Here is a 54399-nt window from a genome sequence, read left to right on the forward strand (position 1 = left end):
GCCTGTCCGAAAGGACGACCAGGATTCATTCGGTCTCCTTCCCACTTCAACCATACACCAGAACCAACACACAGGATCCTCGGGTCTGCGCTCCGCTTCGCGTCGCTCCGCCCGTGGATGACGAGGCTGGGAGGCTCCAGCCAACCCTCAGCGTTTGCGCTGATTTCACCGGAATGGACGCTTGGTCAGCGCGCCCTGCCGCGCGCGGCGCGGCGTGTGCTCTGCAGGAGAATTGCCAGGCAGCCGACGAGAAGCAGGAAGCCGCCGATGAGCGGCGGCAGCCCCAAGACCTTCACCGCGGCGGTGATCAGCGCGATCAGGATCAGCGCGAGCAGGGCGAGATTGCCGTCGTCGACGAACATGCCGACGAGTTCCTTGAAGACGAGACGGATCATCGGGCAACTCCTTCGGCGGGTGCCGGGTAGGCGCCGCGCAGCCAACGCACGATGGCGAAGGAGGCGACTGCGATGACGGCGAAGATGGCGAGCAGAGCGAGGTCGGCGCCCGGCCACTCGGCGCCGAGGCCTTCACCGGTCCAGAACACGCCGAAGCTGGTCAGCATCAGGCCGACGATGAATTTCAGCGCATTCTCGGGCACGCGGGCTAAAGGACGATGCACGGCAAGACCGATCAGCATCACCAGCACGAAGGCCGCCAGCGCGCCGAGGCCGGCATAGAGCGTCTGCCCGTGCGCGGCGCCGACGGCGATGACGATGAACACCACCTCGACGCCTTCGAGCAGCACTGCCTTGAACGATGCGACGGCCGCCAGATAGTCGGCGCGGCGGTCGGCGGCCTGCCGCTGCAAGGCGGCCGTCTCCTTGGAAAAGGCCTGCTCCTCGTCATGCAGCGCGATGACGCCGACGCTGCGCAGGATCGCCTTTCTCAGCCAGCGCATGCCGAACAGGATCAAAAGCACGCCGACCACGAATTGCAGGACGGTGATGGGGACGAGCGCCAGCAGCGGTCCGAAAACAAGCACCAGCGCCGCCAGCAGGGCGAGCGCCAGCGCCGCACCCGTCAGCGCCGGTCGCCAGCTGCGCGTCACGCCGACGGCGAGCACGATGGTGAAGGCTTCAACCACTTCGACGAAGGAGGCCAGGAACGAGGCGGTCACGGTGGAAAATATGGGTGTCAGGCCATGCATCAAGGCTTCGTCCAATGCTCGGGAATCATCGGGTGGCGAGAACGATACAGCGCTCCGGCGCCGGCGAGAATGCCAGGATGAGGCGATCGGCGCCGCCTCCGGCCCCATCACGTCCCGACGCGAGGGCGGACATTTCGCAGGACGCATTGACGGTCTGTATCCGTTCGGTGTCCGTTGTATCGCGGCGCTGCCCTGGCTATCTGCTGGAGCAACAAGAAGTTCAAGCGGTCGTTGGGCCGCTCCAGCAGGAACGGAGCACATGAAGAAGATCGGATTTCTGTCGTTCGGGCATTGGTCGCCCTCGCCGCAATCGGGCACGCGCTCGGGCGCCGACGCGCTGCTGCAGTCGATCGACCTCGCGGTCGCGGCCGAGGAACTTGGCGCGGACGGTGCCTATTACCGCGTCCACCATTTCGCCCGCCAGCTCGCCTCGCCGTTTCCGCTGCTTGCCGCGGCCGGCGCCAGGACCAAGCGTATCGAGCTCGGCACCGCCGTCATCGATATGCGCTACGAGAACCCGCTCTACATGGCCGAGGACGCGGGCGCCGCGGACCTGATTGCCGGCGGGCGTCTGCAGTTGGGCATCAGCCGCGGCTCGCCCGAGCAGGTGATCGATGGCTGGCGCTATTTCGGCTACGTGCCGGAAGAGGGCAAGAGCGATGCCGACATGGCGCGCCGGCACTCCGAGATCTTCCTCGACCTGCTGCGCGGCGAAGGCTTCGCCCAGCCCAATCCGCGGCCGATGTTCCCCAACCCGCCCGGCCTGCTCAGGCTCGAGCCGTTCTCGGCCGGCCTGCGCGAACGCATCTGGTGGGGCGCGGCCACCGACGCCACGGCCGTGTGGGCGGCCAAGCTCGGCATGAATCTGCAAAGCTCGACGCTGAAATTCGATGAGACCGGCGAGCCGCTGCATGTCCAGCAAGCCAAGCAGATAAGGGCCTACCGCGCCGCCTGGAAGGAAGCAGGCCATGCCAGGGAGCCGCGCGTCTCGGTCAGCCGCAGCATCTTCGCTCTCGTCAACGACATGGACCGCGCCTATTTCGGCGGCAGCGAGGGCGAGGACCATTTTGGCTATATCGAGCCGGAAAAGCGGGCCGTGTTCGGCCGCACCTATGCCGCCGAGCCGGAGGTGCTTATCGAGCAGTTGAAGGAGGACGAGGCGATCGCCGAGGCCGACACGCTGCTGCTCACCGTGCCCAACCAACTCGGCGTCGACTACAACGCCCATGTCATCGAGTCGATCCTGAAGCATGTCGCGCCGGCGCTGGGCTGGCGGTGATGTGGCGAAAACCGCAAAACGCGTAATCTCCCCCGCAAGGGGGGAGATCAGACTTCACGCCGGCTTTCGCCAATCACCAACGTCAGCCTTGGACCGCCTTCTCTCTCGTCCTTCCTTCGACGTTGACATCTGATAAAATAGCAATCTACTTTGGCGCGTAATCGGTTACGTAACCGATTACGGCTCAATCAAGTGGAGGAGACTAATGAGCAAGTTCTCAAACACGCATGGGCTTGGCCCGTTCTCGCGCCGCCAGTTCCTGAAGACCAGCGCCTTGGCTGCCGGCGCGCTGGCGCTGCCGCTCGGACCGGTTCTCGCCGCCGACAAGCCGAAGGTCGGCCTGGTCATGAAGTCCCTGGCCAACGAGTTCTTCAAGCAGATGCAGGCTGGCGCGGAGGAGTATGCGGCCAAGAACAAGGACAAGTTCGATTTCGCCGCCGTCGGCATGAAGGACGAGCGCGACTTCGCCGCCCAGGTCGACGCCATCGAGAACTTCATCACCCAGAACTACAACATCATCGTCGTCGCCCCGGCCGATTCGAAAGCCATGGTCACGCCGATCGCCAAGGCGCTGAAGGCCGGCATCAAGGTCATCAACATCGACGTTGCGCTCGACACCGAGGCCAAGAAGAAGGCCGGCATCGACCTCGCCTTCTTCGGCCCGGACAACCGCGCCGGCGCCAAGCTGGCCGGCGACGCGCTCGGCAAGGCGCTGGGCAAGGGCGGCAAGGTCGTCATCCTCGAGGGCAATCCCGAGGCCGACAACGCCAAGCAGCGCAAGCTCGGCTTCGACGATTCGGTAAAGGAATACGGCCTCGACCTGCTCGACTCCAAGACCGCGCATTGGGAGACCGAGGAAGCCAACACGCTGATGACCAACTTCCTCACCCAGCATCCCGACATTCAGGGCGTGATGGCGGCCAACGACTCCATGGCGCTCGGCGTCGTCAAGGCGATCGACGCTGCCGGTAAGTCCGGCCAGATCAAGGTCGTCGGCTTCGACAACATCCCGGCTGTCGGTCCGCTGCTGAAGGAAGGCAAGATGCTCGCCACCGTCGAGCAGTATGGCGCGAAGATGGCGGCGATGGGCATCGACTACGGCCTGCGCGAGCTGGCCGGCGAGAAATTCTCCGGCTGGGTCAAGACCGACGTCAAGCTGGTCACCGCATGAGGCGAGCCGGGGCGCCGGCGCTCCCTTCCGGCGCCAGGCTTCGTCTCTCTCGTCACCGCCGCCGCCAGTTCCGGCGGCGGTGACGGAGCATCCGCTGCTGTCGTCGCCGACGGGCACGGTTTAGGATTCTGCCGCCCATGGATGCGATTCTCTCTCTTGAAAGAGTCGGAAAGATCTTTCCCGGCGCCGTCGCGCTGAGCGAGGTGTCGCTGTCGATCGCGCGCGGCGAGACCCATATCATCCTGGGCGAGAACGGCGCCGGCAAGTCGACGCTGATCAAGCTGCTGGCCGGCATCTACCAGCCGGACTCCGGCACGATCGCCTTCAACGGCCAGCCTTGCCGGCCGAAGACGCCGCATGATGCGCAGCAGAGCGGCATCCGCGTCGTGCACCAGGAGCTGAACCTGTTGCCCTATCTCAGCATCGCCGAGAATCTGATGCTGGAAAGCCTGCCGCGCCGCGCCTTCGGCATCGTCGACCGCAAGGCGCTCAATAGCCGCGCGGTGGCGCTGCTCAAGCAAGTCGGGCTCGACATCGATCCGCGCATACGCGTCGAGGCGCTCGGCGTCGCGCAGATGCAGCTGGTCGAGATCGCCAAGGCGCTGAGCTACGACTCGAAGCTTCTGGTGCTCGACGAGCCGACGGCGACGCTGACGCCGCCGGAGATCGAGCGGCTGTTTTCCATCATCAAGCGGCTGAAGGCGAAGGGTGTCACCATCATCTACATCTCGCACCGGCTGCACGAGGTGTTCGAGATCGGTGACCGGGTGACGGTGCTGCGCAACGGCAGGCTGGTCGCGACGCGCGACCTGCACGGCCTCACCGTGCCCGACCTGGTGCGCATGATGATCGGCCGCGACATCGCCGACGAATACGGTTTCGATGCCAGGGTCGTGCCGGGCAAGGTGGCGCTCAGCGTCGCCAACCTGAAGCGCGACGCCTCCACCCCGGAGATATCGTTCGCCGTACGCCATGGCGAGATCCTCGGCGTCGCCGGCCTGGTCGGCAGCGGCCGAACGGAAGCAATGCGGGCGCTGTTCGGCGCCGATCCGAAGCTCGACGGTGTCGTCGAGATCGACGGCAAGCCGGTGGCGATCGCCGCGCCGAAGGACGCGGTGCGGCATGGCCTGAGCCTGCTTACCGAAGACCGCAAGGGCCAGGGCCTGCTGCTCGACATGGCCGTCGACAAGAACATCACCATCACCGATCTCAGCAAGATCTCGCGCAACGGGCTGCTCAACCGAAGGACGGAGGCTGCGGCCGCCAACGATCTCGTCGGCCAGCTGCGCGTCAAGGCGAGCTCGATCGAGCAGGCGGTGCGCAACCTCTCGGGCGGCAACCAGCAGAAGGTGGTGCTGGCCAAATGGCTGTTCCGCGGCACCTCGACGCTGATCCTCGACGAGCCGACGCGCGGCGTCGACATCGGCGCGCGGCGCGAGATCTACCAGCTGCTGTGGATGCTGGCGGCGCGGCAGAAGGGCATCATCATGGTGTCGTCCGACCTGCCTGAATTGATGGGCATGTGCCACCGCATCATCGTCTTTTCGAAAAACAGGATCGTCGGCGAAGTGCCGCGATCCGAATTCGACCAGGAGCGCATCCTGTCGCTCGCCTATCAGGAGTATGTGCGACCATGAGCGAGATGTCCGAGATAGCCGTGGCGGCGCCTGTTTCTCCGGGCCGGGCGAAGTTCCTGCGTTTCCTGGTGCGCGATGCCGGCGTGCTCCTGGCGCTGGTGCTGATCACGCTGTTCTTCTCGGCGACCGCGCCCTATTTCGCCACCTCCGGCAACGCGCTGAAGATCTTCGTGCAGATCGCCATCAACACGGTGCTGGCGGCCGGCATGACCTTCGTCATCCTCACCGGCGGCATCGACCTTTCGGTCGGCTCGGTGCTGGCGCTGTGCACCGTGGTCGGCGCCACCGTCATGATAAACGAGAGCCTGTCGCCGGCCGTCGCGATCACGCTGGCGCTGCTTGCCTGCATGGCGACGGGTGCAGTGTGCGGCTTCCTCAATGGCTGGATCTCGACGCGCTGGAAGATCCCGTCCTTCATCGTAACGCTGGGTATGCTCAACATGGCGGCAGGCGCCGCGCGCGTGGTCAGCGACAATTCGACCATCACCGGCCTGCCGCAGAGTTTTGTCGATTTCGGCAATCTCATCATCGGCGGCTTCCTGCCGTCGATCTTCCTGGTCGCGGTGCTGGTGATCGCCGCCGGGTGGTTCGTGCTGCGCTTCACCGTCTTCGGCCGCATGATCTTCGCCGTCGGCACCAATGACGAGGCGGTGCGGCTGTCGGGTCACAATCCGGATTTCTACAAGGTCGCCGCCTTCACCATCAGCGGGCTCACCGCCGGCATCGCGGCGATGGTCTATCTATTGCGCCTCAACATCGGCAGCCCGATCGCCGGCGTCGGCTACGAGCTCAACGCCATTGCCGCCGTGATCATCGGCGGCACCAGCCTCAGCGGCGGCAAGGGCTCGATCATCGGCACGCTGGTCGGCGCCTGCATCCTGCAGGTGCTTTCCACCGGATTGCAGCTGCTGGGCGTCGGCGACAATTTCAAACCGATCGTGATTGGCCTTGTCATCGTGCTCGCGGTCATCCTAGACGCGTACCGGGAGAGGCTGTTGCGGAAAATCCGCTGAGGGGAACGGGCCATGACGACGATTGCCGATGTCGCGCGCCGTGCGGGGGTGTCCGTCGCCACCGTCTCGCATGTGATGAACCATACGCGTCATGTCGAGCCGGAAACGGCCGAGCGCGTGCGCGCCGCGATCACGGCGCTGCGCTACAGCCCGAACTCGGTGGCGAGGAGTCTCAGGCGCGGCGAAACCAAGACCATCGGCCTGCTTCTTCCCGACAATTCCAACCCGTTCTTCGCCAGCGTGGCGCGGCAGATCGAGGATGCCGGCTTCGTTTCCGGCTACACGGTGATCCTGTGCAACTCCGACGGCAATGCCGAGAAGGAGGAGCGCTATCTCTCGGTGCTGATGGCCAAGCAGATCGACGGGCTGATCTTCGCCGGCTCGTCCGACCATGCGCGGGTGTTCGCCCGCCTCTTGCCCAGCGTGCCGGCGGTGCTGCTCGACCGCGAGATCCAGTCGGTCAATGTCGATTCGGTGCTGGTCGACCACGACCATGGCGGCTATCTCGCCGGGAAATACCTGGCCGGGCTCGGCCACAGGAAGATCGGCGTCATCGGCGGTCCGCGCGATTCGAGCTCCAGCCCGGCCCGCCTGCGCGGTTTTGTCCGCGCGCTTGGCGAAGCAGGCGTTGAGCTGCCGGCGTCCTCAATCGTCGATTCCGACTATCATTTCGCCGGCGGCCGCCTAGCGATGGAGCAGCTTATGGTACAGGCGGCCGGCATCACCGCGGTGTTCGCCTGCAACGACCTGATGGCCATGGGCGCGGTCACCGCGCTGCGCTCGCGGGGCATGCACGTTCCCGACGACATGTCGATGATCGGCTTCGACGACATTCCCTACGCCGTCACCACCTGGCCGCCGCTGACGACGATCGCGCAGCCGGTGGAAAAGATCGGCACGCTGGCGGTGAGCCTGCTGCTCGAGAGGCTGGGCGAGCCGGAAGCGCCGTCAAGGCGCGAGGTGCTGGCGCCGGTTCTGGTGGAGAGGGAAAGCTGCGCGGCGCGGGGGTAGTCTGGCAATCGACGACGTAGGCACTGCCCCCGCTCCGTCTCGGCGCTGCGCGCCGATCCACCTCTCCGCCATTTCATCTATGGCATGCACACCTTTCAAAGCGGCCGGCCTTTGGCGATAGCGTGCATGGCAGCGCGCTGGTCGACCCCCACTCCGTCTCGGCTTCGCCGAGCCACCTCTCCCCCGATCGACGGGGTAGAGGAAAGGCGCCAAGCCTTTTGCCGTCAGCGCCCGTCCAGCTCCCTTCCTTTCCCTCCGGAGGGGGGAAAGGTAGCGCTGCGAAGCAGCGACGGATTGGGGGAACCACGTGGCAGTCAAGCGTCGGCCTGATCAGTCGCGCCAGTCACAGAAGATGTGCTTAACGTAGACGAAGTGGTGAGAGGTGGCTCGGCGAAGCCGAGACGGGAGAGGGGAGCGCCCTGTGCGATTATCCCGCCGTATGAAATCGCCCTAGCGACAGGCCTCAAGCCGCCGGCTGCACGGCGGCCCTCTCCAGCATGCCGAACAGGTCGCGCGGCTCGTCGGGGTCGGCGAGCAGGTCGAGCTCCTCATAGAGGCCGGTGGCCTGGAGCTGGTCGCGGACGTAGCGCAGCGCGGAAAAATCTTCCGTGGCGAAGCCGACGGAATCGAACAGCGTGATCTGCTCGGACGTCTTGCGGCCCTCGGCCTTCCCGGTCATCACCTGCCACAGCTCGGTCACCGGATGATCGGCGTCGAGCTGCTGGATCTCGCCCTCGATGCGGGTCTGCGGCGGGAACTCGACGAAGATGTCGGAGCGCAAGAGGATGTCGCGGTGCAGCTCGGTCTTGCCGGGGCAGTCGCCGCCGACCGCGTTGATGTGGACGCCGGCGCCGACCATGTTGTCGGTGAGGATCGTGGCATACTGCTTGTCGGCGGTCACCGTGGTGATGATGTCGACGCCTTCCACGGCATCCTGCCCGGTCGAGCAGATGGTGATATCGAACCCCTTGCCGGCGAGGTTGCGGGCGCATTTTTCCGAGGCCGAGCGGTCGATGTCGTAGAGCCGCAGCCGGTCGATGCCGACGAGCGCCTTGAAGGCGATGGCCTGGAATTCGGACTGGGCGCCGTTGCCGATGATGGCCATGGCGCGGGAGTTCTTCGGCGCCAGGTATTTTGCCGCTACCGCCGAGGTGGCCGCCGTGCGCAGCGCCGTCAGGATGGTCATCTCGGTCAACAGCATCGGATAGCCGGAGCCGACATCGGCGAGCACGCCGAAAGCGGTTACGGTCTGGCGGCCTTCGCGCATGTTCTTCGGATGGCCGTTGACATATTTGAAGCCGTACATCTTGCCGTCGCTGGTCGGCATCAGCTCGATGACGCCGTCATGGCTGTGCGACGCGATGCGCGGCGTCTTGTCGAACAGCTCCCAGCGGCGGAAATCCTCCTCGATATAGGCGGCGAGCTCGGTGAGGAAGCGCTCGACCCCGATGGCGAGCACCAGCTTCATCATGCGATCGACGCTGACAAAGGGAACGATGGCAAGGCGCGAAGGCTGGGTCATGATCAGAGGTTTCCGGAATGGCTGCGGGTCGGGCGATCCATGATGCGGCGGCCCATCAGGCTGGCGGTGAGGTCGACCATCAGGGTGGCGGTACGGCCGCGCTCGTCGAGGAAGGGGTTCAGTTCGACCAGGTCGAGGCTTGAGACGAGGCCCGAGTCGGACAGCATCTCCATCACCAGATGCGCCTCGCGGAAGGTGGCGCCGCCGGGCACGGTGGTGCCGACGGCCGGCGCGATCGAAGGGTCGAGAAAATCGACGTCGAGGCTGACATGCAAGAGCCCGTTCTCCTCCTCGACGCGGGCCAGGAAGGCGCGCAGCAGCGGGGCGATGCCGTGCTCGTCGATGGCGCGCATGTCGTGCACGGTGACGCCGGCTTCAGTAAGCGCGCGGCGCTCGGCCGGATCGACGCTGCGCAGGCCGATGGCGCAGATGCGGACCGGGTCGACGGCTTGCGGCAGATCCGGGAAATAGCCCTTGAAGCCGGCCTGGCCGCTGGCATAGGCGAGCGGCACGCCGTGCAGATTGCCGCTGGTGGTGGTGTCGAGCGTGTGGAAATCGGGATGCGCGTCGAGCCACAGCACGAAGAGCGGCCGTCCGCGCTCGGCCGCGCGGCGCGCCACGCCCGACATAGTGCCGGCGGAGATCGAATGGTCGCCGCCGAGGAAGATCGGCATGGCGTCCCGCGAAGCCGCGTAAGCGGTCTCGGCGATTGCCGCCGTCCAGGCGGAGATCTCCGGCAGCGCCTTCAGCGCGAGATTGCCGTGCGCCACGGGCCGCGCCGCGGCTTTCTCGACCGCGCCCCAGTCCTCGACCTGGTGGCCGAGCTCGGCCAGCACCGAGACCAGCCCTGCTGTGCGCAGCGCGCTCGGCCCCATCTCGCATCCCATCCTGCCCGCGCCGTCCTGCACCGGCGCGCCGACGATCCTGCAGCGCATCTTTTCTCACCTTGCGATTGATCGAAGGAGTGAACCATCAGCTGCTGGCGGCTTGAACAGTGAAAATTGGCATTTCGAGAAGACTAATCTATCATAATGGTCAGATGATTTGATCGAAATGGAAGCCATGGACGCGCTGGACGAGAAACTGGTGACGCTGCTGAGGCACGATGCGCGGCGCAGTGTATCCGACCTCGCCATCGATCTCGGCGTGTCACGCGCCACGGTCAGGTCGCGCATGGAACGGCTGGAAAAGTCCGGCGAGATCATCGGCTACACTGTGGTGCTGCGCGCCGACGCGGTCGATCAGAAGATACGCGGCGTGATGACGATCGAGATCGAAGGCCATGCCGCCGACCGCGTCGTCAAGGCACTCGGCGGCCTCGCCGAGGTCTCGACCATCCACACCACCAACGGCCGCTGGGACCTGGTGGTCGAGCTCGGCACCGCCACGCTGACGGACTTTGACGCGGTGCTGCGGCGCATCCGGCTGATCCCCGGCATTACGGGGAGCGAGACAAGCCTGCTGCTGGCGACGCCGAGGACGACGCGGGCGCGGCTGGCGTAGCGGCAGGATCGGTGACGGCAGCGCCAAGGCGTGGAGCGGTTCGGCGATCTTGCGAAACGCCGGGCCGCTTCAGGTCCTTATTTCGTGCGCCGCGGGCCGAAGGCGACGGGCCGGGCCGCGATCCGGCTTTCCCGGAATTGCTCCAGGACTGCCGCATCGCACCGCTCATGCAGGCGGTCAGCCGTTCGGATAATAGCCGCCGTCCGAGCCGTCGCCCATATAGATTCCCTGGCCGGTAGCGTTTCGGAGCCGCTGGTCCAGCTCATTGATCCGCCCGATCGCAGAGCGGCCGCCGGGGGGCTGGATGCTATCGGCCTGCCGCATCAGGTCGCGGGCCTTTTCCTGGCTGATCTTGCCGGCCTGCCTGGCCGCACGGATGCCTTGCTTCACGCCAAGCAGCTGCTGCGTCGCGGCTCTCGCTTCGGGCTCCGCCGGCACTGACGCCGTGGTCATTGTGTCGACCTGCGCCCTATGGTGGCGGTGCACGGCATAGGCGCTCGAAAGCGGTATGGCCGCGAAGATCGAGGCGGCCGCGATGAGTTTTGGGGTGAAAGAACGCATGATGACATCTCCTCGTGATGGAGGAAGCGGCAAGACCGCTTTTTCCGAAAACGGGCCGTCCGGTCGCGTCGTGTCGCGGTGCTGGCCATTCGCCGCCGGCGGATCTCGGCCCAGAAACGACATATAGAAAGCCGCCCCGGCGTTGAAACGGAGGTGGAACGCAAATGTTATCCGATGTGATCTGGGATTGAATCGCCGATGCGCCGTCGGCGAGGCGGGTTCCCAAGCCCGGCCGCCTTCAAGCGACGCTGGCGAGCGGGATCGGCCAATCGATGGCCTGCCCGATTGGCCCGGCATTGGCCTGGTCGGCAAGTTGCTCGGCTTCGCGTTGCGTCAACCCGATCAGCAGCCTGCCTGCTATCTCCGCCGGGAGATCGGAAACCAGATCGCAGACAAGCCAGTCGTCGCAGGGATCCTGTATTGCCGCGAACCTCATAGGCGCTCCTTGTTTTAGCGCAAGCTAAAGTTCCGATGATGCCCAATCGTTCCATTGCGGGGCGATCAAATATCGAGAAAGAGGCACGGCCGAGCGCGGCACCGAGAGGAATTCATTTGCCTGGCCCGCGAGCAGCTCCGCCTCCTCGCGAGTCGGGCCAAGCAGCAACATGTCCGGCATTCGCGCCGGGAAACCGGACCGCAAATCGAACACCATCCGTTGGCCGCACGGATCCTGTAAGGCTGTGAACCTCATGGCCGACGTTCTATCTTTGCTTTGACGCAACTCCGAACGGAAGACTGCGGCGAAGTCGCCGAGCATAACCGCTCATACTTTCCTGGAATTGCTCCAGCTATGCCCCAACGTAACGACTTGCGGGAATACCTCCCGCGAGACTGCCCGGCCGGATTAATTCCAGCACTTCACACAACATATAGTTGTCGGGCGCCCGGCAAAAGAGGCTCTACAGTCCCTTCGGCATGCGACTCAAGTCTGATGGGGAGCGGATACTTTCCGGATGCGGACGTGGCTGTTTGAAGGAAAATATCGCGTGAACCATCTGCCAGATATTTCACGGAAGATCCGTGGGGATGCGGCAATGCGCGGTGCCGACGGTCCAGACGTAACTCCGGCGCGGTGCCGAGGCGGGTTTCCCGCAGGCCACAAACTCGAAAAAGCCGCGGAGACCGCGGCTTTTCGTTTGCTTGATTCCTTGAAGGAAACTGGAGCGGGTGAGGCGATTCGAACGCCCGACCCCAACCTTGGCAAGGTTGTGCTCTACCCCTGAGCTACACCCGCTCGCGCGGCCTTGGGCCGCAAGCCGCGCCTATATGGCCGAAGAGCGCGGCGATTGCAACAGGGAAATGACGGTCTTTTTTGGCGCGAATTCTTCCCGCGGTGACGTTCGCGTCGAAAGCATCGAAGCGGCGGCGAAACCGGACTGCTCGCAAATCCGCAGGCAAGCCGCCGCCCGCTTTGCCCGCAATGGCTCCGGCGGCCTTGCCCCGATGGCACCGTTGGCCGTAAACGGCATGAGCCCTTTTTTGACCGCGCGAGGACCGATGCCGAAGACCGAAGCCGAGCTCAACGAATTTCTTGCCGATCTCGGCATTTCCGTCTCGACGGTCAGGCACCCGCCGCTGTTCACGGTCGCCGATTCGCAAGGCCTGCGCGGCGAGATTCCCGGCGGCCACACCAAGAACCTGTTCCTCAAGGACAAGAAGGACAATTATTTCCTCGTCACCGTCGGCGAGGACGCCGTGGTCGACCTGAAGCAGATCCACCACCTGATCGGCGCCGCCAGCCGGGTGTCGTTCGGCAAGCCGGAAATGCTGATGGAGCTGCTCGGCGTCATCCCCGGAGCGGTCACCGTTTTCGGCCTGATCAACGACACGGAAGGCAAGGTCAAGGTCGTGCTCGACGAGGCGTTGATGAGCCACGACGTCATCAACGGCCATCCGCTGACCAATGAGGCGACGACCTCGATCGCCGCCGCCGACCTGATCAGATTCGTCGAGGCAACCGGCCATGATCCTGTTATCCTGAAAGTCTCATGACCTTGAAAGTGCCCTTGCCTTGAAGGCCTTATTGCCTTGAAACTCGGGGGCTGATCGCCACATGGAAGGCGGTTGCGAAATCCGACAATGACGCGCCGGGCGCCGACGCCTGAGAGCGTGACCGAAAGGGCGACAAGATGAGTGACAACAATCCGTATAGCGGCGCGTTTGGCGGCAATGGCGGCCAGTATGCCCAGACGGTGCAATATGGTGGCGGCGACCGCGCCAAGGTTTCGCTCGGCGACGGACCGGCGGCGGCCGACCTTATCAAGGACACCACAACAGCGACTTTCGCCGCCGACGTCATCCAGGAATCGCGCCGCCAGCCGGTGCTGGTCGACTTCTGGGCGCCATGGTGCGGGCCTTGCAAGCAGCTGACGCCGCAGCTCGAAAAGGCGGTGAAGAACGCCGGCGGCAAGGTCAAGCTGGTCAAGATGAACATCGACGATCATCCCTCGATCGCCGGCCAGCTCGGCATCCAGTCGATTCCCGCGGTCATCGCCTTCAAGGACGGCCAGCCCGTCGACGGTTTCATGGGCGCGGTTCCGGAAAGCCAGGTCGCCCAATTCATCGAGAAGGTCGGCGGCAAGAGCGGCGGCGCGCCGCAAATCGCCGACGCGCTTGCGGCGGCGGCCGAGGCGCGCACGGCCGGCGACGTCCAGACCGCGGCCGGCATTTACGACGCGGTCCTCGAGCAGGCGCCGGAGACGATCGAGGCGGTCGCAGGCCTGGGCGAGATCCTGTACGATGCCGGGGACGTGGAAGGTGCCGAGGCCGTGCTGGCGCGAGCGCCCGAGGACAAGAAGGACGCGCCCGCGCTGGCCGCGCTGCGCGCCAAGATGACGCTTGCCGCGGAAGCGGCCGCGCTCGGCAATCCGGCCGAGCTCGAGCGCCGGCTCGCCGCCAACCCGGCCGACCATCAGGCGCGCTTCGATCTGGCGATGATCCAGAACGCGCGCGGCGAGCGCGACGCGGCCGCCGACAATTTGCTGGCGATCGTCAAGGCCGACCGGACCTGGAACGACGACGGCGCCAGGGCGCAGCTGTTGAAGCTGTTCGAAGCCTGGGGAATGACCGACGAGGCGACGCTCGCGGCACGCCGCAAGCTCTCGTCGCTGCTGTTCTCGTAGGACGGTTTCGGCGATTCACAGAGCCGCCGAACCGCTTTAAGTTCGGTTTGCGCAATTCCGGACGGAAGGCTGCGGCGAAGTCGCCGACCCCAACTGATACTTTCCCGGAATTGCCGTGAATTTTTTGCCGGCTGTCGCGGCCGGCAGGCTTGCGCAGCGGGACATCAGCGCCAGATAAGGGCGGGGCCGGATGCCGATCGTGACGAATTCGCCGGTGCGAGAGGAGATTGCAGCTTGATACGCTTGCCGGCGTTGCTTTGGGAGGGTTGCGGTGCGCGTCGGTAACGCACTTTACAGGCTTGCCAAGGATCTGCCGGCGGCAATCCCGGTTTTCCCGCTCGCCGGCGCGCTGCTTCTGCCGGGCGGCCGCATGCCGCTCAACGTTTTCGAGCCGCGCTATCTGCAGATGATCGATCTGGCGATGGCCGGCTCGCGGCTGATCGGCATGATCCAGCCCAGCCTCGACGGCGCATTGCGCGACGACGGCGAGCCTGAACTGTGCAGCGTCGGCTGCGCCGGGCGCATCATCTCGCTCGCCGAGACGGGCGACGGGCGCTATTTGATCTCGCTGCAGGGCGTGTGCCGGTTTCGCATTGTGCAGGAGCTTACGGCAAAGGCGCCGTTCCGGCAGTGCAAGATCGCGCCGTTTCTCGCCGACCTCGAGGAAGACCCGGCCGGCGCCGACGTCGACCGGCCGGCGCTGCTCAAGGCGTTTCGTTCCTATCTGCAGGCCAACGACCTCGAGGCCGACTGGGAAAGCGTCAGCCGCGCCGAAAACGGCATGCTGGTCAACGCGCTGTCGATGATGGCGCCCTACGGGCCGGCCGAGAAGCAGGCGCTGCTGGAAGCGCCGGACCTGAAGACGCGCGCCGAAACGCTGATCGCCATCACCGAAATGACGCTGGCGCGCGAGGATGATGAGTTTGGCTCGAGTCTACAATAAGTGTATTGATATTCAGGTGAGCCCGGCCTGCGAACGGCAGCTTCCTGCGCTTCCGGTGCTCACGTACGTTAAGTACGCTCCGCTCCGGTTCTCGGAAGCCACCGTTCTCGACTCGGCCTGACCTGAATCTCAAGACACTTAGACCGTATAGTGGACAAGGGAAGAGTGCGATGGCGGCGGACGGACGGGACGGACGAAAAGCCACGGTCGACCCGAAGCTGCTGGAGCTGCTCGCCTGCCCGCTGACGAAGGGACCGCTAACCTGGGACCCCGAGCGCAACGAGCTGGTCTCGCGCGTGGCGAAGCTCGCCTATCCGGTGCGCGACGGCATCCCGATCATGCTGCCCTCGGAGGCGCGCACGATCTCGGCCGAGGACATGCTAACCCCACCGCCGCGGCTCGGCGGGCCTTCGTGAAGACCTTTTGCTGACAACCGGAACGCTGGCGGGACAGCACCCCCTTCTGCCCTGCCGGGCATCTCCCCCGCAAGGGGGAGATTGGCAGCTTGGACGTCGCGCCCTTCTTTCGACGTCGCCAATTGGCGAAAGCCGCGCAACATCTGATCTCCCCCCTTGCGGGGGAGATGGCCGGCAGGCCAGAGGGGTGTGAAGGAACGCGGCTTCACAATTCTTCCTCATCTTGGCGTCTTCGCTCCGATTGAGGTCGAAGGCCTCTGCCTCACTGAAAATTCCGCCCTTTCGGCATGACTTGTTGCGCGACACCCGACAGGGCCTCGGTCTCCCGGCGGACCGGCATGCCTCGGCTTGCGGCGGCTCCAACCGGCCGTTCGGCGGGATTATGCTCGATGACCGGCCGGTTGGCGGACTCCAGCAGCACGCCCAGCCAGGACGTCAAATCCTCGACCCGGTCGGCGACGATGTGGATGACGTCCGATTCATGCTGCAGCTTGCCGGTGACGCGGATGAAGCGCGCGCCCATGACCACCGGGCGGAAGCGGTCGAAGACGCGTGGCCAGATGATAACGTTGGCGATCGATTTTTCGTCTTCCAGCGTGAGGAAAATGGCATTGCCCTTGCCCGGACGCTGGCGCACCAGCACCAGCCCGGCGACGGAAACGCGGCGGCCGTCGCGCACAGACGGCAAACGGGCGTTGGGGGTGACGCCGGCGCGATCCAGCCGTTCGCGCAGGAAGGCGACGGGATGCTCCTTCAGCGACAGGCCGAGCGAGCGGTAGTCGTGCACGACATGCTCGCCGAGCGGCATTTTCGGCAGCTTCGTTTCCGGCTCCAGCTCGCGCAGGCCGAGCGACAGCTGATCGAACAGCGGCAGTTTCTCGGCGGCGCTCTTGCCGTCAAGGGCGCGGACTTCCCAGAGCGCGGCACGGCGGTCGAGGCCGATCGAGCGGAAGGCGTCCGCTTGCGCCAATTTTTCGATCTCGCCGACATCGAGGCCCGAACGCAGCCAGACGTCCCTGACTGAACGATAGCCGTCGCCGCGGCGGGCAACGACTATATCCATGCGCTCTTCGGACAGGCCCTTGATCTGGCGGAAGCCGAGGCGGACGGCGTGAGCCGTCTCGATGACGCCGCGCATCGAGGCGTGGCGCTCGAGAATGCGGGACGAATCGAAGGCGGTTTCCTCAAGTGTGCAGTCCCAGACGGAATGGTTGATGTCGACCTCGCGTATCTCGACGCCATGGTCGCGCGCATCGCGCACGAGCTGGGCCGGCTGGTAAAAACCCATCGGCTGGGAATTCAGGATCGCGGCGCAGAACACGTCCGGATAAAAGGTCTTGAACCAGCAGGAGGCATAGACAAGCAGCGCGAAGGACGCGGCATGGCTTTCGGGAAAGCCATATTCGCCAAAGCCTTCAATCTGCTTGAAGCAGCGCTCGGCGAACTCTCTGGGATAGCCCTTCTTGACCATTCCCTCGACCATTCGCGTTTCATAGTTTCCTATCGTGCCGGTGCGTTTGAAGGTCGCCATGGCGCGGCGCAACTCGTCTGCCTCACCCGGCTTGAAGCCGCCGGCGACAATGGCGATCTTCATCGCCTGCTCCTGGAACAAAGGCACTCCAAGGGTCTTGCCGAGAATCTCTTCCAACTCAGGCTTGGGGTATTCGGCCTTCTCCTTGCCTTGCCGCCGGCGCAGATAGGGATGCACCATGTCGCCCTGGATCGGGCCGGGGCGCACGATCGCCACCTCGATGACGAGGTCGTAGAAGTTCTTTGGCTTGAGGCGCGGCAGCATCGACATCTGCGCACGCGACTCGATCTGGAAAACGCCGAGCGTATCGGCTCTTTGGATCATGGCGTAAACGCGCCTGTCCTCTTCGGGAAGGGTCGCGAGCACATAAGGCTGTCCAAATGGATCCCGCGCCCGCGGATAATGATCGGTGAGCAAGGTGAAGGCGCGCTTCAGGCAGGTCAGCATGCCGAGCGCCAGCACATCAACCTTGAGGATCTTCACCGCGTCGAGATCGTCCTTGTCCCACTCGACCATCTTGCGCTCCTCCATCGCCGTCTTGACGATGGGCACGACCTCGTCGAGCCGGTCGCGGGTGATGACGAAGCCGCCGACATGCTGGGAAAGATGGCGGGGAAAGCCCATGATCTCGTTGGCGCGTTCCAGCACCTGCCGTGACAGCGGATCGGCGCGATCGAGGCCGCCGGCATTGGCTTCCCTTTCGCCGAGCTCGGAGGTCGACCAGCCCCAGATGGTGCTGGACAGCGCGCTGCGGACATCCTCCGACAGACCCATGGCCTTGGCCACCTCGCGCAGGGCGGAGCGGCCGCGATAGCTGATGACGGCGGCGGCCAAAGCGGTGCGCTTGGCGCTGTATTTCGTATAGATGTACTGAATGACCTCTTCGCGCCGCTCATGCTCGAAATCGACGTCGATGTCGGGTGGCTCGTTGCGCTCCTCCGAGATGAAGCGCTCGAACAAGGTGTCGATGCGCTCGGGGCCGACCTCGGTGATGCCGATGCAGAAGCAGATGATCGAATTGGCGGCCGAACCGCGGCCCTGGCAAAGAATGCCCTGGCTGCGGGCGAATTTGACGATGTCATGGACGGTGAGGAAATAGCGGGCATAGTTCAGGCGCTCGATCAAGACGAGCTCGCTGTCGATGCGTTTCAGCACATCCTCGGGAACGCCGGCCGGATAGCGAACGGCCGCGCCTTCCCGCGCCAACCGTTCGAGCTCGGCCTGCGGTCCAAGCCCGGATTCGGTCGGCTCGTCCGGATAATTGTATTCGAGGTCGCTGAGCGAGAAGGCGAGCTCGTCGGCGAAGCGTAGCGTCTCGGCCAACGCCTGCGGGTGACGGCGGAAAAGTCGCGCCATTTCCAGCGGCGGTTTCAGGTGGCGCTCGGCATTGGCCATCAGCTCCAGCCCGACCTCGGAAACCGGCGTGTTGAGGCGGATCGCGGTCAGCACGTCCTGCAGCGGCCGGCGATCGGCGGCATGGTAGAGCACGTCGTTGGTGGCCATCAGCGGGACGCGGAGATGCTCGGCCATCGCGGAAGCCTGCTCGATGCGGAAACGGTCGTTGCCGGCATAATCCGGCGCCACGGCCAGCCGGAGCGCCGCGCCGAAGCGATCCTTAAACCGGCTAATGAATGCCAGGTTGTCTTGTGCGCCTGCCGACAGATCGGGCAGGATCGCCAGCGACATCCGATCGCCCCATTCGAGCAGGTCGCTCAACTGGAGCAGCGTCGCGCCCTTCTCGTTTTCGTCGCGCAGATTGGCTTGCGTGAGCATGCGGCAGAGATGCCCCCAGCCCTGGCGGTCGCGGGGATAGGCGAGGATATCCGGCGTGCCGTCGCCAAACACCAGGCGGCAGCCGGGATGATAGGCGAGCTTTTCCACCCTGGCCTGTTGCCAGGCGCGCACGACGCCGGCGACCGTGTTGCGGTCGGCAAGGCCGATCGAGGCAAAACCGTAGAACTTCGCCGTCACCACCAGCTCCTCGGGTTTCGAAGCGCCGCGCAGGAAGGAGAAATTCGAGCTTATGCCGAACTCGGCATAGGGGATGACGGTCAGCGCATTCATGCGAACACCCCATGCATGAACCAGCGCGGCGGCGCGGCCTGCGCGGCGCTGCTGTAGAGGCCCTGGCGGTAGAGCCAGTAGCGGCGCCCCTCGCTGTCCTCGATGCGGTAATAGTCGCGGGTCGGCGCCTCTTCCTCGCCGGGCAGCTGGCGCCACCATTCGGCGGCGATGCGCTCCGGCCCCTCGGCGCGGGCGACACGATAGAGCGCGCGCCGCCAGCGGAAATTCATCGGCGGTCCCTCCGGGATCTCGGTCGCCGGCACCTCGATCGGCTCGGGCGAGCGGAACAGGCGCACCGGCCGCTCCGGCGGGTAAACGGTCATCGGTGGTGCTGTTCGGGGCGGCGGCGTCCGTCCGGCCGCCGGGGCGCGTCCTTGCGGCGCTTCGGCGAAAGGTACGGTTTTGACGGCGCGTTCCGGCAGATGGCTTTCGACGACCACCGGCTTCAGCACGGCGGCTTCGCCGAGACGGGCGCGGACGCGGTCGGCAAAGAGCGCGATGTCGGCGTCATCGTCGTCGGTCTCGCCGGTGAGGTCGCCCTGAGCCAAGTCGAAGGCCGCGACCGACAGCACGGACAGCCGCACGAGATCGAAGCCGAAGCCGGCGTCGATGCTCTGCTCCAGCGCGGTGAGCCGCTCATGGAACAGTCTTTGGATCAGCCGCGGCTCGCGCATCGGGCGGGAGGTGCCGACGGCGATGCGGTTGACGGCGCCATCGACGCGGAAGAGAAGCAGCGCCAGCGTCCTTGCGCCCTCGCCGCGGCGTTCGAGGTCGGTCTTTAAGGCGATCGCCAGCCGGCTCACCAGCCGCTCGATGTCATCGGTGTGCACGACCGGCTCGGCAAGATGGCGCTCGACCGAGAGCGGCGCGACGGGAAGGCGCGGCGACACGGCCTCGTCGAGGCGGCCGAGCGCCTGGTCGAGGCGCAGAAGCAAGGTGGCGCCGAAACGGCGGGCGAGCGGCGCGCGGGGTGCTGCCACCACCGCGCCGGCGGTGCGCAGGCCCACACTTTCCAGGCTGGCGCGGGTTTCCGGCGCGATGCGCAGCGCCGACAAGGGCAGCGGCGAAAGCAGCGCCTCCTCCTCGCCGCCGGCCACGATGCGATCGCCATGGAAGCGCGCCGCCGCCCAGGCGGCGCCCGGCGTCGAGGCCAGCCCGGCGCGGGCATCGAAGCCCTGCTGGAAGAAGCGGGCGAGGATCTCGTCCTGCATGGCGCGCTCGCCGCCGAACAGATGCGTGCAGCCGGTAACGTCGAGGAACAGCCCGTCCTCGCCGTCGATCGCCACCAGCGGCGTGTAGCGGTCGCACCAGTCGGCAAGGCCTTCGAGCAGGCGGCGGTCGGCTTCCGGATCTGCCTCGACCACATCGATCGAGGGATGCATGGCGCGCGCATCGGCGATGCCCATGCCGCGCTTCAATCTGAGCGCCTCAGCCCGCTCGTCGAGGGCTGCGATGCGCTGGGTGTTGTTGTCGCGATGGCTGATCACCAGCGGCGGCTGAAGCGACGGCAGGCGATGCGAGGGCCGGGAACGCCAGGACCGCCCCAGACGCTGGCGCAGGATCCGCTCCGCGGCCAGATGCGGGAACCACAGCGACAGAATTCTCTGTTCTTTCTGCAAAAGCGTGTTCATCGGGGTTCCACTCCAGTGTGAACTGTCCAGGCAGGGCCGTGCGGCTCTTGCCGATATCGACTTTGAAGGCGGGGCGGCCGATCGAGCCGGCGAGCGGCCCGGCGAGGGTCTCGCGGCTTGCCGCGGGCGCCGCCGAAACGATGAGACGCACCGGAGCGGCGGTGGGATCGGCCTCGCCGGCCTGGCGCAGCAACAGCAGCGGGCGGCCGGCGCTCCGGGCCCGCGCATGCAACCGGCGCGTGGCGGTGAGGTCGAGAAGCCGCGGACTGCCGCGGATCTCGAGGATGACCGCGGCAAAGGCCGTCATGCGGGCCGCCTCCTCGGCGATCCACAGCGCGTCGAGCAGCTTCGGCGCCTCGGAAAACAGCAATTGCCCCGGCTCGATGCCGAACAGGGCATGAAGGCCCCTGACATAGGGCATGCCGGCCTCGTGGAAGATTTCCGCCGTGCCGACCCAGAGGATCGGCAGACCCTGCTTCTCCCTGAGGACCAGGCTTACAAGCGAGAGCGCGAAGCCGGCAACGGCGCCGGCATCGCGGGTCTCCAGGCCATGGATTTCGCTGAGCGCCGCCTTGGGCAGGCCGCCGCCAAGCGCTGCATCGAGCCTATCGATGCCGGTGTGCAGGAAGGCATCCGCCGAAGCCACGGCAAGGCCGCGCCGGACAATCGTCATATCCGGCCCGGCGGCATCGCTGGGTGTTTGGTTTTGCGCCATTCCGGACGGAAAACTGCTTCGCACTTTTCCTGGAATTGCTTCGGGCGCGCACCCCGAGGGCGCCTGCAGGCGCTCGGGCAGCGTTCCCTCGATCTTCGCGATCTGGCGGCGCAGGGCAAAAACAGTGTCCCGCGCCACGGCGCTCATCGCCATGACGTTCACTTCCAGCAGCAGTTGTTCCTGTTATGTTCCTATAGATTCCAGAGGCGCCCGGAAGAGTCAAGCAGAGTCGCAAGGAATTTATTCCTTCGTCTTTTACCCTGAAAGCGAACACCCCAGCCGGTCCATTTGCCTCAATCGGCGTGAAAGCCTATATGCCGGGATTAAAGGACATTTCATGGCCCGCATCTACAAGACCCGCACCTGGCACGACCAGCTCTCGCCGTCGATGGACGAGATGGAGCTTCTGGCGCTAGAGGCCTATGCCCATCTGCCGGACGAGTTCCGCAAGCTCACCGGCGAGATCATCATCCAGATCGCCGAGTTCCCGACCGACGAGATCATGGACGATCTGTCGCTGGAGACGCCCTTCGACCTGCTCGGCCTGTTCGAGGGGCGCGGCATCGCCGAGCGCTGGAACCCGCAGACCGGCGAAGGTCCAAACCGCATCACGCTCTACCGCCGCGCCATCCTCGACTACTGGGCCGAGAATGAAGAGACGATGGGCGACATCGTCACCCATGTGCTGATCCATGAGATCGGCCACCATTTCGGCCTGTCGGACGACGATATGGAGCGGATCGAGGAAGCGGCGGAGCAGGCGGCGGCTGGGTGAGCACGCACCTCGTCATCCTAGGGCGAAGCAAGGAGCGAAGCGACGCGCGTAGACCCTAGGATCCATGCCATTCCATCAACACCAAGCCCGCGGTGCAGGACGGAACGCCTGCCGCCCGACACCCGCAAACGTCCCCTATATTCTGACTCGCTGCGCCTTTCGGCTCAGGTCCCGGCATGGATTCTAGGGTCTTCGCGACGGAGCTTCGCTCCTGCTCCGCCCTAGAATGACGAAGTAGGGGTTGCCTCCCTTCCTACCAGTCGCTGAGCTTGGTGTCCGGGCCGTAGTCCTGGCCTTCGACGTCCTTCACCACGGCTTGGCCGCAGCGCATCGACTTCGTCTGCTGGTCAAAGGCATAGGTCGGCGAGCCGAACAGGTGCCAGCCCTTGTTCAGGGCTGCCGTCACCTTGTGGCAGAAAGTTGAATCGTCCGGGCCGGACAGAAAGCGGTAGAGTTTCATTTATCGAGCCTATCTTGAAGACCGGCGCATCATGCGCCGATGATCGCGGCCTTCGCCAGAAGTTTCTCGGCTTCCGCCAGGTGCAGTCGCTCGACCATGCGGCCGTCCAGCGCAATCACGCCCTTGCCGGCATTCTCGGGCCGCGCGAACGCATCCTTGATCGCCCGGGCCGCAGCCAGCCTCTCGGGCGACGGCGAAAAGGCGCGGTTCGCCGGCTCGATCTGGGCGGGATGGATCAGCGACTTGCCGTCGAAACCCATGGCGGCCCCGTCGGCGCATTCGCGGGCAAAAGCGTCGAGATCGCGAAAATCATTGGCAACGCCGTCGATGACATCGAGCCCGCCGGCCCTCGCCGCAAGCACCAGCTGCATCAGCCACGGCATCAGATAGCGCCGGTCGGGCGTCGCCAGGATGCCGGTCGCCTTCACCAGGTCATTCGTTCCGGTCACGAAACAAGCCAGCCTCGAAGCCGGATCGCGGCCGAGTTCGGCGATGGCGCCGATGTTGAGCAGCGCCCTGGGCGTTTCGACCATCGCCCATAGTTTCACGCTGTCCGGCGCGAAATTGTCGTCGAGCAGGTCGCCGGCCTCGAGGATGTCGCGCGGCGTGGCGATCTTGGGCAGAAGAATGCCGTCGGGCTCGGCCTTGGCCACTGCCAAAAGGTCATGGGTGCCCCATTCGCTGGCCAAAGGATTGATGCGCACCACCATCTCGCAGCGCCGGTCGCGCCCGGCGAGAATGCCGGCGACCTTGTCGCGCGCGGCTTTCTTGTCGGCGGGCAGCACGGCGTCCTCGAGATCGATGATGACGGCGTCGCAGGCCAGGGAGCCGAGCTTGGCAAGCGCCTTGTCGTTGGAGGCGGGAATGTAAAGCACAGAGCGGCGCGGGCGGTAGGGTTCTTGAGGCATCGCCGATCTATGCCGGGTGATGGCGGATGAGGCAAGGCGGAGGGGACAGGACAATCGCATATGGCGGCGCCAGCCCCCGCTCCGTCTCGGCGCTGCGCGCCGAGCCACCTCTCCCCCACTTTGTGGGGGCGAGGAAACGCTAATCGCCGAGGGCGCGCGACCTTCGCAGGCCTGGGTTCCTCACCCCCGCCAGAGGCGAGGGAGAGGTGGCTCGGCGAAGCCGAGACGGAGAAGGGGAGCGCCCTACGCGATTATCCCGCCGAAAAGGCGACCTGCCTGCACTAAATCTGCAAATCCTTACTGAAAAGCTCCGGGATTCCGCCGCGCGCTTTCCGCATGGGCCGGCGAAACCGCGGCATGAGAACACCTCACATACACCGCTGGTCCCTGCCGCGCCGGCTCCGCAATGAAGGCTGGTGGCTCGTCGAGCCGCAAAGGCGGTGCCATGAGGCGGCCATCCTGCCTTTCGCCCCGAGGTCGCTCCACATGGTGGGAGCGGACACGCCGGGGACGGCTCGGCGATGACGCTCCTTGCCGACCCCGCCATGGGCTCTGCCCAGGCATGCGCCAATGCCCGAGGCCCTTGTCGGTTCATCTCCTTGCCCCGATGCAGCTCCGGATCGAAAACAATTTCGCACTTTTCCCTGGAATTGCTCTAATCCTGCCGTCATCCTACCTTACGCGCCGGGCCGCTGATTTCATGCCGCACAACATTCTCGTCGCTGACGACGACCCGCATATCCGCGAGATCATCTGCTTCGCGCTGGAAAAGGCCGGCATGAAGACGGCCGCCGTCGCCGACGGCGCAGCGGCGCTGCAAGCGGTCGAGCGCCGCGCGCCCGATCTCATCGTGCTCGATATCGGCATGCCGGAGATGGACGGGCTGGAGGTCTGCCGCAGGTTGCGGCAAAAGTACGACGTGCCGGTGCTGTTTTTGTCCGCGCGCGACGAGGAGATCGACCGGGTGCTCGGGCTGGAGATGGGCGGCGATGATTATGTGACGAAACCGTTCAGCCCGCGCGAGCTGGTCGCCCGTGTCAACGTCATCCTGCGGCGCGCGCGTCCGGCGCCGGTCGAAGAAGAAGCCGACGAGCGTCAATTCGCGCATGGCAAGCTCATGCTCGTCCCGGCAAGCCATGAAGCCAGCTTCGACGGCAAGCCGCTCATCTTGACGGCGATCGAGTTCGCGATCCTGAAGGGCTTCCTCGCCCGCCCGCAGCATGTGCTTGGCCGCGACGCGGTGATGGCCAATGCCTATGCCTCCAACATCCATGTCTCGGAGCGCACGGTCGACAGCCATATCCGCAATGTGCGGGCCAAGCTGGCGGCGGTCGGCTGTCTCGATGCGATCGCCACGGTGCATGGCGTTGGCTTCCGGCTCGGCCGGTGCGGTGGTTGAGCAAGGAGAAGTGGCGGCCCAGGCTTGCCACCGTCGTCGTCGTCATCCTCATCCTGGTGATGGCGCTGCCGCTGGTCGGACTGTTCTTCTTCCGGCTCTACGAGAACCAGCTCATCCGCCAGACCGAAGGCGAGCTCATCGCGCAAGGCGCGGTCGCCGCCGCCGTCTATGCCCAGGAGGTGCGCGCTGCCGGCATTCCCCAGGAAAAACTCGGGTCGCCGATCTCGGCCGATCCGGCAAGGGACAACAACTATCCCTATGATCCGATCGAGCCGCGCCTCGACCTTGCCTCGGACGATGTCATGCCGACGCGCCCGGCGGCGCTTCCCGCCACCGCCGATCCGGCCTTCGCGGCAATAGGCGCGCGGCTCGACGGCATCCTCGACGAGACGCAGAAAACGACGCTTGCCGGCTTCCGGCTGCTCGATCCGCGCGGCGTGGTGATCGCCGGCGGCGACGAGGTCGGCCGGTCGCTCGGCGAAATCGAAGAGGTGCGGACCGCGCTTTCAGGCGCCTATGCCAGCGCGCTCAGGCTGCGCATTCCCGACCAGCCGCCGCCGCCGCTCTACTCGGTGAGCCGCGGCACCAGGGTGCGCGTCTTCGTCGCCCTGCCGGTCGAGCTCGACGGCCGGGTCGCGGGCGTGGTCTATCTGTCGCGGACGCCGAACAACATCGTCAAGCACCTCTATGGCGAGCGCGGCAAGGTGACGTTGGCGGCGATCGCCATCCTGGGCGGCACGCTGCTGATCGCGCTGGTGTTCATCCGCACCGTCAGCCGGCCGATCTACGCGCTGATCGACCGGACGAAACGCATCGCCGCCGGCGACCGCGAAGCAATCAGGCCGCTCGCCCATCACGGCACGCGCGAGATGGCCGCGCTGTCGGCGGCGTTCCTCGACATGGCGCAAAAACTGCAGGCGCGCTCCGACAGCATCCAGACCTTCGCCACCCATGTCTCGCATGAGCTGAAATCGCCGCTGACGGCGATCCAGGGCGCGGCGGAGCTGCTTCGCGATTCCGGCGGCGCGATGGACGAGGCCGAGCGCAAGCGTTTCTCCAACAACATCGTCACCGATGCCGGGCGGCTCAATCTCCTGGTGCGCCGACTGCTTGACCTGGCGCGCGCTGAGAATCTGGAACCGAGCGGCGAAAGCACGACGCTTCATGCGGCGTTGGCATCCTTGCCGGTCGACACAAGGCTGGAAGCGCGGCTTGAAGGCGGCGGCGATATCAGGCTCGGCATCTCGGCCGAGAATCTCGGCATCGTGCTCGCCAATCTCATCGACAATTCGGCACGGCATGGCGCCCGAGAGGTGGCGATCCATGCTTCAGCCGATGGCGAGCGCGCGTCGGTCCGGATCGGCGACGACGGCGACGGCATCTCGGCCGCCAACCGCGCCAGGATCTTCGAGCCGTTCTTCACCACGCGGCGCGAGACCGGCGGCACCGGCATGGGGCTCGGCATCGTGCTGGCCCTCCTGAAAGCGCATGATGGCACGATCAGGCTGGTTGACTCCGAGCGCGGCACGCGCTTCGAGATCGATCTTCCTGCATTGATTTGAGCGTGCGAACCCGAGCGTCGGGATCATGCTCTGAAGTCGGAGAACCAAAAGCGTGCGCTACGACATCGTCATCATCGGCGGGGCCATCGTCGGGTCCTCGGTCGCCTATTATTTGCGCGAGGAGGGCTTTACTGGTTCCATCGCGCTGATCGAGCGCGATCCGCAATTCTCGCATGCGGCGACGACCTTGTCCTGCGCCTCGATCCGCCAGCAATTCTCGATCCCTGAAAACATCCGCCTGTCGCAGTTCACGCTGAAACTGTTCCGGCGGCTGAAGGAAACCTTCGGCGCCGATGCCGATATCGGCTTTCGCGAGGGCGGCTATCTCATCCTCGCCGGCGAGGCCGGGCTGCCGATCCTCAAGTCCAATCACGAGACGCAGGTCGCCGAGGGCGCCGACATCCTGCTGGAGGATGCCGGGCAACTGGCGCAGCGTTTCTCCTGGCTATCGGCCGAAGGCATTTCCGCCGGCGCCTTTGGCCGCAGCGGCGAGGGCTGGTTCGACGCGCATGCCATGCTGATGCTGTTCCGCAAGGCGCTGCGCGACAGGAAGATCGATCTCATCACCGCCTCCGTCACCGCCATTGCGCGCGACGGCAACCGCGTCACCAGCGTGAGCCTCGACAATGGCGAGACGCTGGAAGCCGGCATCGTCGTCAACGCGGCCGGGCCGAATGCCGGCAAGGTCGCCGCCTTGGCCGGGTTGGCGCTGCCGGTCGAGCCGCGCAAGCGCAATGTCTTCGTCTTCGAAGCGCGCGACAAATTCGCCGACATGCCGCTGCTGGTGGATCCGTCCGGCATCTATGTGCGGCCCGAGGGCTCGGTCTACATCACCGGCGGCGCCGAGCCGGAGGAAGGCGATCATGCGCCCGATCCAACGGATTTCGAGGTCGAGTGGCCGCTGTTCGAAGAGGTGATCTGGCCGGTCCTAGCCACCCGCATCCCGGCATTCGAGGCGATCAAGCCGACGCGCGCCTGGGTCGGGCATTACGACTACAACACGCTTGACCAGAATGCGGTGATCGGCCCGCATCCGGAGGTGGAAAACTTCCTGTTCGCCAACGGCTTCTCCGGCCATGGCCTGCAGCAGGCGCCGGCGGTGGGGAAGTCGATCGCCGAGCTCATCGTGCATGGCGGGTATCGGACGGTGGATTGCAGGGCGTTCGGGTATAGCCGTGTGGCTGAAGGAAGGGCGTTCAGGGAATTGAATGTGATCTGAGGGCTGCCCCCTTCCCCCCTTGTGGGGGAAGGTGTCGCCGAAGGCGACGGATGAGGGGTGTTCCAGGGAAAGCCAACGTCTCACTCCGCTGGAACACCCCTCATCCGTCTCGGCGCTGCGCGCCGATCCACCACCCGGCCCTTCGCAGGCTCAGGGCGTTCGAAGCTCGACAAGCCAAGCAATTGGCTTTTCGTCCACTGCGCGGACCGCTTCTCACCCCACAAGGGGAGAAGGTGCACTAAGCCGCCTGCCGTCCGTCACTAAAATATGTTTGCAGCCATCCAAGCACCCGCGCCCAGCCTTCGGCATGTTCCGCCGCGGCGTCCGGGAAACCTGCGAAGCCGCCGTGGCAGATGGTGAGCCGCGTGCCGCCGGCGATCGGCTCCAGCAGATAAGCCACGGTCGTTTCCTTACGACCGAGCGCCGGATGGTCCCAGCCGTAGCGCCGCGTCTGCACGATCCGACGCGGCATTTCGATTTCGAGAAACTCTCCGCCGGCGGGCAGGCGCCTGCCGTCGGCGGTTCGCACCGTGACACGCCAGCTTCCGCCGACGCGCAGATCGGCGTTCCAGCCGGTCATGCGGTAAGTTTCGGGCGAACCCCACCAGCGCTCGACCTCGCTGGTTATCAGCGCCGCGCCAACTTCGTCCGGCGAGGCGGGAAGCTCGGCCGAGGCCATGACCGTATCCGCATTCGCCATGGCTTGCGGCAAGGATAATTGAAGCATCGAATCCACCTTTGCCGACAATTGTCTCTATCCGAAACGAACCTTTACTCCTTCGACGGCGGGCGCTCGAAACCCTTGCCGGTCTCGAGCAGGCTCTTGAGGCTCGCCAGCACCAGCGGCCAGCCCTTGGCGACGTTCTGGATCAGCCTGTGCGGGCCGTCGGCCTCGTGGGTGACGGCGAGCTTCATCAATTCGCCGTCGGGCTCGATGGTGAAGGTGCAGCGGGTGTAGCCGTCCTCCTTCACCTCGGGCATCCATTCGTTGCGCCATTTGATCACCAGACGCCGCGGCGGGTCGATCTCGAGAATCTCGCCGGAATCGGCGATGCGCCCGTCGGGGAAGACCAATTTCCAGCTCGAGCCGACCTTCCAGTCGCTCTCCTGATGGGAGCTGAGGAAGAACCGCCGGTTGAATTCCGGGTCAGTCAGCGCCTGCCAGAGTTTTTCAGGCGTGGTGCGGATGTAGGTGACATAGACAAAACTGTTCTCGCTCACGGCTCTTCCCTTTCAAGGCGTTGCTTCAGGTCGCTGAGAGCGGCAAGCCGCCCCCGCTCGAACTTGCCGATCCAGCGCTCGGCGATCTCGTTGATCGGAACGGGGTTGAGGTAGTGCTCCTTCTCGCGGCCCCGGCGCATGGTGGTGACGAGGTTCGCCTCCTCGAGGATCGCCAGGTGCTTGGTCACCGCCTGGCGCGTCATCTCCATGTGCTCGCAGAGCGCGTTCAGCGTCTGCCCGTTCCGGGCATGGAGGCTGTCCAGCAATTGCCGGCGGGTCGGGTCGGCCAAAGCGCGAAAGACGGCATCCATGCTCATGGGTTTATTATGCAACCATTTGGTTGCATGTCAAGCAAAAGGTTGGCGGCCGCAGCCATGAGGTCGTCCGGAGGTCAGCGCTTGCGGGAGAACCAGAAGGCGTCGGTCATGCGCGTCATGCCGATGCGCTCGTAGAAACCGACGGCGTCGGGCATCGAGATCAGGCTGATGGCGACCGAAGGCCCGAGCTGCCGCTGCGCCTCGTCCATCAGGCCCTTGCCGACGCCGAGCCCTTGCGCCGAGGCGGATACGGCGAGTTCGGAGATGTAGCAAACCCAGGAGAAATCGGTGATGCCGCGCGCGACGCCGATCAGCGGCTTGCCCTCGATGTCGAGCCGCGCTGTCAGCACCAGATTGGCATTGCCGAGCATTGTCTTCAGGCGCTTCGTCGTCGACGGGCCGTGTTGCACCGAGGCCGGATTCGACCAGCACACGGCGGAATTCGTCGACGTCGAGGGCGGGCTCGCTGGCGTAAAGGACTTTTGAAGGATTGGCCATGGCCGCAGACTGCACCAGCCTCCCATAATTTCGAAGTCGTTTTTTTTGTATTCCAGCTCCGGCGCGCATGCCATGCCCGACATTGGCCCAAGGCCCGCGCACGAACAGTTGCCTTTCATTTGCCGCCGGCTTTGTGTAAACCATCCGGCAAAATTCCCCGCAAGCCACGAAGAAGACGGGCAAGGATCATGGATAAATTCACCAAGCTCACCGGCGTCGCCGCGCCCATGCCGATCGTCAATGTCGACACCGACATGATCATCCCCAAGGATTATCTCAAGACGATCAAGCGCACCGGGCTCGGCACCGGGCTTTTCGCCGAGATGCGCTACAATGAGGACGGCTCGGAGAACCCGGATTTCGTGCTCAACAAGCCGGCCTACCGCAAGGCGCAGATCCTGGTCGCCGGCGACAATTTCGGCTGCGGTTCGAGCCGCGAGCACGCGCCCTGGGCGCTGCTCGATTTCGGCATACGCTGCGTGATCTCGACCTCGTTCGCCGACATCTTCTACAACAACTGCTTCAAGAACGGCATCCTGCCGATCACCGTCAGCCCGGAAGACCTCGACAAGCTGATGGACGACGCCTCGCGCGGCTCCAACGCAACGCTGTCGATCGACCTCGAGGCCAAGGAAATCCGCGGGCCGGATGGCGGCGTGGTCAAATTCGACCTCGACGATTTCAAGCGCCACTGCCTCTTGAACGGCCTCGACGACATCGGGCTCACCATGGAAAAGGCCGGCGCCATCGCGTCCTTCGAGAAGAAGAATGCCGAGCAGCGCCCCTGGGCCTGAGAGACCGTTTGGAAATTCTACTCCGGCGGCCATCTGATGGCAGTTTCTGCGCTTCCGTTGCTCACGGACCAAATGTCCGCTGCGCTACGGTTCTCGAAACCACCACCATATGACTCGCCAGAGCGAATTTCGAAACAGTCTCTGGGCGGCATGGCTTTAAATCAATAGGCTCCGGCCTTCGCAGGCCGGGTTCGTGACGGCTGAATGGAGGGACAGTCATGACACGCTCGCTTCTGGCTGCTTCGGTGGCAATCCTTCTCGCCACGATCGGCGCCAATGCGCAAACCACCGCGCCGGCCACGCAGCCGGTGCCGGCCGCGTCCGACCAGGGATCGAGCAACGACCAGGCCGCGTCGGATGACGACAAGCAGGCGCCGATCCCCTTCGAAGGCGGGCAGCTCACCATCACGCAGCCGGAGCAGGATGGCGAGAAGGTGCTGTCCTATGACGGCAAGCAGCTCGCCAGCAATTACGACGTCTTCTTCGACAAGATCGTCAAGATCGGCGACGTCAACGTGGCGCTGGTCGATGTCGGCGACGGCGGCAATCAGTGCGGGCCGGCTAAGGTCATCGTCTGGAAGCCGAAGGACGGCGAGATCCAGACCACCACTGTCGAGCAGGACGAATGCGGCGCGCCGCCGGCAGCAGTCTCCGACAGCGCCATCTATTTCGTGCCTTATCTGCTGCCGGGCGAGTCCAAGCCGGCGCTGCAATGGTCGCCCACGGAAGGGCTGACGACCTCCGGCACCCTGACCTACACGCCCGAACCCGGCACCGGCTGGAAGGATGTCGACCCGTCGAAATTGGACAACATCATCGATGCCTTCCACAATGAGGCCGTCTACAAGGCCGGACAGGCGTTGCTGGGCAACGACATGCCCGACATGGCGACCAGCCTTCTGGTCGGCGGCGGCACCGAAAAGACGGCGTCCGGCGCCTTCTACGCCACCGGCTGCGTGCCGCATGACTGCGGCGGCAATGACGGCTTCATGGCCGTCGACCCGGCCAAGCAGAAAGTCTATTTCGCCCGCCGCGGCGACAATGGCGAGCCGCAGGCCTGGCCGTCGATGAAGGACTGGCCGGACGACATCAAGAAGGCGTATGACGACGCGCAGGGGAATTAGGGTTCGCATCGCAACGACCATCCGCGGCTTCGTCATTCTAGGGCGGAGCGAAGCGAAGCGGAGCGCAGACCCTAGAATCCATGCCGTGACCGTTGCCGTAGGGTGCGAGTGCCCAGAATTCTGCACGGTTGGCGGCGCTTCGGCGTAACGGCATGGATTCCAGGGTCTGCGCGCGTCGCTTCGCTCCTTGCTCCGCCCTGGAATGACGGCCTGAGGAAGGCTCCGGCTAATCTCCAAGGATTGCGCTCACGTCGTGACAATACTCCGCATTGCTTGGCCCACGACCAGCCGAGCCTGTTTTGCTAGATGCACGCCGACCTAAACCAACGCGAGGCTCCCATGCGCAAGCTGATCTCCACCGGTTCGCCCTTCGAGAAAACCGCCGGCTATTCGCGCGCGGTGGTGCAGGGCGACTGGTGCTTCGTGTCGGGAACGACCGGCTATGACTATGCCACCATGACCATGCCCGACACGGTCGAGGCGCAGACGCGCAATTGCCTTGCCACCATCGCCAAGGCGCTCGCCGAAGGCGGGTTCGACATGGCTGACGTGGTGCGCGCGCATTACTACATCACCGACCAGGCCTATGTTGACGTGGTCTTCCCGATCCTTGGCGAGGCATTCGGCGACATCCGCCCGGCGGCGACGATGATCGTGTGCCAGCTCAACAAGCCGGAGATGAAGATCGAGATCGAGGTGACGGCGCTGAGGCGCACGGCATAGGCTGCCGGCACTGGGAAGCGCGCAAAGCAGGGGTCAGCCTATGGTGAAAGTCGAGCGCATCGTCGCCAACATTGCCACATCCGACATTGCCGCGGCCAAGCGCTTTTACCAGGACGTGCTCGGGCTTGATCTGCTCATGGATATGGGTTGGATCGCCACCTACGGGTCCGAGGAACGGATGCAGGTGCAGGTGAGCTTCATGGCGCAAGGCGGATCCGGCACGCCGGTGCCGGACCTGTCGATCGAGGTCGACGATGTGGACGCGGCGCTCGACGCAATGAAGGCCGCCGGCTTCGCCGTCGAATACGGCCCGGCCGACGAGCCCTGGGGCGTGCGGCGCTTCTATGTGCGCGATCCGTTCGGCAGGCTGGTGAATATTCTGTCGCATCGGTAGGGCTCTTCCAGCTTGGGTTCCTCGCCCCCACGAAGTGGGGGAGAGGTGGCTCGGCGAAGCCGAGACGGAGAGGGGGAGTGCCCTACGAAGGCCCCCTCTCCGTCCGCTTCGCGGACACCTCTCCCCCGCCTCTAGCGGGGGCGAGGAAACCAAGCTTCGAGACATCCCCTTGCGCCGCAATCGCTTGGCGGTTAGCAAGGCCGCATTTCTCCAGCTACTATTGGGACGGTTCTCCATGGCTTCGAAAAATCTCCTCCTGCTCGCCGGCGACGGCATCGGCCCCGAGGCCATGGCCGAGGTGAAGAAGCTGATCAAGGCCATGAACGACAGGCTGGGCAGCGGCTTTGTTACCGACGAAGGACTGGTCGGCGGCTGCGCCTACGATGCGCATGGCGCGGCGATCTCCGACGCCGACATGGCCAAGGCGATGGCGGCGGACGCCGTGCTGTTCGGCGCCGTCGGCGGGCCGAAATGGGATACCGTGCCTTACGAGGTGCGCCCCGAGGCCGGACTGCTGCGCCTGCGCAAGGACATGGAGCTGTTCGCCAATCTCAGACCGGCGATCTGCTATCCGGCTTTGGCCGCCTCCTCCTCGCTCAAGCAGGAGGTGGTCGAGGGCCTGGATATCCTTATCGTGCGCGAGCTGACCGGCGGCGTCTATTTCGGCGAGCCGAAGCAGATCATCGATCTCGGCAACGGCCAGAAGCGCGGCATCGACACCCAGGTCTACGACACGTTCGAGATCGAGCGCATTTCGGGCGTCGCCTTCGAGCTGGCGCGCACGCGCAAGAACCACGTCACCTCGATGGAAAAGCGCAACGTCATGAAGTCGGGCGTTTTGTGGAACGAGGTGGTCAGCCAGACGCACAAGGCGCGGTACTCCGATGTGAAGCTCGACCACATGCTGGCGGACGCCGGCGGCATGCAGCTGGTGCGCTGGCCGAAGCAGTTCGACGTGATCGTCACCGACAATCTGTTCGGCGATATGCTCTCCGACATCGCCGCCATGCTCACCGGCTCGATCGGCATGCTGCCTTCGGCCTCGCTCGGCGCGCCGGATGCCAAGACCAAGAAGCGCAAGGCGCTCTACGAGCCGGTGCACGGCTCGGCGCCCGACATCGCCGGCAAAGGCATCGCCAACCCCATCGCCATGATTGCGTCCTTCGCCATGTGCCTGCGCTATTCCTTCGGCATGGTCGTCGAGGCCGACAAGCTCGAAGCGTCGATCGCCGCCGTGCTCGACGACGGCCTGCGCACCAAGGACATTTTCTCGGCCGGCATGAAGGAAGTCGGCACCACCGAGATGGGCGACGCCATCATTGCCAAGTTCCTGGGATGATCGTATGACCGTCGACATTCGCTGGGCGAGGGTCGACGATGCCGAAGCGCTCGCCACCCTGCTTTGTGCGATGGCCACGCATTACCGGCAGGCGCCGCTCGATCACAGCCGGGCGGCGGCCACTGTGCGGCAATGGCTTGGCGACGAGAGCCCGGCCTATCCGCATTCGCCTTGGCTTTCGCGAATGGCGAGCCCGCCGGCCTCGCTTCGGTGGCGATTGCCCACCCAGGCATCGATCTCGAAAGGCTGATGTTCCTGAAGGATCTGTTCGTGCGCGACGTCGCTCGCGACAAGGGCGTCGGCCGCGCGCTCATCGGCTTTCTCGCCGGCCATTGCCTCGGCAAGGGCATCGGTCGCATCGACCTCACGACCGAAGACTGGAACGAGGGCGCGCTGCGCTTCTACGACCGGCTCGGCGCAGAGCGCCATGGCCAGAAGGTTTTTCTGCGACTACCGGGCGACGCGCTGAACAAGGTCGCCAGAACCTGACGCCGGCCGATATAGGTGCCAAGGCTGGGTAAACCTCCGAGATTAGCCGAAGCGACCGAACTTCGTCATCCACGGGCGGAGCGGGAGCGAAGCGGACGCGGAGACCCGAGGATCCATGCCGTGACCTCGCGCGAATAGTAAAGGCGGTGCAGAACAAGGGCTTTTCTGCACCGCTGCGACGCGTGGAGGTCACGGCATGGATTCCAGGGTCTGCGCGCGTCGCTTCGCTCCTTGCTTCGCCCTGGAATGACGGAGGCGTAGTGGCTGCCGGCCCGCGCGCGTCGGGCTGACCTACGCGGGCCGCTTCTTCTGCTTCTTGCGCTTTGCCGGCTGGCCGGATTTTGGCTTTTCGAACTTCGCCTTACCCGGCTTCGCCCAGGGTTTCGCCTCGCCACCAGGCTGCCGCTCGTGCGACGCCCGCTTCTCGAATCCGGGCGCGCCCTGGTCGAAAGACCGCTTGCCGCGATGCGGCTTTTTCTCCGGCCTCTGTGGCTGGTAGCCGGCGCGCGACAGGTCCGGCGTGCCGTCGATCCGCCTGACCGCGATACTGCCTTGCAGCTTGCGGTCGGGGCCGATCGCGGCGACGAACCGGTCGGCCCAGTCTGCGGCGATCTGCACGAAGGTTTCCTCCGGCTGCATCTTGATGGCGCCGATCTCGCGCTTGGACATGCCGGCGGTGCGGCACAGCATCGGGATCAGCCAACGCGGCTCGGCATTCTGCCGGCGGCCAACCGAGAGCGAGAACCAGACGCTATCGCCGAAATCGTCGCGGTGGCCCGATGTTTCTTCCCCGCGGCCGGATGTCTCTTCCCGGCGTGCGAACTTCTCCTTTGATGGCGCGAAGGGCGCGACATCGATCAGGTCCTCAGGCGCCGAGCGGCTTGCACGGCAAAGCCGCACGAAGGCGGCGGCCACCAGCTCGGCGCCGTGCCGTTCCAGGAGCGCCGCGGCGAAGTCGCGCTCTTCCTCCTTCACCGGCTCGCCGAAGGAAGGATCGGCCAGGATGCGCTCGTCGTCGCGCCGCAGCACCTCGTCGGCTGAGGGAGGGCTCGCCCAGGCCGCGGTCAGGCCGGCATTGGCGAGCAGCCGCTCGGTGCGCCGGCGCGCATTGCCCGGCACGATCAGCGCGCTGACGCCCTTACGGCCGGCGCGTCCGGTGCGGCCGCTGCGATGCAGCAGCGTCTCCGGATTGCTCGGCAGGTCGGCGTGGATGACGAGATCGAGATTGGGCAGGTCGATGCCGCGCGCGGCGACGTCCGTGGCGATGCAGACCTTGGCGCGGCCGTCGCGCATTGCCTGCAGGGCGTGGCTGCGCTCGTTCTGGCTAAGCTCACCGGAGAGCGCCACCACCGCAAAATTGCGGTTGTTGAAACGCGCTGTGAGATGGTTGACGGCGGCGCGGGTGTTGCAGAACACCATCGCATTGCCCGCCTCGTAATAGCGCAGCACGTTGATGATGGCGTTCTCGCGATCGGCGGGCGCGACCGAAAGCGCCCGGTACTCGATATCGAGATGCTGCTTTTCCCCGCCGCCGGCCGAGATGCGCACGGCGTCGCGCTGGTAACTCTTCGCCAGCGTGGCGATGGAGCGCGGCACGGTGGCGGAAAACATCAGCGTGCGGCGCCCGGCGGGCGCCGCATCGAGGATGAATTCGAGATCCTCGCGGAAGCCGAGGTCGAGCATCTCGTCGGCCTCGTCCAGCACCACCGCTTTCAGCGCCGACATGCCGAGCGCGCCGCGCGTGATGTGGTCGCGCAGCCGGCCCGGCGTGCCGACGACGATATGGGCGCCACGCTCCAGCGCGCGCCGCTCGGTGCGCATGTCCATGCCCCCGACGCAGGAGGCGATTTCGGCGCCGGTCAGCTCGTAAAGCCATTCCAGCTCGCGCCGCACCTGCAGCGCCAGCTCGCGCGTCGGCGCCACGACCAATCCGAACGGCGCGCCGGCCTCGGCAAACCGCTCAGCTTTCCCAAGCAGGGTCGGCGCCACCGCAAGGCCGAAGGCGACGGTCTTGCCGGAGCCGGTCTGCGCCGACACCAGCGCGTCGGCTTCGCCGAGCTCCGGCCCAAGCACCGCCTTCTGCACCGGCGTCAGCGCCGAATAACCGCGCTTTTCCAGCGCCTGAGCCAGCGCAGGAACAATCGTTTCGAAACTGGACATTTTCTTCTTTCGGAATTCGGGGTTCTGCGCTCGTCATGGAGCACAAGGCCGGCACTGCGCCAGCCAAACGAAATTTGAGCCGTTCGTACTTCCTGCAGCCGCCATTGTACAGAGCAGGCGGCACCGCCTTTCCCTTCTCCCCTTGTGGGAGAAGGTGGCCGCGAAGCGGCCGGATGAGGGGTGCTCCAGGGAAAGCCAACGCCTCACTCCGCTGGAACACCCCTCATCCGTCTCGGCGCTGCGCGCCGATCCACCTTCTCCCACAAGGGGAGAAGGAGAGGCGCTACGCCAATTGACTCTTTTGCCAAACTGCGTAAAAGCCCGCGTCGAACGGGATGGTTTTCCGATGCGCGGCCTTTCGATGGCTCTTCTTGCATTCGACTCCCCCAGCCACAATGTAACGCATTGGGCTGGGCGCTTAGACGCGTCCGTCCGTTCCAGCAAAACCCCATTCTTGGCCAAGAAAACCGGCAAAACCACCACCAAAACGGTGTGATTCCCTTGGCCTAACCACCCTCTCCCGGGTACGGCCCGGGGGGCGAAACCCGCATGAGGCCGGCGGGTTTTCTCCAACAACCAAGCGGAGAGGGACAGGAGATATCAGATGAGTTTCAAGGTTGCGGTAGTCGGCGCCACGGGCAATGTGGGCCGCGAAATGCTCAACATTCTCGACGAGCGCGGCTTCCCGGTGAGCGAGGTGGTGGCGCTGGCGTCGCGGCGCAGCCAGGGTACCGAAGTGTCCTTCGGCGACCGCACGCTGAAGGTCAAGGCGCTTGATCAGTACGATTTTTCCGACACCGACATCTGCGTGATGTCGGCCGGCGGCAATGTGTCGAAGGAATGGTCGCCGAAGATCGGCAAGCAGGGCTGCGTCGTCATCGATAATTCGTCGGCCTTCCGCTACGATCAGGACGTGCCGCTGATCGTGCCGGAGGTGAACCCGGACGCGATCTCGCTGTTCACGCGCAAGAACATCATCGCCAACCCGAACTGCTCGACGGCGCAGCTGGTGGTCGCGCTAAAGCCGCTGCATGACGTCGCCACCATCAAGCGCGTTGTCGTCGCCACCTACCAGTCGGTGTCGGGCGCCGGCAAGGAAGGCATGGACGAGCTCTTCACCCAGACCCGCGCGGTGTTCGTCGCCGACCAGGTCGACGTCAAGAAGTTCACCAAGCGCATCGCCTTCAACGTCATCCCGCATATCGATGTCTTCCTCGACGACGGCTTCACCAAGGAAGAGTGGAAGATGGTGGCCGAGACCAAGAAGATGCTCGACCCCAAGATCAAGCTGACGGCGACCTGCGTGCGCGTGCCGGTGTTCATCGGCCATTCGGAAGCGGTCAACATCGAGTTCGAGAAGCCGATCACGGCGGATGAGGCGCGCGAGATCCTGCGCGAGGCGCCCGGATGCCAGGTGCTCGATAAGCGCGAGAACGGCGGCTACATCACGCCGCTCGAATCGGCCGGCGAGGACGCCACCTTCATCTCGCGCATCCGCGAGGATTCGACCGTCGACAACGGCCTGTCGATGTGGGTGGTCTCCGACAACCTGCGCAAGGGCGCGGCGCTGAACGCCGTGCAGATCGCCGAACTCCTGGTCGAGCGCGGCCTGATCCAGCCGAAGAAGAAGGCGGCCTGACGGCAGTTTGTTTTCGCTCACGGGCCGCACCGCCGCTGCCGCGGCTGGCCCTGCGCGGGCGCGCCGGACGACCGGCGGCCCGCAGTCGCAGGCTCGGCCTTCGGCCGTGGCGCTTCTTCCTTCTCCCCTTGTGGGAGAAGGTGTCGCCGAAGGCGACGGATGAGGGGTGTTCCAGGGAAAGCCAACGTCTCACTCCGCTGGAACACCCCTCATCCGTCTCGGCGCTGCGCGCCGATCCACCTTCTCCCACAAGGGGAGAAGGGAACGCTCGCACTTTTCGGGTCAGCTGAGCTCATGATCGGTCCGGCTTCCAATATCCTCCTGCGTCCGGCCATCGCTTCCGACGCGGCCGCCATCGCCAAGCTGATGCGCGCGTCGGTCAATGCCTTCGACTGGATGCCGGTGTTGCACACGCCGGAGGAGGACCTGTTCTTCATCCGCGATATCCTGCTGCCCGAGCAGCAAGTGGCGGTCGCCGAGACCGCCGAATGCATCGTCGGCTTCATCGCCGCCAAGGGCGAATGGGTCGAGCAGCTCTATCTTGATCCGGCCTGGACTGGACAAGGCATCGGCAGCCGGCTGCTTGCTCAAGCCACCGCCGGCATACCTGTAGTCAAGCTTCATTGCTTCCAGGCCAATACCGGCGCGCGCCGCTTCTACGAACGCCACGGTTTTCGCGCCGAGGCCCTCGGCGACGGCTCGGCCAATGAGGAAAGCTTGCCGGATATTCTTTATGTCCTCAGGCGCTGAGCTCAGGCCCATTTTCGGCCGCCAGGCCGCGCAATATCGCCAGCGCTTCCTCCGCCCGCTCCGCCGGCACGAACAGATGGTCGTGATAGAAGGCCGACACCGGATTGACGCCCATGCCTGCCGCCGCGAGCCGCGTGGTGATGGCGGCGAGGAAGCCGACGGCTTCCAGCGAGGAGTGGATGTCGAGCGTGATCATCCGGCTGCGGAACGTGCCGGCAAGGCCGGCTGCTTTCGCTGCGTCTTCCGCGACGATCAGCGTCAAACCTTCGTGCTCGCGGAATTGCATGACGGGATCGAGCCCATCCGGCATGGCCGCGTCCGGCGCCAGCGTAGCGAAGACGTAGGTTCCGGCGAGCAGTTGCGGCGTCATCGAAGCCAACAGCCTGCCCAGGTCGGTCTCGCCGGTCATCGTGCCACCTTCCGTTCCACGCACTGAACCACGCTTTTGAAAAAAGCGCACCCCGACCCGTAGGATCGCCGCGTGGTTCTCCGTCCTTGGTTCGAAGCTGGCAGAAAGTCGGCCCTTGAACCATCAGGAGGAACACCCATGAGCATTTCCGAAGCCGTGCCTGTCTCGAACGGCGCCTTGTGGACCGGGCGCGTGCTAAGCGCCGTCGTCATCCTGTTCATGATTTTCGACGGCGTCATCAAGCTGCCGCCGCTGGATGTTGTCACCCGGACGATGACCGAACTCGGCTGGCCGGCCGACGCCAATGTCGCGCGCATGCTGGGTGTCATCGGGCTGATCTCGACTGCGCTCTACGCATGGCCACGTACATCGGTGCTCGGCGCCATCCTGCTCACCGCCTATATGGGCGGCGCGATTTCGACGCATGTGCGGATCGGCAACCCGCTGTTCTCGCATACCTTGTTCGGCGTCTATCTCGGCATAATCCTGTGGGGCGGGCTCTACCTGCGCGACCAAAGGGTGCGCGCGCTGATCCCGTTCTCGCGATAGAGGAGCAAAAGAAATGTTTGCCACCATCCTCATCATCCTGGTCGTCATCGTCGCCGCGGTGCTGACCTATGCCGCGACCCGGCCGAACGATTTCGTCGTCACGCGTTCGGCCAGCATCAAGGCGCCGGCCGAGACGATCTTCCCGCTGATCAACGATTTCCGGCGCTGGCCCGAATGGTCGCCCTTCGAAAAACTCGACCCCGGCATGAAGCGCACGCTGTCGGGCGCCGAAAGCGGCAAAGGCGCGGCCTATGCCTGGGAAGGCAACTCCAAGGCCGGCAAGGGCCGCATGGAGATCACAAATTCGGTGCCGTCATCGCTGGTGTCGCTCAAGCTCGACTTCGAAAAGCCGTTCAAGGCCAACAACAGCGTCGACTTCACGCTTTCGCCGTCCGGCGAGGGCACGACCGTCACCTGGGCGATGCGCGGGGCAAGGCCCTTCATCGCCAAGCTGATGAGCCTGTTCATGAATTTCGACACGCTCATCGGCAAGGATTTCGAGGCCGGGCTCGGCAATCTGAAGCGCCTTACGGAGCGCTGAAAACCATGAAGTTTCAACGAGTTGGCGTTCAGTGCTGCAAATCCGGCCGGGGCCTAGCCGGCCAATCTTCATCATTGCCGGGATCAATTTAGCTGTTTGTGAGTTTAGGGCATGGCGGCGAGGACGGCGCTTGAGAGAGGAACAGCAATGAAGAAAGCAATTACCATCCTGGTGCTGACGGTGGCCCTTGGCGCCTGCTCGCAAACGGAAAAGGGTGCTGCGATCGGTGGCCTGGGCGGTGCGGCGGTCGGTGCCGCAGTGGCGGGCGACCCTGTGCAGGGCGCGGTCGTGGGCGGCGCGGTCGGCGCAGTGGCCGGCGCGCTGATCGGCCATGCCAGCGAAGCCGGCCAGTGCCGCTATCGCGACCGTTACGGGCGTGTCTATGTGGCGCGCTGCCCGTCCGGCTATTGAGATATCGGACCGAAATCGAACAAAGAAAAACGGCGGGCCGATACCCGCCGTTTTCATAAGCGACGAAGAACCGTGATTACTCGGCGCTGGCCGCCTCAGCCTCGGCCGGTGCGGCGCTCGCCGCGGCAGCCGCCGCAGCGGCGTCTTCCTGGGCCTTCTTCAGCAAGGCAGCGCGTTCCTGCGCCTTCTTGCCGGGCAGAGCCTTGTTCGGGTTCGAGCGGGCCTCGCGCTTGGCAATACCGGCCTCGTCGAGGAAGCGCAGCACGCGGTCGGTCGGCTGGGCGCCATGCGACAGCCAGTGCTTGACGCGGTCGGCGTCGACCTTGACGCGCTCGCCGTCCTTCGGCAGCAGCGGGTTCCACGAGCCGAGCGACTCGATGAAACGGCCGTCGCGCGGCGAACGGGCGTCGGCGACGACGACGTGGTAGTAAGGACGCTTCTTCGAGCCCGCACGGGCCAGTCTGATCTTCAGTGCCATTTCTTTGTCTCCTAAAAGCTCTGATTTCGTTGATGAGTTTTCGGCTGGGTTCAGCCGGTTTTCGTCACGCCGTTGGCAGCGGCGATCTGTTCGTGGTGCCGGATCACTTCGCGGACGACGAAGTTGAGGAATTTCTCCGCGAAATCCGGGTCGAGATGCGCATCCTTCGCCAGCTGGCGAAGACGGGCGATCTGCTGCTGCTCGCGCGCCGGGTCGGCGGGCGGCAGGCCATGCTCGGCCTTCAGAACGCCGACCGCCTTGGTGCAGCGGAAGCGTTCGGCCAGCATATGGATGAGGGCGGCGTCGATATTGTCGATCGAAGCGCGGTAGCCGGCCAGGATGGCGCGTGCATCGGCCATGTCTTTCTCCTCGTTCATCGCCCCTTCACTTCTTCTTGCCCAAACCGGGCAGCCCGCCGCCGCCCAGGCCCGGCAGACCCGGAAGCTTCATGCCGCCAGACAGGCCCGGCAGTCCGCCGCCACCGGGAAGCCCGCCCGGCAGGCCCTTGCCGAGGCCGGCGGCCTGCGCCTGCTTCTGCAGGGCTTCGAGCTGCTTGGGATCCATCTTAGACAGGTCGGGCATGCCGCCGCCGGGCATCATTCCGCCCAGCCCCATTTTCGAGGCGAGGCCGCCCATCATGCCGCGCATAAGGCCGCCGCCTTTGCCCTTGCCGCCCATCGCCTTCATCATGTCGGCCATGCCGCGATGCATCTTCAAGAGCTTGTTGATCTCGGCCGCGTCGGTGCCGGAACCGGCGGCGATGCGCTTCTTGCGCGAGTGCTTGAGGATATCGGGGTTGGCGCGCTCGGCCTTGGTCATCGAGGAGATGATGGCGAGCTGGCGGCCGAACATCTTGTCGTCGAGGCCGGCGGCCGCCAGCTGGTCCTTCATCTTGCCCATGCCGGGCATCATGCCCATGATGCCGCCCATGCCGCCCATCTTCGACATCTGCTGAAGCTGCTGGGCAAGGTCGTTCAGGTCGAACTTGCCCGACTGCATCTTTTTCGCCATCGCCGCCGCCTGCTCGGCGTCGATGGTTTCGGCGGCCTTCTCGACGAGCGAGACAATGTCGCCCATGCCGAGGATGCGGTCGGCGATGCGCTTGGGGTGGAATTCCTCCAGCCCGTCCATCTTTTCGCCGGTGCCGATGAGCTTGATCGGCTTGCCGGTGACGGCGCGCATCGACAGCGCCGCGCCGCCGCGGCCGTCACCGTCCATGCGGGTCAGCACCAGGCCGGTGATGCCGACGCGCTCGTCGAAGCTTTTCGCCAGATTGACGGCGTCCTGGCCGGTGAGCGAGTCGGCGACCAGCAGGATCTCGTGCGGGCTCGACACCTTCTTGATGTCGGCCATCTCGACCATCAGCGGCTCGTCGATATGGGTGCGGCCGGCGGTGTCGAGGATGACGACGTCATGGCCGCCGAGCCGGGCGGCCTGCACAGCGCGCTTGGCGATATCGACCGGGCTCTGGCCGGCGATGATCGGCAGCGTCGCGACCTTGGTCTGCTCGCCGAGCTGGCGCAGCTGCTCCTGCGCGGCGGGACGCCGCGTGTCGAGCGAGGCCATCAGAACCTTCTTGTTCTGCCGCTCGGACAGCCGCTTGGCGATCTTGGCCGAGGTCGTCGTCTTGCCGGAACCCTGCAGGCCGACCATCATGACGACCACGGGCGCCGGCGCGTTGAGGTCGACGGCTACGCCCTCGGCGCCGAGCATCTCGACCAGCTCGTCATGGACGATCTTGACGACCATCTGTCCGGGCTTGATCGACTTCAGCACCGCGGCGCCGACCGCCTTCTCGCGCACCTTGTCGGTGAAGGAGCGAACCACTTCCAGCGCGACATCGGCCTCGAGCAGCGCACGGCGCACCTCGCGCAAAGCCGCCGAGACATCCGCCTCGGACAGCGCGCCGCGACCAGTCAGGCCGTTCAGGATGGAGCCAAGACGCTCCTGGAGGGATTCAAACATCTGCGGTCCTTGATCTCGGTGGGGTTGACCGAGAGGTAGTGCGTTCGCGCCGGGTCGCCAAGCAAAAGCGCAAAGCCAAAAAGCACCCGGGGGCGCATCGCGCTGCCGGGTGTTGGCCTCCAGGATCTCTTTACAGCACCCGCCTCAAAGAGGCTTCGGCGTCCTGGTCGGCTTTCGCGAAAGAAAACTCGTCGCGGAATTCAGCGGCTCTAGACAGGAAATCGGCAGCGGAGTCAAGGCCAACGCATGTCGCGCAAAAGTGCGCAGCGGTTTTGCGGCAACGACATGCGTCAAGAAACTATGCTGGAATCCCGGCCAAAACGCCGCCATTTGGGGCGTCTCATAGCGGACTTTGCCGGGTCGCCCCGACCCGCAGCGGCGAGCGCCGGTGCAAAAGCAGCAGCATCGTCAGAAGCGTGCTGACGACGCCGATCGCGGCGATGAGAACGGCGTCCAGATTGGTCCAGCCGGGGCCTTCGAGAGGCTTGGCATTGAGCAGCGCGAAGGAATTGTAGGCCTCCTGGTGCGAGATCAGCAGGAAGCCGGTCAAGTTGTTGCCGAGATGGGCGCCGAAGCCGGCGCCGAGATTGCCGGTGACATAGACCAGGAGCGTGAGCAGCAGGGCGAATGTGCCGATCGAGATGAAGACACTGGCATTGATGGCCAGCGTCGAGGCCGTATTCCAGTGCAGCGACGTGAACAGCAGGCCCGGCAGCACCGCCCAGACCAGAGGACTCCCGAAGCGACGAGCGAGGGCGCGCAGCAGATAGCCGCGAAACAGCATTTCCTCCGACGAGGTCTGCAGGAATGCGAGCAGCGCGATCGGCGCCAGGAAGAGCAGCCAGGACGACAGGGTGATCGGTCCGCGCGCGATCTCCGGCTGCAGCCAATAGAGCAGCACCTCGGAGAACAGCGAGGTGATCAGCACCGCGACCATGCCCTTGAGGAAATCGCCGCCAGCGATGCGGCGGGTGACGCCAAAGAGAGCCGACAGCGGCTCGCCATGCACCAATCGCATCGCCACCCACAGGCCGATCCAGATGCCGGCAAAGGAGCTCAGCGCGCTGAGGATGCCGACGGGCGATGCCAGGAAGTCCTGCATGTACTGCCCGGTCGAGGGGCCGGGCAGGCGCCAGACGATGTAGACATAGGTGCCGGCAAACAGCACGACGGCCGTCGCCGCCATCCAGAAGGCAATGACGATCGCCGTGCCGAAGAACAGCCGCAGCAAATTGGTTTTTTCGTTCGGCGAGCGGCGATAGCGCTCGAAGGCGGCATTTTCGATCGTCACGCGGCTCCCCTGCCGAAGGCTTTCGGCTGTATTGTGTAGGAGGTCGGTGGTTACCGCGCGATTACCTTGCTTTGAGCCGGGACTGACTGGATCGCGTTGAGGGCACGAACATCGAATTCGTACCACGGAACACTAACGCGCGATCACGACGGTAAGAGATTAGCTGGAACGCCCATCTCATCGTCATCCACGGGCGGAGCAAGGAGCGAAGCGACGCGGCGCAGACCCGAGGATCCATTCCGTTACTTCCGAGCGTTGCCACAGTGCAGAATTCTGCCCCGCTGCGCTCTTCGGCCGGGGTCCCGGAATGGATCCTCGGGTCTACGCGTCCGCTTCGCTTCCGCTCCGCCCGTGGATGACGAAGTTCGGACGCTTCGGCCAATCCCAAACGTGTGCATTGAACGCAGGCAAGCCGGCTGAGCCGTCAGCACGGAAAAGAAGCGGCCGCCATCGCCGGCGGCCGCTCGTCTGACGACGATCAAGCCCGATCAGCGCATCACATAGACGATGCGCCGCGTGCCCGGATCGACCAGCGCCGGCTGGTTGTTCACGTAGACATAGCGATACCGGTAATCGGGAATCTCGCGCAGCTCGACCGTGTCGGGCAGCGTGGCTCCGGTCACCACCTCGCCCTCGAGATAGACCGGATCGACCCGGTGTGTGGTGACATAGGTGCCGACCTCGGCCGGCGGTCTGCCGATCGACTCGATGGCGTCGTCGCCGGGAACGATAGCGCCGGTGTAGCTGTCCGTGGTGTAGATGTTATCGGTCGGCGGCGACACGACGGCGATTTCGGCATTGGCCGGCCGGCGTGTCAGCACGACGCGGCTGCCGCCGAAATCGCCCGTCACATAGTCGGAATAGACCCAGCCATTGCCGCCCGCTTCGGCGATCGTGCACCATTTGCTGTTCGCGATGCAGCCGGTGAGCGTTGCCGACTGGCCGGCGGCCAGCACGCCAATCACGGGATATTGCGGGCCGGGGCCGGCGCGCACATTGAGATCGGCCACCGCCGAGACGGCAGTGTCGGCCAAGGCCGCGCCCGACATGGCGAACAGCGCGCCGGCAAGCGCCGGAAACAGTACGCGTTTCATGTTTTCACTCCGTTTTTCCACGCTCCCTCGCGGTCGGAAACGAAACCAAGGCTTATGCGTTCCGGCTAAAGCGCCTTTCGGCCGCTCACGAATTGTTCCATGATTTCTCGGGGTTGCGGTCAAAAGGGCGTGAGCGGGCGCAAGGCGCTTTAGCCGCGGCAAGTCCCGCCGGACCGGCGCCAATGACCACGACCTCAACGTCTTTCATGAGGCAGGCCCGCCACACCTGATGGCCGATCGCAGGCAATTGCCCTTCTTTCGCCTGTGTCGGGTGTCATGTCCCCCCGCGAGGACGGTGACAACCGGGCGTTTCGCTGGCAAATTCGCAGCCGGGACGTGATTCAAGGCAACCAGGAGAAGGACATGGCATTTTTTGCCAAAAGAAGAATTTTCGCGGCCGCCGCGGCGGTGGTGGCGATGCTGGGGCTGGCGACGGGCGCCGAAGCCGCGGCCAGCTGCGGCAAGAACGGCGCCGGATTCGACGCCTGGAAGCAGGACTTTGCCGCCGAGGCCAAGGCCAACGGCGTCGGCCAAAGGGGGCTTTCGGCGCTGGAGGGGGCGACCTACGCGACAAGGACGATTTCGGCCGATCGCGCCATCCACAAGGCTTTCAGCGGCTCGGTGGAGGCTTTCATGAAACGCCGCGGGGCGTCCGCGATCATCTCGAGAGGCCGCGCGCTGAAGAAGGCCAACGCGGCGATGTTCGCCGATATCGAGCGGACCTATGGCGTGCCGCCGGGCGTGCTGCTCGCCATCTGGGGCATGGAAACCGGCTTCGGCGCCTCGATGGGCAACCAGAACACGGTGTCGGCCATTCTGACGCTCGCCTATGACTGCCGCCGCCCGGACTATTTCACCCCGCACGCCATCGCGGCGCTGAAGCTGGTCGATCGCGGCGCGCTGAGCGCCTCCTCGGTCGGCGCCATGCATGGCGAGATCGGCCACACCCAGTTCCTGCCCGGAAACGTGCTGAAATATGGCGTCGGCAGCGGCAACCTGCGCGACCGCAACACGGCGCTGGCTTCCACCGCCAACTATCTCAAGGCGCATGGCTGGCAGGCCGGCGCGAGCTACGAGGCCAATATGGGCGCGATCGCGGGCTGGAACTCGGCCAGCGTCTACCAGCAGGCCATCGCTCGTATCGCCGAAGCGATTGACGCGGACTGATCGAGGTCGTCATTCCACGGAAAAGCTCGGCCAAGCGCCGGGCTTTTTTGTTTGTGGAGGTTGGCAAAAGCCGGGAAAGTGGGGATCACTTCCCTCGGGGCGCCTTGGGGCCTCGCGGAGCGACCTGTGCTTCGTCATTCTAGGGCGGAGCAAGGAGCGGAGCGACGCGCGCAGACCCTAGAATCCATGCCATGGCATTGGCCGTAGAATGCTGCGGTCCAGAATAGGCGCCGATGGCTGCGCCAGCCAGCTAGGATCGCCAGATGACCGGCTATGTCTACATGACTGCTAGCCAGAAAGGGGGCACGATCTATATCGGTGTCACCAATGACCTTGCCCCCGCATACCCGAGCACAAGAATGGCCAAGGTTCCAGCTTCGCCAGCCGTTACGGTGTGCAGCGTCTCGTCTGGTACGAGGAATATTTCGACATCGCTGATGCCATCCAGCGTGAGACGTCACTGAAACGCTGGCCACGGCGATGGAAGATTGAACTGATCGAAAAGAGCAATCCGGAATGGTTCGAGCTGTTTCGTGGAATTGGCTGGTAAGCGTTCTGCACCGTGGCGGCTCTCGACCATCCCGGCATGGATTCTAGGGTCTGCGCGCGTCGCTTCGCTCCTTGCTCCGCCCTAGAATGACGAAGGACAGGTCGGCGGGACAGCACCCCCTCTGCCCCACAGGACATCTCACCCGTAGGGGAGATCCGCAATTTCAGCGACGGTTCCTTGCCGCCAGTGTCCGGAGCCGCAATCCGTTCAACCGGATGAAGCCCTCGGCGTCCTTCTGATCGTAGGCGCCGCGGTCGTCCTCGAAAGTAACCAGCGCGTCGGAATAGAGCGTCTTCTTCGACTTGCGGCCGGTGACGATGACATTGCCCTTGTAGAGCTTCAGCCGCACCGTGCCTTCGACGTCGTCCTGGCTCTTGTCGATCATCGCCTGCAGCATGACGCGCTCGGGCGAGAACCAGAAGCCATTGTAGATGAGCTCGGCATAGCGCGGCATGAGCTCGTCCTTGAGGTGGGCGGCACCGCGGTCGAGCGTGATCGATTCGATCGCCCGGTGGGCGGCGATCAGGATGGTGCCGCCGGGCGTCTCGTAGACGCCACGCGACTTCATGCCCACAAAACGGTTCTCGACCAGGTCGAGGCGGCCGATGCCGTTGTCGCGGCCGAGGTCGTTGAGCGCCGCCAGCATGGTGGCCGGCGACAGCTTCTTGCCGTTGAGCGCGATAGGATCGCCCTTGAGGAATTCGATCTCGATCTCGGTGACGACATCGGGTGCATCCATCGGCGAGACGGTGCGCTGATGCACGAATTCCGGCGGCTCGCTCCACGGATCCTCCAGCACCTTGCCCTCGGATGAGGAGTGCAGGAGGTTGGCGTCGACCGAGAACGGGGCGTCGCCGCGCTTGTCCTTCGGCACCGGGATCTGATGCTGCTCGGCGAAATTGAGAAGGTCGGTACGCGACTTGAACGACCAGTCGCGCCACGGCGCAATGACCTTGATGTCCGGATTCAGCGCATAGGCGGATAATTCGAAGCGGACCTGGTCGTTGCCCTTGCCGGTGGCGCCATGGGCAATGGCGTCGGCGCCGGTTTCCCTGGCGATCTCGACCAGGTGCTTGGAGATCAGCGGCCGGGCGATCGAGGTGCCGAGCAGGTAGGTGCCTTCATAGACGGCGTTGGCGCGGAACATCGGGAAGACGAAGTCGGCGACGAATTCCTCGCGCACGTCGACGATGCGGATGTCCTTGATGCCCATCATCTCGGCCTTGCGGCGCGCCGGCTCCAGCTCACCACCCTGGCCGAGATCGGCGGTGAAGGTGACGACTTCGGCGCCGAGCTCGGTCTGCAGCCATTTCAGGATGATGGAGGTGTCGAGGCCGCCGGAATAGGCGAGCACGACTTTCTTGACGTTCTTGGTCTTGGACATTTTTGGCGGTTCCGCGGGAAAATAGCTTCGCGGGCGAGGTATCACGGCCTTTCCGGGCGGCGCAAGAGACGACGGTGAGCAGGGCGAGGCAATCGCAGCGCGCGATCTCCCGCTCGAGGGCACGGCAATCGCATAAGGCTATGGGAGGATAGCCTGCCTTGATTGGCGTCATCCTCGCGCTTGTCCCGAGGATCTACCGGCCTGTCGCGCTATATCCGCGTGCGACGGCGGATCCTCGGGACAAGCCCGAGGATGACGGCGTGGCATTGGCCTTCGCGATAAAACTCCATATGCGATTGGCCTGCCATCGAGGGGAGATTGTGCCGACGCCATATCGCCAGTTGCTGGCGAAGCCGAAGTGGCTGCGCTATAGGGGTTAAGATCCATCCCGCAGGGGCTTCCCCATGTCCTTCATTCCCGACACTTCGACGCTGATCCAGTTCGCCATCGCCACGGTGATCCTGGCGATCACGCCTGGGCCGGACATGACGCTGTTCGTCTCGCGTACGCTGAGCCAGGGCCGCGCCACCGGCTTTGCCTCCATGGCCGGCGCGCTCTGCGGCACGCTGATCCACACCACGCTGGTGGTCGTCGGCATCTCGGCGCTGATCGTCGCCTCGCCGATGGCCTTCTTCGTCTTGAAGATTTTTGGCGCCGGCTATCTGGTGTTCCTGGCTTTTCAAGCGGTGACGAAAGGCTCGGCCTTTTCGCCGGAGAAGAGGACGGGACCGCAGGTTTCGCTGTTCCGCAGCTGGGCGGCCGGGCTCGGCGTCAACCTGCTCAACCCCAAGATCATCCTGTTCTTCATGACTTTCCTGCCCCAATTCGTGTCCGCGCACGATCCGAACGCGTCCGGAAAACTGTTCTTCCTCGGCGTGATGTTCATCGTGCTGTCGATCCCGGTGACGGCGCCGATGGTGCTGGCGGCGGAGAAATTTTCGGCGGCGATGAAGGCAAGCCCGCGGGTGACGCGCGTGGTCGACTATCTGTTCGGCGGCGTGTTCTCGGCCTTCGCGCTCAAGATCCTGACCGCGCAGGCGAAGTAGGGCTCACGGCTCGGCATCAAGCAGCGCCTCGCGGCGCCAGCTTCCGGCCCGGCGGCCGGCGGAGAGCCAGTAGAAGATGCCGCCGACCATGCCGGCGCCGATCACCGCCAATCTGGCATTGGTTTCGGTGACATCGAAATTGGCGTCGCCCACATTGTGCACGAAGCCGAGGAAAACGAGTGCGATGACGGCGCCGCCCAGCGCGTAGAACAGCCAGTCGCGCCGGCCGAGCACCTCGGCGATCAAAATGACGACCGCCGCCGGCATGAAGGCGAAATAGGCGACGAACAGCGCCACGAAAGGCACCGAGAAATAGAGCGATGCGGTGGCCGTCGGCTCCGGATCGGCCGGGGTGTAGCCCAGATGCGCCAGGACCAGGATGTTGAGGAAGGCGCTCGCCGCCAGCGAGCCGACGATATAGCCGACCAGAATAACGGCGAAGCGGACGAGATAGGCGATGATGCGCCTCACGCCTCGCCGTGCCCTGCGATCATCATGGCTTCGAGCGCCAGCCGGTCGACCTTGCGCATGCGCTCGGACTCCGACTTCAGCTGGCCGCAGGCGGCGAGGATGTCGCGGCCGCGCGGGGTGCGGATCGGCGAAGCATAGCCGGCATTGTTTATGTAGTCGGCAAACTTCTCGATCGTTTCCCAGTCCGAGCACTGGTAGTTGGTGCCGGGCCACGGGTTGAACGGGATAAGGTTGATCTTGGCCGGAATGCCCTTCAAGAGCTTCACCAGCGCCTTGGCGTCGTCGAGCGAATCGTTGACGTCCTTCAGCATCACATATTCGAAGGTGATGCGCTTGGCGTTGGAGAGGCCCGGGTAGGCCTTGCAGGCGGCGATCAGCTCCTTGAGCGGGAACTTCTTGTTGATCGGCACCAAAAGGTCGCGCAGATCGTCATTGGTGGCGTGCAGCGAGATCGCCAACATCACGCCGATCTCCTCGCCAGTGCGGAAGATTTCCGGCACCACGCCGGAGGTCGACAGCGTGATCCGCCGCTTCGACAGCGACAGCCCGTCGCCATCGGAGGCGATCAGCAGCGCCTTCTTCACCGCCTCGAAGTTATAGAGCGGCTCGCCCATGCCCATCATGACGATGTTGGATACCTTGCGCCCCTCGGCCGGCACGATGGCGCCGTCCGGCGTGTCGCGGTCGGGGAAATCGCCGAGGCGGTCGCGCGCGGTGAGCAGCTGCGCCAGGATCTCTTCGGCAGTGAGGTTGCGCACCAGCTTCTGCGTGCCGGTGTGGCAGAAGGAGCAGGTCAGCGTGCAGCCGACCTGGGACGAAATGCAGAGCGTGCCGCGGCCTTCCTCGGGAATGTAGACGGTCTCGATCTCGACCGGACGGCCGGCGCCACGCGGCGGAAAGCGGAACAGCCATTTGCGCGTGCCGTCAGCAGAGATCTGCTCCTCGACGATCTCGGGCCGGGCGACGGTGAAATGCTTGTCGAGCTCGGCGCGCAGGTCCTTGGAGATGTTGAACATATGCGCGAAGTCGGAAACGCCGCGCACATACATCCAGTGCCAGAGCTGCTGGGCGCGCATTTTTGCCTGGCGCTCGGGCACGATGCCGGCGCCGACAAGCGCCTCGCCGAGCTCGGCGCGGGTCAGGCCGATCAGCGACGGCTTCTCGGCCGGCGCTGCGCGGCGCAAGGCATCACGTGCGCCCTCGGCGGTAAGATCAAGCGAAATGGTCATGGTGGCGCCAATATAAGCGATTTGCGGCCGATTTCAGCATCGGCCGCCAGGAAGCGCGGCGCATAGCACAGCCCGGCGCCGGAGTCATGGGTGGGCTTTCCTTCTCCCCTTGTGGGAGAAGGTGGCCGAGCGGAGCTCGGTCGGATGAGGGGTGCTCCAGCGGAGTGAGGCGTTGGTGTTCACTGGAACACCCCTCATCCGTCTCGGCGCTGCGCGCCGATCCACCTTCTCCCACAGGGGGAGAAGGCCGCGACTGGCGATGGCCCTTGAAAACAGATCACATCTTCGTGTTGGCGTAACCAATCGAAACGCTTCCGCGAACCTGAAAGGGGCGACCATGCCCCTCAACAATGGGAGTTGTTCAAATGCACTCGATCAAGCTCGCACTCATTGCCGGCCTCGCCGGTCTTTGCGCCTCGCAAGCCTTTGCCGAAGATACAATGGGCGCCATGACGATGATGAAGGGCGGACAGGTCACCGCGATCATGCCGGACGGCCACATGGGCACCATGATGCCGGACGCCAAGATGAGCGCCGAGATGATGAAGATGGCCAAGCCGATCAAGCATTGCATGATGATGATCACCGACGCCAAGGGCAAGGCCTACATGGTCGACACGTCGACCAAGAAGGCCCAGGCCGAATGTGAAAAAATGGCGATGTGACCTCGCCCTGCGCGCCGACCTCCCCGCCGGCCGGTGCGCCGGCGGGTTATCCGCCATCGGCTAGCGTCCCCTTGAGCACCGGTCCTCGACCTGACGGACATAGCGTCGGGCTCGCCCTCACGGGTTGATCGACCCGGCGAGTGTGCTAGGGCGAGTAACCATCACGAGGACGGTCATGCCCGGCATATCCCGAAAATACCGCATGCTGCGGCGTTCCCACGCCATGTGGATGTCGCGGCGCGTCTGGCAGCCGCGCCTCGTCTTCTGGGCAGGCGCCATCTCGATCGGCCTGATCAGCGTCCTGTTCGCGTTGCTCGCCGACCGGGCGCAGGCCCTGTTCCATCTCATGACGGGCAATGACGGCGGCTGGCGCTTCTATCTGCCGCTCGTCGTCACGCCGCTCGGTTTCGTCCTTTGCGCCTGGCTCGCGCATTCCTTCTTTCCGGGATCGCAAGGCAGCGGCATTCCGCAGGCGATCGCGGCGCGGCATCTGCGCGACGAGGAAGACCGCAGCCGGATCCTGTCGCTGAGGCTGGTGGTGGGCAAGATCGCGCTGACCATCGTCGGCCTCGCCTGCGGCGCCTCGATCGGCCGCGAAGGCCCGACAGTGCAGGTCGGCGCTTCGCTGATGCTGCAGGCGGCGCGCTGGGGCGGCATGGCGCAGGCGCGCGGCCTGATCCTGGCGGGCTCCGCCGCCGGCATCGCCGCCGCCTTCAACACGCCGCTTGCCGGCATCGTCTTCGCCATCGAGGAAATGGGCCGGGCCTACGAGGCGCGCACCAACGGGCTGGTGCTGACGGCGGTGATCCTGGCCGGCCTCGCCTCGCTCGGGCTGCTCGGCAACTACACTTATTTCGGCGTCGCCAGGGACACGGTCGCCTTCGCCACGGACTGGCCGCTGGTGCTCGCGTGCGGCGTCATCGGCGGCGGTGTCGGCGCGCTGTTCTCGCTCTTGGCGCTGAAAGTCATGCGCCGCATCCGGCGCTGGAACACGCTGCAGCCGCTGCCGCGCACGCTGGTCGTGGCGGCTGTCTGCGGCCTGGCCGTCGCCGCGATCGGCATCGCCTCCGGAGGATCGACCTTCGGCACCGGTTATGTGCAGGCGCGCGGCGCGATCGAAGGCACGCCGCTGCCGGCCTTCTTCTTCGTCGAGAAGTTCGCAGCCGGCCTCTTGTCGATGGTATCGGGCATTCCCGGCGGCCTCTTCGCACCGTCGCTGGCGGTGGGCGCCGGCTTGGGCAGCACGCTCGGCCTGGTCTTCGGCACGGCCACCGGCACGGCGGCGCTGCTCGGCATGGCCGGCTATTTCGCCGGCGTCGTGCAGGCGCCGATGACGGCCTTCGTCATCATTCTCGAGATGACCGGCAACCACGACAATGTAATCGCGCTGATGTGCGCGTCGGTGCTCGGCTACGGCACGGCGCGGCTGGTCTCCAACGAACCGCTCTACCATGCGCTGTCGCGCGTCTTCATCGCCGAGGCGATCCGGCGGCGCAGGGCGCAGCCAGAGCCCGCGCAGGGCTGAGCGCCATTCCAAACAAAAGGCCGGGCATGATGTCCGGCCTTGCGTCAGGTTCGAATGCGGTTCCCGCCTATTTGCACTTGGCGATGGAGGCCAGCGCGGCCGAGATGCCCTTCAGCGAGAAGACGTAGGAAGTGGGGTTGCCGCGGCCCGACTTCGCCTGCACCTTCATGTCGGAGCCGGTCTTCATGGCGGCGATCAGCACCGGCTCTTCCGCCGCGTTCTCGACCCAGGCCGACTTGCCGCGGGTGAACATCGAGAAGGACTTCTTGTCGATGGTGACGGTGGCCTTCGAGCCTTCCTGGAAGTTGTAGCCGGCGATGAATTGCGGCTCGTACGAGACCTGCTGTCCGGGCCGCTGGCTGACGAAGAAGAACATGTCGCCATGGTCGAGCGACGGGGGCTGCTTGTCGGTGGGCACGGTCAGCACATAGCAGACCTTGCCGGCGGCCGACTGATAGCTGTAGGTGCCCCAGGCGTTGTGCTGGCCGATCTTGGTCGCCTGCTGCGCCAACGCCGGCGCCGCCGAGGCCGCCAGGACCAGGCTGGAAACTATAGCAATCAATCCGCGCATCGTTCTTCCCGTATTC

General features: G+C 65.0%; 57 protein-coding genes, 1 tRNA gene and 1 pseudogene. 31 read left to right on the forward strand and 28 right to left on the reverse strand.

Features of this window, described 5'->3' with window-relative positions; translation table 11 throughout:
• Window positions 1-185 precede the first annotated feature (185 nt).
• Window positions 186-395 (reverse strand): hypothetical protein, encoded by a 210-nt coding sequence (locus LB552_RS27650; RefSeq protein ID WP_224611303.1) that lies wholly within the window; start codon window positions 393-395, stop codon window positions 186-188.
• Window positions 392-1147, reverse strand: coding sequence for a COG4280 domain-containing protein (locus LB552_RS27655; protein ID WP_224611305.1), 756 nt, complete (start codon window positions 1145-1147; stop codon window positions 392-394). Before LB552_RS27655 ends, LB552_RS27650 begins: the two co-directional genes overlap by 4 nt.
• 259 nt (window positions 1148-1406) lie before the next feature.
• On the opposite strand from LB552_RS27655, the gene LB552_RS27660 reads away from it, so the two are divergent.
• The 5 genes from LB552_RS27660 to LB552_RS27680 all read left to right on the forward strand — a co-directional run bounded on the left by LB552_RS27660 (window position 1407) and on the right by LB552_RS27680 (window position 7258).
• Entirely contained in the window at window positions 1407-2426 is a 1020-nt protein-coding gene (locus tag LB552_RS27660; RefSeq protein WP_224544359.1) for an LLM class flavin-dependent oxidoreductase, read from the forward strand.
• A gap of 205 nt (window positions 2427-2631) precedes the next feature.
• Entirely contained in the window at window positions 2632-3597 is a 966-nt protein-coding gene (locus LB552_RS27665) for a sugar ABC transporter substrate-binding protein (protein ID WP_140845939.1), read from the forward strand.
• 137 nt (window positions 3598-3734) lie between these two features.
• A complete protein-coding gene (locus LB552_RS27670) occupies window positions 3735-5234 on the forward strand; it encodes a sugar ABC transporter ATP-binding protein (protein WP_224611306.1) in 1500 nt (499 codons plus the stop codon).
• The gene (locus tag LB552_RS27675) at window positions 5231-6247 is read left to right on the forward strand and encodes an ABC transporter permease (protein ID WP_411966409.1); all 1017 of its coding nucleotides are present in this window, start codon (window positions 5231-5233) and stop codon (window positions 6245-6247) included. Before LB552_RS27670 ends, LB552_RS27675 begins: the two co-directional genes overlap by 4 nt.
• Window positions 6248-6259: 12 nt before the next feature.
• The gene (locus LB552_RS27680; protein ID WP_224611307.1) at window positions 6260-7258 is read left to right on the forward strand and encodes a LacI family DNA-binding transcriptional regulator; all 999 of its coding nucleotides are present in this window, start codon (window positions 6260-6262) and stop codon (window positions 7256-7258) included.
• Between the two features lie 463 nt (window positions 7259-7721).
• Here the strand turns inward: LB552_RS27680 and LB552_RS27685 are convergent, their stop codons facing one another.
• Together LB552_RS27685 and rocF are read right to left on the reverse strand one after the other, a co-directional pair.
• Window positions 7722-8780, reverse strand: a complete 1059-nt coding sequence (locus tag LB552_RS27685) for an ornithine cyclodeaminase (protein WP_224611308.1) — start codon at window positions 8778-8780, stop codon at window positions 7722-7724.
• Between the two features lie 2 nt (window positions 8781-8782).
• Window positions 8783-9715 carry an arginase gene (gene rocF / locus LB552_RS27690; protein WP_224608502.1) on the reverse strand — a complete coding sequence of 311 codons (933 nt, stop codon included), beginning with the start codon at window positions 9713-9715 and terminating at the stop codon, window positions 8783-8785.
• 127 nt (window positions 9716-9842) lie between these two features.
• On the opposite strand from rocF, the gene LB552_RS27695 reads away from it, so the two are divergent.
• Complete coding sequence (locus LB552_RS27695; RefSeq protein ID WP_095769871.1) at window positions 9843-10283, forward strand: Lrp/AsnC family transcriptional regulator; 441 nt, start codon at window positions 9843-9845, stop codon at window positions 10281-10283.
• Between the two features lie 177 nt (window positions 10284-10460).
• On the opposite strand, the gene LB552_RS27700 is transcribed toward LB552_RS27695, so the two are convergent.
• From LB552_RS27700 to LB552_RS27715, 4 genes are all read right to left on the reverse strand, one after another.
• On the reverse strand, window positions 10461-10844 hold the full coding sequence (locus tag LB552_RS27700) for a hypothetical protein (RefSeq protein ID WP_224608505.1): 384 nt from the start codon (window positions 10842-10844) through the stop codon (window positions 10461-10463).
• A gap of 238 nt (window positions 10845-11082) precedes the next feature.
• Window positions 11083-11280 carry a hypothetical protein gene (locus LB552_RS27705; RefSeq protein ID WP_224608508.1) on the reverse strand — a complete coding sequence of 66 codons (198 nt, stop codon included), beginning with the start codon at window positions 11278-11280 and terminating at the stop codon, window positions 11083-11085.
• A gap of 24 nt (window positions 11281-11304) precedes the next feature.
• Window positions 11305-11601: a hypothetical protein gene (locus LB552_RS27710; protein WP_224608511.1), complete on the reverse strand. Its 297-nt coding sequence runs from the start codon at window positions 11599-11601 to the stop codon at window positions 11305-11307.
• Between the two features lie 402 nt (window positions 11602-12003).
• A tRNA-Gly gene (locus tag LB552_RS27715) sits at window positions 12004-12078 on the reverse strand.
• A 263-nt stretch (window positions 12079-12341) separates the two neighbouring features.
• Between LB552_RS27715 and LB552_RS27720 the strand changes: the two genes are divergently transcribed.
• The 4 genes from LB552_RS27720 to LB552_RS27735 all read left to right on the forward strand — a co-directional run bounded on the left by LB552_RS27720 (window position 12342) and on the right by LB552_RS27735 (window position 15325).
• Complete coding sequence (locus tag LB552_RS27720; RefSeq protein WP_140845995.1) at window positions 12342-12836, forward strand: prolyl-tRNA synthetase associated domain-containing protein; 495 nt, start codon at window positions 12342-12344, stop codon at window positions 12834-12836.
• 137 nt (window positions 12837-12973) lie between these two features.
• Window positions 12974-13966: a thioredoxin gene (gene trxA / locus LB552_RS27725; RefSeq protein WP_224608514.1), complete on the forward strand. Its 993-nt coding sequence runs from the start codon at window positions 12974-12976 to the stop codon at window positions 13964-13966.
• Between the two features lie 271 nt (window positions 13967-14237).
• A complete protein-coding gene (locus LB552_RS27730; RefSeq protein ID WP_095769837.1) occupies window positions 14238-14909 on the forward strand; it encodes an LON peptidase substrate-binding domain-containing protein in 672 nt (223 codons plus the stop codon).
• Window positions 14910-15079: 170 nt separating this feature from the next.
• Entirely contained in the window at window positions 15080-15325 is a 246-nt protein-coding gene (locus LB552_RS27735; protein ID WP_140636625.1) for a Trm112 family protein, read from the forward strand.
• 262 nt (window positions 15326-15587) lie between these two features.
• On the opposite strand, the gene LB552_RS27740 is transcribed toward LB552_RS27735, so the two are convergent.
• The 3 genes from LB552_RS27740 to LB552_RS27750 are packed head-to-tail and all read right to left on the reverse strand — an operon-like array spanning window position 15588 to window position 21419.
• Window positions 15588-18920 (reverse strand): error-prone DNA polymerase, encoded by a 3333-nt coding sequence (locus LB552_RS27740; RefSeq protein WP_224611309.1) that lies wholly within the window; start codon window positions 18918-18920, stop codon window positions 15588-15590.
• Window positions 18917-20407, reverse strand: a complete 1491-nt coding sequence (locus tag LB552_RS27745; protein ID WP_224611310.1) for a DUF6504 family protein — start codon at window positions 20405-20407, stop codon at window positions 18917-18919. Before LB552_RS27745 ends, LB552_RS27740 begins: the two co-directional genes overlap by 4 nt.
• Window positions 20349-21419, reverse strand: coding sequence for an ImuA family protein (locus tag LB552_RS27750; RefSeq protein ID WP_224611311.1), 1071 nt, complete (start codon window positions 21417-21419; stop codon window positions 20349-20351). The genes LB552_RS27745 and LB552_RS27750 overlap by 59 nt, the downstream gene beginning before the upstream one ends.
• A 184-nt stretch (window positions 21420-21603) precedes the next feature.
• Between LB552_RS27750 and LB552_RS27755 the strand changes: the two genes are divergently transcribed.
• A complete protein-coding gene (locus LB552_RS27755; protein ID WP_095769832.1) occupies window positions 21604-22041 on the forward strand; it encodes a metallopeptidase family protein in 438 nt (145 codons plus the stop codon).
• A 253-nt stretch (window positions 22042-22294) separates the two neighbouring features.
• Here LB552_RS27755 and LB552_RS27760 read toward each other — a convergent pair whose 3' ends face one another.
• Both LB552_RS27760 and LB552_RS27765 read right to left on the reverse strand, forming a co-directional pair.
• Window positions 22295-22501: a DUF1737 domain-containing protein gene (locus LB552_RS27760; protein ID WP_095769831.1), complete on the reverse strand. Its 207-nt coding sequence runs from the start codon at window positions 22499-22501 to the stop codon at window positions 22295-22297.
• Window positions 22502-22530: 29 nt separating this feature from the next.
• Window positions 22531-23409, reverse strand: coding sequence for an HpcH/HpaI aldolase/citrate lyase family protein (locus LB552_RS27765; RefSeq protein ID WP_224611312.1), 879 nt, complete (start codon window positions 23407-23409; stop codon window positions 22531-22533).
• A gap of 700 nt (window positions 23410-24109) precedes the next feature.
• On the opposite strand from LB552_RS27765, the gene LB552_RS27770 reads away from it, so the two are divergent.
• The 3 genes from LB552_RS27770 to LB552_RS27780 are packed head-to-tail and all read left to right on the forward strand — an operon-like array spanning window position 24110 to window position 27589.
• On the forward strand, window positions 24110-24808 hold the full coding sequence (locus LB552_RS27770) for a response regulator transcription factor (RefSeq protein ID WP_224611314.1): 699 nt from the start codon (window positions 24110-24112) through the stop codon (window positions 24806-24808).
• 59 nt (window positions 24809-24867) lie between these two features.
• Complete coding sequence (locus LB552_RS27775; RefSeq protein ID WP_224611347.1) at window positions 24868-26370, forward strand: sensor histidine kinase; 1503 nt, start codon at window positions 24868-24870, stop codon at window positions 26368-26370.
• A gap of 52 nt (window positions 26371-26422) precedes the next feature.
• Entirely contained in the window at window positions 26423-27589 is a 1167-nt protein-coding gene (locus LB552_RS27780) for an NAD(P)/FAD-dependent oxidoreductase (RefSeq protein WP_224611315.1), read from the forward strand.
• Window positions 27590-27827: 238 nt separating this feature from the next.
• Here the strand turns inward: LB552_RS27780 and LB552_RS27785 are convergent, their stop codons facing one another.
• From LB552_RS27785 to LB552_RS27800, 4 genes are all read right to left on the reverse strand, one after another.
• Window positions 27828-28316, reverse strand: a complete 489-nt coding sequence (locus tag LB552_RS27785) for an SRPBCC domain-containing protein (RefSeq protein ID WP_224611316.1) — start codon at window positions 28314-28316, stop codon at window positions 27828-27830.
• A 44-nt stretch (window positions 28317-28360) separates the two neighbouring features.
• Window positions 28361-28810, reverse strand: coding sequence for an SRPBCC family protein (locus LB552_RS27790; RefSeq protein WP_224532493.1), 450 nt, complete (start codon window positions 28808-28810; stop codon window positions 28361-28363).
• On the reverse strand, window positions 28807-29127 hold the full coding sequence (locus LB552_RS27795) for an ArsR/SmtB family transcription factor (RefSeq protein WP_095770025.1): 321 nt from the start codon (window positions 29125-29127) through the stop codon (window positions 28807-28809). Before LB552_RS27795 ends, LB552_RS27790 begins: the two co-directional genes overlap by 4 nt.
• Before the next feature lie 74 nt (window positions 29128-29201).
• A complete protein-coding gene (locus LB552_RS27800; RefSeq protein WP_318012070.1) occupies window positions 29202-29561 on the reverse strand; it encodes a GNAT family N-acetyltransferase in 360 nt (119 codons plus the stop codon).
• Window positions 29562-29813: 252 nt separating this feature from the next.
• Here LB552_RS27800 and leuD point away from each other — a divergent pair, with 252 nt between their 5' ends.
• The 7 genes from leuD (at window position 29814) to LB552_RS27835 (ending at window position 34488) form a co-directional block, all read left to right on the forward strand.
• On the forward strand, window positions 29814-30419 hold the full coding sequence (gene leuD, locus LB552_RS27805) for a 3-isopropylmalate dehydratase small subunit (protein ID WP_224532490.1): 606 nt from the start codon (window positions 29814-29816) through the stop codon (window positions 30417-30419).
• 218 nt (window positions 30420-30637) lie between these two features.
• On the forward strand, window positions 30638-31543 hold the full coding sequence (locus LB552_RS27810) for a hypothetical protein (protein WP_224611318.1): 906 nt from the start codon (window positions 30638-30640) through the stop codon (window positions 31541-31543).
• A gap of 339 nt (window positions 31544-31882) precedes the next feature.
• Window positions 31883-32266 carry a RidA family protein gene (locus tag LB552_RS27815; RefSeq protein ID WP_224532802.1) on the forward strand — a complete coding sequence of 128 codons (384 nt, stop codon included), beginning with the start codon at window positions 31883-31885 and terminating at the stop codon, window positions 32264-32266.
• Between the two features lie 43 nt (window positions 32267-32309).
• Window positions 32310-32660 (forward strand): VOC family protein, encoded by a 351-nt coding sequence (locus LB552_RS27820; protein WP_224608604.1) that lies wholly within the window; start codon window positions 32310-32312, stop codon window positions 32658-32660.
• A gap of 235 nt (window positions 32661-32895) precedes the next feature.
• Window positions 32896-33999 (forward strand): 3-isopropylmalate dehydrogenase, encoded by a 1104-nt coding sequence (gene leuB, locus LB552_RS27825; protein WP_224611320.1) that lies wholly within the window; start codon window positions 32896-32898, stop codon window positions 33997-33999.
• 4 nt (window positions 34000-34003) lie between these two features.
• Complete coding sequence (locus tag LB552_RS27830; protein ID WP_224532812.1) at window positions 34004-34249, forward strand: hypothetical protein; 246 nt, start codon at window positions 34004-34006, stop codon at window positions 34247-34249.
• Window positions 34132-34488 (forward strand): GNAT family N-acetyltransferase, encoded by a 357-nt coding sequence (locus LB552_RS27835; RefSeq protein WP_224532806.1) that lies wholly within the window; start codon window positions 34132-34134, stop codon window positions 34486-34488. The genes LB552_RS27830 and LB552_RS27835 overlap by 118 nt, the downstream gene beginning before the upstream one ends.
• 291 nt (window positions 34489-34779) lie before the next feature.
• Here LB552_RS27835 and LB552_RS27840 read toward each other — a convergent pair whose 3' ends face one another.
• Window positions 34780-36648, reverse strand: a complete 1869-nt coding sequence (locus LB552_RS27840) for a DEAD/DEAH box helicase (protein ID WP_224611322.1) — start codon at window positions 36646-36648, stop codon at window positions 34780-34782.
• Window positions 36649-37252: 604 nt separating this feature from the next.
• Here LB552_RS27840 and LB552_RS27845 point away from each other — a divergent pair.
• Together LB552_RS27845 and LB552_RS27850 are read left to right on the forward strand one after the other, a co-directional pair.
• Entirely contained in the window at window positions 37253-38287 is a 1035-nt protein-coding gene (locus tag LB552_RS27845) for an aspartate-semialdehyde dehydrogenase (protein ID WP_095770019.1), read from the forward strand.
• Window positions 38288-38581: 294 nt separating this feature from the next.
• Complete coding sequence (locus tag LB552_RS27850) at window positions 38582-39037, forward strand: GNAT family N-acetyltransferase (RefSeq protein WP_224611324.1); 456 nt, start codon at window positions 38582-38584, stop codon at window positions 39035-39037.
• On the opposite strand, the gene LB552_RS27855 is transcribed toward LB552_RS27850, so the two are convergent.
• Window positions 39027-39446: an ACT domain-containing protein gene (locus LB552_RS27855; protein WP_224532664.1), complete on the reverse strand. Its 420-nt coding sequence runs from the start codon at window positions 39444-39446 to the stop codon at window positions 39027-39029. The two genes, LB552_RS27850 and LB552_RS27855, sit on opposite strands and share 11 nt — an antisense overlap.
• A 138-nt stretch (window positions 39447-39584) precedes the next feature.
• Between LB552_RS27855 and LB552_RS27860 the strand changes: the two genes are divergently transcribed.
• The 3 genes from LB552_RS27860 (at window position 39585) to LB552_RS27870 (ending at window position 40947) form a co-directional block, all read left to right on the forward strand.
• Window positions 39585-39995, forward strand: coding sequence for a DoxX family protein (locus tag LB552_RS27860; RefSeq protein ID WP_224532665.1), 411 nt, complete (start codon window positions 39585-39587; stop codon window positions 39993-39995).
• A 13-nt stretch (window positions 39996-40008) separates the two neighbouring features.
• Window positions 40009-40536 (forward strand): SRPBCC family protein, encoded by a 528-nt coding sequence (locus tag LB552_RS27865; RefSeq protein ID WP_224532666.1) that lies wholly within the window; start codon window positions 40009-40011, stop codon window positions 40534-40536.
• Between the two features lie 147 nt (window positions 40537-40683).
• A complete protein-coding gene (locus LB552_RS27870; protein ID WP_095770014.1) occupies window positions 40684-40947 on the forward strand; it encodes a YMGG-like glycine zipper-containing protein in 264 nt (87 codons plus the stop codon).
• A gap of 76 nt (window positions 40948-41023) precedes the next feature.
• Here the strand turns inward: LB552_RS27870 and rpsP are convergent, their stop codons facing one another.
• From rpsP to LB552_RS27895, 5 genes are all read right to left on the reverse strand, one after another.
• On the reverse strand, window positions 41024-41425 hold the full coding sequence (rpsP, locus tag LB552_RS27875) for a 30S ribosomal protein S16 (RefSeq protein WP_140845973.1): 402 nt from the start codon (window positions 41423-41425) through the stop codon (window positions 41024-41026).
• A 50-nt stretch (window positions 41426-41475) separates the two neighbouring features.
• Window positions 41476-41802, reverse strand: coding sequence for a chorismate mutase (locus LB552_RS27880; RefSeq protein ID WP_095770012.1), 327 nt, complete (start codon window positions 41800-41802; stop codon window positions 41476-41478).
• Window positions 41803-41809: 7 nt separating this feature from the next.
• A complete protein-coding gene (gene ffh, locus LB552_RS27885; protein ID WP_224611326.1) occupies window positions 41810-43390 on the reverse strand; it encodes a signal recognition particle protein in 1581 nt (526 codons plus the stop codon).
• Between the two features lie 340 nt (window positions 43391-43730).
• Complete coding sequence (locus LB552_RS27890; protein WP_224611328.1) at window positions 43731-44681, reverse strand: CPBP family intramembrane glutamic endopeptidase; 951 nt, start codon at window positions 44679-44681, stop codon at window positions 43731-43733.
• A gap of 488 nt (window positions 44682-45169) precedes the next feature.
• Window positions 45170-45775 carry a DUF1236 domain-containing protein gene (locus LB552_RS27895; protein ID WP_140845976.1) on the reverse strand — a complete coding sequence of 202 codons (606 nt, stop codon included), beginning with the start codon at window positions 45773-45775 and terminating at the stop codon, window positions 45170-45172.
• A gap of 363 nt (window positions 45776-46138) precedes the next feature.
• On the opposite strand from LB552_RS27895, the gene LB552_RS27900 reads away from it, so the two are divergent.
• Entirely contained in the window at window positions 46139-46942 is an 804-nt protein-coding gene (locus LB552_RS27900; RefSeq protein WP_224611329.1) for a lytic transglycosylase domain-containing protein, read from the forward strand.
• A gap of 263 nt (window positions 46943-47205) precedes the next feature.
• A pseudogene (locus LB552_RS27905) lies at window positions 47206-47492 on the forward strand (GIY-YIG nuclease family protein).
• A 163-nt stretch (window positions 47493-47655) separates the two neighbouring features.
• Here the strand turns inward: LB552_RS27905 and LB552_RS27910 are convergent.
• Window positions 47656-48876: an argininosuccinate synthase gene (locus LB552_RS27910; protein WP_224611331.1), complete on the reverse strand. Its 1221-nt coding sequence runs from the start codon at window positions 48874-48876 to the stop codon at window positions 47656-47658.
• 404 nt (window positions 48877-49280) lie between these two features.
• Between LB552_RS27910 and LB552_RS27915 the strand changes: the two genes are divergently transcribed.
• The gene (locus tag LB552_RS27915) at window positions 49281-49922 is read left to right on the forward strand and encodes a LysE family translocator (RefSeq protein WP_224532687.1); all 642 of its coding nucleotides are present in this window, start codon (window positions 49281-49283) and stop codon (window positions 49920-49922) included.
• Window positions 49923-49925: 3 nt separating this feature from the next.
• On the opposite strand, the gene LB552_RS27920 is transcribed toward LB552_RS27915, so the two are convergent.
• The gene (locus tag LB552_RS27920) at window positions 49926-50393 is read right to left on the reverse strand and encodes a hypothetical protein (protein ID WP_224611333.1); all 468 of its coding nucleotides are present in this window, start codon (window positions 50391-50393) and stop codon (window positions 49926-49928) included.
• Window positions 50390-51622: a 23S rRNA (adenine(2503)-C(2))-methyltransferase RlmN gene (rlmN, locus tag LB552_RS27925; RefSeq protein ID WP_224532681.1), complete on the reverse strand. Its 1233-nt coding sequence runs from the start codon at window positions 51620-51622 to the stop codon at window positions 50390-50392. The genes LB552_RS27920 and rlmN overlap by 4 nt, the downstream gene beginning before the upstream one ends.
• 365 nt (window positions 51623-51987) lie before the next feature.
• Here rlmN and LB552_RS27930 point away from each other — a divergent pair, with 365 nt between their 5' ends.
• Both LB552_RS27930 and LB552_RS27935 read left to right on the forward strand, forming a co-directional pair.
• On the forward strand, window positions 51988-52287 hold the full coding sequence (locus LB552_RS27930; RefSeq protein ID WP_224611335.1) for a hypothetical protein: 300 nt from the start codon (window positions 51988-51990) through the stop codon (window positions 52285-52287).
• A 175-nt stretch (window positions 52288-52462) separates the two neighbouring features.
• Window positions 52463-53812: a chloride channel protein gene (locus LB552_RS27935; RefSeq protein WP_224611337.1), complete on the forward strand. Its 1350-nt coding sequence runs from the start codon at window positions 52463-52465 to the stop codon at window positions 53810-53812.
• Between the two features lie 67 nt (window positions 53813-53879).
• On the opposite strand, the gene LB552_RS27940 is transcribed toward LB552_RS27935, so the two are convergent.
• Window positions 53880-54383, reverse strand: a complete 504-nt coding sequence (locus LB552_RS27940) for an invasion associated locus B family protein (protein WP_095769999.1) — start codon at window positions 54381-54383, stop codon at window positions 53880-53882.
• Between the last annotated feature and the right edge of the window lie 16 nt (window positions 54384-54399).

The sequence above is a fragment of the Mesorhizobium sp. CA7 genome, from assembly GCF_020165015.1.
GTDB lineage: Bacteria > Pseudomonadota > Alphaproteobacteria > Rhizobiales > Rhizobiaceae > Mesorhizobium.

Excerpts from the sequence above, each read along its gene's own strand:
- LB552_RS27910 (WP_224611331.1), bottom strand. The coding sequence starts at position 48,876 with ATGTCCAAGACCAAGAACGTCAAGAAAGTCGTGCTCGCCTATTCCGGC.
- LB552_RS27680 (WP_224611307.1), top strand. The coding sequence starts at position 6,260 with ATGACGACGATTGCCGATGTCGCGCGCCGTGCGGGGGTGTCCGTCGCC.
- LB552_RS27855 (WP_224532664.1), bottom strand. The coding sequence starts at position 39,446 with ATGACCGGCGAGACCGACCTGGGCAGGCTGTTGGCTTCGATGACGCCG.
- LB552_RS27880 (WP_095770012.1), bottom strand. The coding sequence starts at position 41,802 with ATGAACGAGGAGAAAGACATGGCCGATGCACGCGCCATCCTGGCCGGC.
- rpsP (WP_140845973.1), bottom strand. The coding sequence starts at position 41,425 with ATGGCACTGAAGATCAGACTGGCCCGTGCGGGCTCGAAGAAGCGTCCT.
- LB552_RS27870 (WP_095770014.1), top strand. The coding sequence starts at position 40,684 with ATGAAGAAAGCAATTACCATCCTGGTGCTGACGGTGGCCCTTGGCGCC.
- leuB (WP_224611320.1), top strand. The coding sequence starts at position 32,896 with ATGGCTTCGAAAAATCTCCTCCTGCTCGCCGGCGACGGCATCGGCCCC.
- trxA (WP_224608514.1), top strand. The coding sequence starts at position 12,974 with ATGAGTGACAACAATCCGTATAGCGGCGCGTTTGGCGGCAATGGCGGC.
- LB552_RS27710 (WP_224608511.1), bottom strand. The coding sequence starts at position 11,601 with ATGCTCGGCGACTTCGCCGCAGTCTTCCGTTCGGAGTTGCGTCAAAGC.
- leuD (WP_224532490.1), top strand. The coding sequence starts at position 29,814 with ATGGATAAATTCACCAAGCTCACCGGCGTCGCCGCGCCCATGCCGATC.
- LB552_RS27755 (WP_095769832.1), top strand. The coding sequence starts at position 21,604 with ATGGCCCGCATCTACAAGACCCGCACCTGGCACGACCAGCTCTCGCCG.
- LB552_RS27840 (WP_224611322.1), bottom strand. The coding sequence starts at position 36,648 with ATGTCCAGTTTCGAAACGATTGTTCCTGCGCTGGCTCAGGCGCTGGAA.
- LB552_RS27655 (WP_224611305.1), bottom strand. The coding sequence starts at position 1,147 with ATGCATGGCCTGACACCCATATTTTCCACCGTGACCGCCTCGTTCCTG.
- LB552_RS27750 (WP_224611311.1), bottom strand. The coding sequence starts at position 21,419 with ATGGCGATGAGCGCCGTGGCGCGGGACACTGTTTTTGCCCTGCGCCGC.
- LB552_RS27665 (WP_140845939.1), top strand. The coding sequence starts at position 2,632 with ATGAGCAAGTTCTCAAACACGCATGGGCTTGGCCCGTTCTCGCGCCGC.
- ffh (WP_224611326.1), bottom strand. The coding sequence starts at position 43,390 with ATGTTTGAATCCCTCCAGGAGCGTCTTGGCTCCATCCTGAACGGCCTG.
- LB552_RS27860 (WP_224532665.1), top strand. The coding sequence starts at position 39,585 with ATGAGCATTTCCGAAGCCGTGCCTGTCTCGAACGGCGCCTTGTGGACC.
- LB552_RS27900 (WP_224611329.1), top strand. The coding sequence starts at position 46,139 with ATGGCATTTTTTGCCAAAAGAAGAATTTTCGCGGCCGCCGCGGCGGTG.
- LB552_RS27740 (WP_224611309.1), bottom strand. The coding sequence starts at position 18,920 with ATGAATGCGCTGACCGTCATCCCCTATGCCGAGTTCGGCATAAGCTCG.
- LB552_RS27815 (WP_224532802.1), top strand. The coding sequence starts at position 31,883 with ATGCGCAAGCTGATCTCCACCGGTTCGCCCTTCGAGAAAACCGCCGGC.
- rocF (WP_224608502.1), bottom strand. The coding sequence starts at position 9,715 with ATGCGCTGCAGGATCGTCGGCGCGCCGGTGCAGGACGGCGCGGGCAGG.
- LB552_RS27675 (WP_411966409.1), top strand. The coding sequence starts at position 5,231 with ATGAGCGAGATGTCCGAGATAGCCGTGGCGGCGCCTGTTTCTCCGGGC.
- rlmN (WP_224532681.1), bottom strand. The coding sequence starts at position 51,622 with ATGACCATTTCGCTTGATCTTACCGCCGAGGGCGCACGTGATGCCTTG.
- LB552_RS27765 (WP_224611312.1), bottom strand. The coding sequence starts at position 23,409 with ATGCCTCAAGAACCCTACCGCCCGCGCCGCTCTGTGCTTTACATTCCC.
- LB552_RS27760 (WP_095769831.1), bottom strand. The coding sequence starts at position 22,501 with ATGAAACTCTACCGCTTTCTGTCCGGCCCGGACGATTCAACTTTCTGC.
- LB552_RS27810 (WP_224611318.1), top strand. The coding sequence starts at position 30,638 with ATGACACGCTCGCTTCTGGCTGCTTCGGTGGCAATCCTTCTCGCCACG.
- LB552_RS27935 (WP_224611337.1), top strand. The coding sequence starts at position 52,463 with ATGCCCGGCATATCCCGAAAATACCGCATGCTGCGGCGTTCCCACGCC.
- LB552_RS27835 (WP_224532806.1), top strand. The coding sequence starts at position 34,132 with ATGGCTTGGCGACGAGAGCCCGGCCTATCCGCATTCGCCTTGGCTTTC.
- LB552_RS27770 (WP_224611314.1), top strand. The coding sequence starts at position 24,110 with ATGCCGCACAACATTCTCGTCGCTGACGACGACCCGCATATCCGCGAG.
- LB552_RS27720 (WP_140845995.1), top strand. The coding sequence starts at position 12,342 with ATGCCGAAGACCGAAGCCGAGCTCAACGAATTTCTTGCCGATCTCGGC.
- LB552_RS27775 (WP_224611347.1), top strand. The coding sequence starts at position 24,868 with ATGGCGCTGCCGCTGGTCGGACTGTTCTTCTTCCGGCTCTACGAGAAC.
- LB552_RS27695 (WP_095769871.1), top strand. The coding sequence starts at position 9,843 with ATGGACGCGCTGGACGAGAAACTGGTGACGCTGCTGAGGCACGATGCG.
- LB552_RS27670 (WP_224611306.1), top strand. The coding sequence starts at position 3,735 with ATGGATGCGATTCTCTCTCTTGAAAGAGTCGGAAAGATCTTTCCCGGC.
- LB552_RS27940 (WP_095769999.1), bottom strand. The coding sequence starts at position 54,383 with ATGCGCGGATTGATTGCTATAGTTTCCAGCCTGGTCCTGGCGGCCTCG.
- LB552_RS27795 (WP_095770025.1), bottom strand. The coding sequence starts at position 29,127 with ATGAGCATGGATGCCGTCTTTCGCGCTTTGGCCGACCCGACCCGCCGG.
- LB552_RS27685 (WP_224611308.1), bottom strand. The coding sequence starts at position 8,780 with ATGACCCAGCCTTCGCGCCTTGCCATCGTTCCCTTTGTCAGCGTCGAT.
- LB552_RS27650 (WP_224611303.1), bottom strand. The coding sequence starts at position 395 with ATGATCCGTCTCGTCTTCAAGGAACTCGTCGGCATGTTCGTCGACGAC.
- LB552_RS27850 (WP_224611324.1), top strand. The coding sequence starts at position 38,582 with ATGATCGGTCCGGCTTCCAATATCCTCCTGCGTCCGGCCATCGCTTCC.
- LB552_RS27895 (WP_140845976.1), bottom strand. The coding sequence starts at position 45,775 with ATGAAACGCGTACTGTTTCCGGCGCTTGCCGGCGCGCTGTTCGCCATG.
- LB552_RS27700 (WP_224608505.1), bottom strand. The coding sequence starts at position 10,844 with ATGCGTTCTTTCACCCCAAAACTCATCGCGGCCGCCTCGATCTTCGCG.
- LB552_RS27735 (WP_140636625.1), top strand. The coding sequence starts at position 15,080 with ATGGCGGCGGACGGACGGGACGGACGAAAAGCCACGGTCGACCCGAAG.
- LB552_RS27705 (WP_224608508.1), bottom strand. The coding sequence starts at position 11,280 with ATGAGGTTCGCGGCAATACAGGATCCCTGCGACGACTGGCTTGTCTGC.
- LB552_RS27915 (WP_224532687.1), top strand. The coding sequence starts at position 49,281 with ATGTCCTTCATTCCCGACACTTCGACGCTGATCCAGTTCGCCATCGCC.
- LB552_RS27930 (WP_224611335.1), top strand. The coding sequence starts at position 51,988 with ATGCACTCGATCAAGCTCGCACTCATTGCCGGCCTCGCCGGTCTTTGC.
- LB552_RS27660 (WP_224544359.1), top strand. The coding sequence starts at position 1,407 with ATGAAGAAGATCGGATTTCTGTCGTTCGGGCATTGGTCGCCCTCGCCG.
- LB552_RS27865 (WP_224532666.1), top strand. The coding sequence starts at position 40,009 with ATGTTTGCCACCATCCTCATCATCCTGGTCGTCATCGTCGCCGCGGTG.
- LB552_RS27845 (WP_095770019.1), top strand. The coding sequence starts at position 37,253 with ATGAGTTTCAAGGTTGCGGTAGTCGGCGCCACGGGCAATGTGGGCCGC.
- LB552_RS27830 (WP_224532812.1), top strand. The coding sequence starts at position 34,004 with ATGACCGTCGACATTCGCTGGGCGAGGGTCGACGATGCCGAAGCGCTC.
- LB552_RS27785 (WP_224611316.1), bottom strand. The coding sequence starts at position 28,316 with ATGCTTCAATTATCCTTGCCGCAAGCCATGGCGAATGCGGATACGGTC.